The following is a 56,176-nucleotide window of genomic DNA, read 5'->3' as shown; positions in this document are numbered from 1 at the left end:
CCGGATACGGCGGAGGCGCGACGGGAGGCGCGCCGGCCGCGGGCGTGGCCGACGGAGAGGCCGCCGGCACCGCGACGAGAAGGTCGCGGAATTCCTCACGCGTGGAAAGCGGCGCCCAGGACGCCTCGCCCGATTTGAACGAAAGGCTCGGCGCGCCGACGCGGCCTTCGGCGATCCAGGCGCGCAGAGTCGCCTCATCGACCGGACCGTACTGACTGCCATTGGCCCCGATGACGTAGTACATCGCAGCTCCTCAACCTCTAGAAACGGATTCCGGAGCCGAAGGTTCTCTCCGGGGCCGGTGCATGCTAACCCTCTGGCTCAGTTCTTCTTCCTGTCGCCTCCGCTCCTGCGCTCGCCGGACGGCGGGGACGCCGGACGGGCCTGGGGAGCCGCCTGCGGAGCCGGGCGCGCCTGCGGGGCCGCCTGGGGTGCCGGGCGGGACACACTCTGCTGGCGGGTGCTGGAGTCCCTGCTGCGTTCGCGCACCCGTTCGTCTCCGCGCTGGCGCGCCGAGAAATCGCGGTCCAGCTCGGGGCGCGGCGCGGGCCGCGACACGTTCGGCGAGGGCCTCGTGGTCACCGAGGGTTGCCCGACGTTCGGCGGACGCGTTGCGGGTCCCGCGCCGCCCGGCTTCGCCGTCGCACCGCCGTCGCTCGGCTTCCAGCGTCCGGACTCACGCTGCTGCCACTGCCCTTCCTTCGTGCGGCGGTAGACCTCGCCGTTCCGGTCGGCGTAAACGTTGTTGGGCCTCGACCCCGACGGCCTCGGACGGTCGATCGTCGACGGCGGCCGCGGGACGTCGCGCGACTTCGCCGGAAGGCGGTTGTAGATGTTGGACTGCGCGGGCGGACGGATGTCGCGCGACGGCGGACGGAATCCGATGCCGGGGCGCACGCCGGGGAGGGGGCGCACCGCGGGGCGCACCGCGCCAGGCCGCGCGTTCGGGAGCGGCCGGTTCCACGAGCCGCCGCCGTGGCCGCCCCAGTAGTGGCCCGCGATGACCGCGGGCGGGCGATAGCCGCCGGGCCCGTACCAGCCCCAGCCACCGGGCCGGTGCCAGCCGCCGCCCCAGCCCCCATAGGGCGCCCGGTGCCAGCCGCGCGGCTGGAACCAGCCGCCCCAGCCGAAGCTCACGCTGAAGAACGGGTAGCTCCACGAAGTGCCGAAGCCCCAGCCCGTCCACGGGTTGTAGTGCGCGGACAGGCCCCACGTGTAGGGGCGCGGCCACCAGTACGTCGGCCCGACCCACGGCCGGTAGTACCAGCCCGTGCCCCAGACGACGGTGCCGTGCCACGGGTAGACGCCCGTGTAGCCGGGCGTGTAGCCGAACGTGACGACGTCCTCCGTCGCGTCGTAGATGCGGACGTACTTCACGTTGTAGACGGGCGCGCTCGGCGGGATCGCGTCGATGTCGCCTTCAGGCACGGAATCCGCGACGCTCCACGGGCCGTCCGGCGAATCGGAGACGAACCACACCGCGTTCTCGCACGCGTAGTAACGACCTCGGATCTGGAGGACCGACGTCGACGCGTTCGCGGCGTAGGACGTCGCCGAGCCGTCGATCCCGATGAACTTCGGCTCGCCGTCCCACTGGACCTGGAGCGTCGCCTCGGCGCGCTTCACCGCGGTCGTCTGCGGGATCTGGGCGTCGAGAACGGCGTCCTCGGCCTCGTCCGTGCCCGCGACCGCTCCGCGCACGTCGCCCGAATCGGATTCCGGCGGGATCTTCGCGAAGCTGTCGGGGAGCGCGTCGGGCGCGACGTACGTCCACGCGCCGCCCGGCGTGAGGCTCTTGCCCTTGAACCAGCGGCCCGAGAGCAGGACGTAATAGTCCTGCTTCGGGACGTCGAGGAGGACGTCGCCCTCGGTGTTGTCCACCGCGAGAAGGTTGCCGTCCGTGCCCGAGATCGGTTTGAAGGCCGGCTTGCCTTCCGTGACGACGATCTCGGTGGCCTCGGTCGCGACGACCACTCGCGGCGGGGCCGCGCTCTCCGTGCCGTCCTCGCCGGCCGCATCGGCGGCTTCCTTCTTCTGTTCGGACTGGGCCTTCGCGGCGAACTCCGCGATGTCGGCCGGCGGGCCGCCGACGGTGCGCCAGGGGCCGAGCGGGCTCGCGGCCTCGTACCACCACTTCTTTCCGCCGGAGAGGTAGTACCGCCCGCTGCGCGTGTCGTTCACGACGAGGAGAGACGTGTTCACGGCGACCTTCACGGGCGCGCCCTCGACCTCGCGGAATACGGGCTCGCCGTCGAACGACAGGAGGACGGACGGCTCCTCGGCGAAGACGATCTTCGGCGGGTCGTGCTTGAGGCCCTCGGCGCTCTTCTTCTCGCGCTGGGCGACCTTCACGTTCTCGAGGAGGCGGTCGTAGGAGAAGACGAGGTCCCACTTCGGCACCTCGGCCTCGAGGTTGTCCGTGAATTTCTTTTCGCCCTCCGGCGTGATCGAGGGGAAGCGCACGCGGTTCACCTTCATGTCCAGGACGGACACGAGGCGGGTGTCGCGGTCCACGGTGACGCGGGCGCTGAAGAAGATGACGCCGAACTTCGGCGCCGCCTCGCCCTTCTTCAGGAAGGACACGGCCGCGCGGCCGGTCGCACGGTCGCCCTGGAAGGTCTCGGCCTGCGGCTGGTACATGACGATCGTGTTGCCCTTCGGCGTCTTGAACTCGCGCGGCCACTCGGAGACGCCGCCCTGCGCGAGGGCCGGCGATGCGAGCACGAACGCCGCGAGGGCGACACGGACGATGAAAGTTGAGATTGAGACTCTAGATTTCATGTCACGCTCCCGTCCTTATCATGCTCCACCGGAGGAGAACCGACGTGATTCACGACAGCATCCTCGGCACCATCGGCAACACCCCCGTCGTTCGCGTCAACCGCCTCGCGCCGGCCGGCCGCACGATCTACGTGAAGTGCGAAGCCTTCAACCCCCTCGGCTCCGTCAAGGACCGGCTCGCGATCGCGCTCATCGAGGACGCGGAGCGCCGCGGGGTCCTCAAGCCGGGCCAGACCGTCGTCGAGCCGACGTCGGGCAACACCGGGATCGGCCTTGCGATGGTCTGCGCCGTGAAGGGCTACCCGTTCGTCGCGATCATGGCCGATTCGTTCTCCGTCGAGCGCCGCAAGCTCATGAAGGGCCTCGGGGCGAAGGTGATCCTCAGCCCGGCCGCGAACCGCGCGTCGGGGATGGTGAAGCAGGCCCGGGAGCTCGCCGCCCGGCACGGCTGGTACATGCCGGACCAGTTCGAGAACCCCGCGAACCCCGAGTACCACCGGAAGACGACGGGACCCGAGATCCTGCGCGACTTCGAAGGGAAGCGCCTCGACTACTTCGTCTCCGGCATCGGAACGGGCGGGACGCTCACGGGGGTCGGAGAGGTTCTCAAGGCCGCGCGGCCCGACGTGAAGATCGTCTACACGGAGCCCGAGGGCGCCCCGATCGTCACGAAGGGAACGTGGGCCCCGCACAAGGTCCAGGGCTGGAACGCCGACTTCGTCCCGGGCGTCTTCAACCGGAAGGTCTACGACGAGGCCGTCCTCGTGAGCGACACCGAGTCGCGCGACGCGGCGCGCGCCCTCGCGCACAAGGAAGGCATCTTCTGCGGCATCTCGTCGGGGGGGACGTTCGCGGCGGCCGTCAAGGTCGCCGAGAAGGCGCCGGAGGGCTCCGTCCTCCTCGCGATGCTCCCGGACACCGGGGAGAGGTACCTCTCGACCATACTGTTCGAGGGGATCACGGAGGACAGTGACCCAATCCCGGCCTGACCGACGCCGCACGCTGCTCGCCGCCGAACGCTCGACGGAGAGCCTGTCCCGCCACGGGCGGACGCGCGTCGCGCTCGGCTTCCCGAACTCGTACGAGATCGGGATGTCGAACCTCGGCTTCCAGTGGGTCTATCGCCTCTTCAACCGCGAGGACGACGTCGCGTGCGACCGCTTCTTCGTGGAGGACGACGGCGACCTCCGCGGCCCGCGCACGCTCGAAACGGACACGCCACTGGGCGACTTTCCGCTCGTGGCGTTCTCGATCTCGTGGGAGATGGACTACGTCAACTTCCTGCGGCTCCTGCCGGCGGCGCGCATCCCCCTCGAGCGTGCTGAGCGCGGCGAAGGCGACCCGATCGTCCTCGTCGGCGGCGACTGCGCGCGCATCAACCCCGCGCCTCTCGCCCTCTGGGTGGACGTCTTCGCGATGGGCGACGGCGAGAAGATCGTCCCGGCGATCGCGGACATTCTCCGGCGGGACCTCTCGCGCGACGCGACGATCGCGGCGCTCGCGGACGTCAAGGGGCTCTACGTCCCCGCGGTCCACGGCGCGCGCGCCGAGTCCGCCGACGAGGGAAAGATCGTCGTCCAGCAGTTCAAGGCCGCCGAGGGCCCGCTGCGCGAGCCGCCGCACACGACGATCCTGACGCCGCACACGGAGCTCTCCGACAAGCTTCTGATCGAGATCGCACGCGGCTGCTCGGAGATGTGCCGCTTCTGCTGGGCCGCGTACGCCATGGCCCCGCAGGTGCGCGTCTCGGCCGAGCACGTCCTCGAAGTGGCGCGACGAAACCGCCCGCTCACGTCCCGCGTCGGCCTCATCGCGACGGCCGTCGCGGACCACCCGGAGATCCTCCCGATCCTGCGCGGCCTCCAGGCGCTCGAGTACCACATCGCACTGTCGTCCGTGAAGATCGACGCGATCTCGGAGGAAATCCTAGGGATCCTGACGGCGCAGGGCGAGCGCGCGCTCGCCATCGCGCCCGAGGCGGGCAACGAGCGCCTCCGCCGCGCGATCAACAAGAAGGTCTCCGACGAGATGCTGCTCGAGAAGGTGCGCCTCATCGCGCGCTCGGGCATCACGCAGCTGAAGCTCTACCTGCAGGTCGGGCTGCCCGGCGAGACGGACGCGGACGTCGACGACATCGTCGGCCTCGTGGACCGCCTGCGCGAGGTCTTCCTCGCGGAGGGCCGCGTGCGCGGACGCGTCGGGACGCTCGTCCCGACGGTGAACGCGTTCATCCCGAAGCCGCACACGCCGTTCGAGAACGAGAGCCTCGACGACCCGGCCGCGCTCGAGGAAAAGATGAAGCGCCTCGACGCCGCATTCCGGAAGATGCCGAACGTGTCGTTCCGCGGGATGCCCGTCGTCGAGGCGATCTGGGAGGCGTGGCTCGCGAAGATGGGCCCCGAAGCCACGCCGATCCTCCTCGAGGCCGCCGCCGGCGCGCCCGTGCGCCGCCTCGTGAAGAACCACAAGGAGACGCTTCTTTCGGTCGTGCGCCCGCAGCGCGCGACGATGTCCGAGAACGATCCCGCGCTCCCCCGCGGCGTCTTCGACGCGCACGCGCGCCAGAACGCGCCCTGGGGTTTCATCGCGAAGAGCTGAGGACAGAAGAGGGGGATTTCTTAGAGTATGAAAATTCGGATGCTCGTCCTATGCGCGGTGGTCAATGCCCTTCCAGCCGCGGCGGAGGGACCGGCCGCCCGCCTGGAACAGCTCGCGTTCATGGCCGGGAGCTGGAGTGCGCCGTCCGGCGGAGCCGAGGTCGAGGAGGTCTGGCTCGCCCCGAAGGGCGGGCTCATGCTCGGTCTCGGGCGCACCGTGAAGGACGGCAAGGCGATTGAATTCGAATTCCTGCGCATCGAGCAGCAGGGCGAGACGCTCGTCTACCTTGCAAGCCCGGGCGGCAAGCCTGCGACGCCGTTTCCGCTCGCCGCGATCGACGCGACGAGCGCCGCCTTCGAGAGCGCGCTCGAGTTTCCGCGGCGCATCTCCTATCGGAAGAACCCGGACGGCACGCTCACCGCGCGCATCGAGGGCACGAGAGGCGGCAAACCTGCCGCGCGGGAATGGATCTGGAAACCCGTGGTGGCGAAGTAATGGCGGAGAACAAGACGAAACCGACGAAGGTGAGCGTCGCGGCGTTCATCGGAACTGTTGAGGACGAAACGCGGCGCGCCGACGCGCGGGCGCTCGTCAGGCTGATGCAGGCGGTCAGCGGCGAAAGGCCGAAGATGTGGGGGCCGTCGATCGTCGGGTTCGGCAGCTGCCACTACGTCTACGAAAGCGGGCGCGAGGGCGACATGCCGCTCGTCGGCTTCTCGCCGCGCAAGGCCGCGACCGTCCTCTACGTCGCGAGGGGGTTTCGCGGCTCCGAGTCCCTCTTCCCCCGTCTGGGCACGCACAGGAAGAGCGTCTCCTGCCTCTACGTCAAGAGGCTCGCAGACCTGGACCATGAGGTGCTCGAGAAGATTCTGGTCAAGTCCGTGGCCGCGATGCGGGCGAAGTACCCTTCTTAGCCGTGAGGAGGCGCCGCCGCGGGTGCGGCGCCGTCGACCCCGCGCAGGACGAGCCCCTCCTTCATCCGCGTCCGGATCTTCTTGAGCGCCGCGAAGTCCTCGAGCGGGTTCGCCTCCAGCGCGAGAAAGCTCGCCTCGCAACCTTCGGAAAGGCAGCCGATCTTCCGCTTCGGGAACACGGCCCTCGGGCCGTCGGACGCCAGCATCCTCAGGAGAGCCGCGTCGTCGAAGACGCCCATCCGCCTGACGTTCTCGACCTCGGCGAGGAGGGGCGGATGCCCGTCCACGCCGAAGACGACGGTCACGCCGGCCGCTTTCAGGAGGGCGAGATTCTCGCGGTGGATCGCGTCGACGTCCGCGATCCCCTCGCGGTCCCAGTGGCCGAGCGTCGTCGTGACGACGGTGACCTTGCGTTCGACGCAGCGGCGTGCGTCCTCGGCGGTGAGGCGCGCGAGCGGCAGGTGCGCGAACTCGTCGACGCCGCCCGCGAGCGCTGCGCGGAAGTCCGCCGCGGTGCGCGCGTGGGCGGTCACGCGCAGGCCGGCGGCGTGCGCCTTCGCGACGATTGCCGGGACGAGCGCCGGGTCGAGGCCCTTCCTCCCGAAGAACGCCGGGTCGTCCTTCCGCTTCGCGAATTCCTCGGAGTGTTCGAGGTAGATTTTGAGGAAGTCCGGCTTCCCCGCGAGGATCTTCGGCCATTTCGCGTCGAGGGCCGCCGCATCGTCGACGACGACGTACGCCTGGTCGGGCAGATCGGCCTTCGTCCAGTCCGGAACGGGCGGGCGCGCGACGACGTTCTCGTAGATCTGTATCGGGTGGCCGCCCGCCGCCGTGAGCCCGCCGTTCGCCCACGCGACGTCGACGCTCTCGGGCCGGTTCACGAGAGGCTTGAACGGCGCCGCCCAGCGCGGGACGCTGTTCGTGTTCTTCAGGTAGAAGACACCCTGCCTCAGGCGCTCCTTGATGCGGCCCTCGGCGTCGGATCCGCCGCCGAGGTCGTGCGTGTGGACGTCCGCGTATGGAGCGACGACGAACGTCCCGGAAAGGTCCAGCGTCGCCTCGACGGGCCCGTCCCACGCGTCGCGCAGGACGCCGCCGACGGAGTAGACAGTTCTCTCGACGAACGTCTTGCCGTCGAACCACTTCCCGCCGGCGAGCCTGTAGTCGTGCCGGACGCCGTTGTGGGAGAGAGAAATCGAAGAAAAGAGAAAGAGGCTCAGAAGGGTGAAGAGCGCCGGGCGGCGGGCGAAACGAGTCGAGGCAGGCATGCGTGGTTCCTCCGCGCGGGAGACGCGCGCCGGCCGCAGCGGGTTTCTCTCGGTGCCGAAAACGGGGACGAACGGCCCTTCCGGGGGGACGAGAGCGCCCGCCGTCCTTCGCCGCGCTACTCGCCGAGCCGGAGCAGCGCGTCCGCGAGGTCGGACGCCGAGGGCGGGCGCTTCTCCGGGCTCTTCGCGAGGCACGCGGCGACGAGGCGCTCGAGGAGAGCCGGGAGGTCGGGCCTCAGCGAGGTGAGCGGGGCCGGCTCGACCGAGAGGTGGCGGCGCATGACCTCGACCGGCGTCGCGCCTCCGATCGGCCGCGTGCCCGTGAACATCTCGTAGAGGACGACGCCGACGGCGTAGATGTCGCTGCGCTCGTCCACGGTCTCGCCGCGCGCCTGCTCCGGGCTCATGTAGTACGGCGTCCCGACCGTGGAGCCGTCGCCGGGGTCGTCGCCGCCCGCGGCGCGCGCGATGCCGAAGTCCATGAGCTTCACGACGCCGTTCGGCAGGACCATGATGTTCGGGGGCTTGATGTCGCGGTGGACGATGCCGGCCTCGTGCACGGCCGCGAGGCCGCGGCAGAGCTGCTTGGCGATCTGGAGGCCCGGCGCGAGCGCGACGACGCCGCGGCGGTCGAGAATGTCGCGCAGCGTCGTCCCCGGCACGTACTCCATCGTGAGGAAGCGGACGCCCTCGGCCTCGCCGAGGTCGTGCGTGCGGACGACGTTGCGGTGCGTGATCTTCCGCGCGAGCCGGATCTCCTGCTTGAGCGTCTGGGTCGCGCCCGAGCCCTCGTCGAACGCGTCCGGAAGGAGGACCTTGAGGGCGACCTCGTCGTCGAGCTCGCGGTCGATCGCACGGTAGACGGTGCCCATCCCGCCCTTTCCAAGGAGGGCCGTCACCTCGTACCGCGACGCGAAGAGCGTCCCGACGCGCGGGCCCGCGAACGCCCGCGCCGCGGCATCGGGCGCCGGCACGCGCGCCGCGAGCGTTTCGCCGCGCGTCGCGTCGCGATCCCGGCGGATTCCCGCGACCATCTGCTCGAGCGCGGCCTTTTCCTTGAGCTCGCCCACCATCGCCGAGAACGCGCGAGCGAGCGCGCCCACCTCGCCGCCGCCCGCCTCCGGGAGCTTCACGTCGAGGTTCCCCTCGCGGATCGCCGCGGCGCCGTCCGCGAGCTCCTCGAGAGGGCGCGCGATGCGCCGGCCCATGACGAAGGACACGGGCAGCGCGACGAGCAGCGCGAGGGCGCCCACCCCGAGGAGCGTGTCGCGGATCCTCCGGAAGGCGGCGGTCTCTTCCTCGCGCGAGCGCGAGACGACGAACGCGCCGAGCGTCTCGCCCGACGCGCTCTTGAGAGGGACGGCCCCGAGGATGCGCCGCTCGCCCGCGAGGACGACGTCGATCGGGCCGACGGGCCGGCCCTGCGCGAAAAGCGTGTCCACGGCCGCCGGTTGCGCCGCGAGCGCCGGCACGAGCGCGTCGCCGCGGAAGCCCTCCGTGGACGCCGACAGCTCGAGGGCCGGCCCCTCGCCGCGCTTGCCGACGTTCGCGACGAACCCGGCCTGCCCCTTCGTGATGCCCTGCAGCGCCTTCGCGCGCGCCGCGTCGAGCGGGACGGCGGCCGCGAGCACCCCCGCGAGCCGTCCCTCGCCGACGGATGCGTCGCCCGAGAGGACGGGAACCGACGCGACGTACGAGAGCTTCGCCTTCTCGCGGATGACCGCGGTGGACGGCATGCCCTTGAGCGCGTCGGCGACCCACTTCACCGACGCGAAGGAACGGCGGTTTTCCTCGGTGACCTCCTGGTCGCTTCGGTCGAGGAGGACGCCACGCTCGTCGAAGAGAAAGACCGCCCCCGCGTCGAGTTTTCCCCGCTGCGCCTTGTCGACCGTCCAGTCGTGGAGCGTCCTCTGGTCGCGTAGTGCGAAGAGGCCCTTCGTCCCCGGCTCGTCCGCCACGCTCGTGAGCTGGCGCCGGAGGCTCTCCTCGAGGCTGATCTGATACGACCCGACGACGCCGGGCAGGTCGCGGAGGCTCTCTCGGATGCTCTTCTCGGCGGCCTCGTTCGCGCGCCACGTCCCGACGGCGATGGCGGCGCCGAGCGTCGCGACGACGAGGACGGCGGCGCCGGCGAAGAACTGTGTCGCGAGGCCCGGCCCGCGCGCGGGCTTGCCGGCCGGAGCGGGCTTCGCCGGCGCGACGAACGTCGACTCCTCCGCCGCGCGGATCGCGCGCGGCGCTTCGCCCTCGGCAAGCGTGGCGCGCGTCACCTCCCCGGAGGCTGCGCGGCGCGTGTCGTCAGTACCGGTTGCCATCGTCGTCGGGAGGAGGGTAGTCCTTCCCGTACTTGTTCTTGTGGCCGGCCTCGCGCCACCCCGAGCCGTCGAGGGAGACCGCGAGCGGGACCGTTCCAGTCGCGGGCACGTCCACGACCGCCGTGAAGTCGCCGCCCCTCTCGTCCCACGCGCGGACCGTCGCCTTCCCCGCCGGCACGCCCGCGAGAACGGCCGTCCCGTCCGCTCCCGCCTGCGCCCACATTCCGCCGTCGATCACGAGGAGGACGGCCGCCATCTGGGGATGGATGTTGCAGTAGATCTTCACGGGCCCGGGGTTCTCGAACGTCATCGCCCGCGAGGCGCCGTTGCGGTAGAGGCCGAGGTCGAAGCGGGCCTTCTCGGAGAGACTGAAGACGTTGTGGTAAATCCCGTCGAGGTTCGGAAACTGGACGGTGCCGCCGGCCGGCACGACCGCGACGTGCGGGTCGAAGCGCTTGCTCTTCGAGGCGATCCTCGCCTTCGCCGACCCTGCCGCTAGTTTCGCGGCCGCGGCATCCACGACCCAGACGACGGCGCCCGCGCCCGGCGCGGTCGTTTTGTCCGGAGTCAGGACCGACACGGTCAGCCGGATGTCCCCGCCGGCTGCGGGGCCGGCGAGAAGGGCGCACGCGATCGCGAGGCCGGGAGCGGAGAGACGGCGGAGGCGCCCCACGCGCGGACGATACTAGAGGGCCGAGGTCCCCCGCGCGTCGCGCACGCGCCGCACCGCCGCGGCGACGGCGGACGCGGCCCAGTCGACTTCCTCCTCCGTCGTGAACCGCCCGAGGCCGAAGCGGATCGACTCGTGCGCTTCTTCCTTCGTGAGGCCGATCCCGCGGAGGACGTGGCTTGCCTCGACGGACGCCAACGTGCAGGCCGAGCCCGCGGACAGCGCGAGGTCGCGCGTCTCCATCATCACGGTGTCCGACGGCGCGCCCGGGAAGCGCACGTTGAGATTGCCGGGCAGGCACGCCGCGGGGTCGCCGTTGCGCGAGGCGCCGGGCACGCCCGCGCGGAGCCGCTCCCACAGCCGGTCGCGCAGCGCCGCGACGCGCGCGGCTTCGGCGGCGCCTTCGGCCTTCGCGATCGCCGCGGCCGCGCCGAAGCCCACGATGCCCGGGACATCGAGCGTGCCCGGCCTCATCCCGCGCTCGTGTCCGCCGCCGAAGAGCAGCGGGTCGAGCACGACGCGGGGGTTCGAGGCCCGCACGAAGAGCGCGCCCACGCCCTTCGGCCCGCAGAGCTTGTGGGCCGAGAGGGAAAGGAGATCGATGCCGGAGGCGTGGACGTCGAGAGGAACCCGGCCCGCGGCCTGGACGGCGTCCGTGTGGAAGAGGACGCCCCGCTCCTTGCAGAGGCCCGCGATCTCCGCGACGGGATTGAGCGTCCCGATCTCGTTGTTCGCCGCCATGACGGTCACGAGGGTCGTCTCCGGGGAGAGCGCCCACGCGACGGCGGCGGCACTCGTGCGGCCGAGCCGGTCCGGGGCGACGCGCGTGACGCGGAATCCCTCCGTTTCGAGGCGCGCGCAGGGGTCGAGGACGGCGCGGTGCTCGATCGCCGAGACGACGACGTGCGTCCCCCGCGCGCGCCGCGCCCGCGCGGCGCCGAGAACCGCGAGGTTGTCCGCCTCGGTCGCGCCGGAGGTGAAGACGATCTCCTTCGCGTTCGCGCCGACGAGGTCCGCGACCTCCTCGCGCGCCTTCTCGACGGCGGACGCGGCGCGCATCCCGAACACGTGGCTCCGGGACGCCGCATTTCCGAAGTTCTCCGTGAAGTACGGGCGCATCGCCTCGAAGACGCGCGGGTCGACCGGCGTCGTCGCGTGATAATCGAGGTACACGGGAAGCCGCGGCGCCACGGGGGTACTGTAGGCTTCGGAAACGGCCCGCTCAAGGCGGCGCCAGGAGGCGAGCGTGACACCCTGGCCCCGGGACACGAGCCGAGATGCCTTCGAACGCCGCATCGAGGCCCTCCGCGCGCTCGGTCCCTCCGGCCGTTTTTCGGCCGGCCTCGCGCTCTGCGACGAGGTGCGAGAGGGGCTGGCCGCGACGATCCGGGCGCGCCGGCCCGGCGATTCCGATGACGCCGTCAGCCGTGAGGTTGCGCGCCTCCTCCTCGGCGACGCCCTCTTCGAACAGGTGTTTCGGCGCTCCGCCCCGGCGCCATGAGCTTCGCCTCGTTTCTCCAAAGTGTCGTTTCGCAACTCGACGCTGCCGGAATTCCCTACATGGCAACGGGAGGCGTCGCGCTCCTCGCGTACGGAGAGCCGCGCTTCACGGCTGACGCGGACATCGTCATCGCCCCCAGCCCCCCGACTCTCGAGACGTTTCTCGCGAAACTCGACCGCAACTGGTACGCGTCCCGCGAGGCTGCAGGTGAAGCGCTCGCCCGGACCGGGATGTTCAACGTCGTCGAGACGACCACCGGATGGAAGGCCGACCTCATCGTGGCTCCGACAGACGAGTTCGCGTCGCTCGCCTTCTCGCGGAGACGCGTCATCTCCGCGCTCGGCGTGTCGCTGTTCGGAATCTCTCCGGAGGACCTGATCGTCTCGAAACTGCGCTGGGCGGCCGCGGGCGACTCCGAGAAGCAACTCAGGGACGCAGCCGGAATTCTCGCAGTCCAGCGAGGGGCCCTCGATGAGGAATACCTTCGGCGAGCGGCCTCCTCGGCCGGCGTCCGCGATTCCGTCGAGGAGCTCCTGCGCGAGTCGAGAAGCTCCTGATGCGTCACGTCCTCGTCGCGACCAGCGAGCGCCACGACCTCCTCGACGCGCTGCGCGCGCTCGCGCCGCCGTCGACGACGTTCCTGGGCGAGCAGGGACTCGAGAACGTCCTCGAGCGCCTCGGCCGCTCCGCGCGGCTCGACGCCGTCGTGACGGACGACCCGGAGATGGTCACGGAGATCTTCCACGAGATTCCCGGGGCGATCCCCGTCTACCTCGCGCGGCCCGACGAGGACGCCGCCCAGGTGCTCGCGGGCCTGGACACGCTGACGGCGGGCTGACGCCTACGCCGTCTGCGCCCGCTTGTACTCCGTCCGCATCTCGGACTGGAGGCGGCCGAGGCGGTAGGTGTCGCGGTTCACGAACCTTCCCCACGGGGCGAGCGCGGGGTGGGCCGCCTCGATCTGCTTCCACATCTCCTGCACGAGGAGCCGGTAGTCGGGGTGGCCCTGCGGCATCGAGCGCAGCTCGCAGAGATGGACCGCCTCGCGCAGGTTGAGCGTCATGCGCCAGCGCACCCTGAACGCGAAAGGCACGACGTACTGGGCTTCGCGCGGGTGCTCGCGGGCGACGGCCTCGTGGAGCTCGTGCGCCTCTTCCATCCGCGCGCGGAACTCCGGCTCGCAGCCGGACTCGACGATCTCGGGCGGCGTGTCCCAGCCGTGCGCCGTCGTGAACGGCTGACGCTCCTGCGAGAGGAGGCGGTGACGGTGGAGGTCGCGGTACATGCCGAAGTTCCCGACGAGGTCGAACGCGTACGCCGTCTCCTCGAGCGCACGCGGCGGCTTGTCGCGGCGATTGCGCCGAGCCCCCGCGAGCTCGGCGTGAAGTGCGGCCCGCTCGGCCGCCGGCAGCGCGGCGATCCGCTCGCGCGCCTCGGCGAGCGGCCGGTCGCCGTAGGGATAGAGAAGCGCCGCGAGGACCTTCGCATCTCCCTTGGGATCGAAGTCGAGGAGCGTGACAGGGCCCGCGGGACCGGCGCCGGGCGGCAGGATCCGCGCGGCGGCGGCGCGCGTGCGCGCGTCCAGATCAGCCAGCCAGTCGCTCCTCTTCGCGCGTTTCACGAACGACGGGATCAGGCGCTGGAGCTCGCCGTGCATCGCGGCGCCGAGCGCCGCGCACTCGCCGAGCGGACTCGCGTAGAGGCGGTTCAACAGGTGCTCGAACGCCTGGCCCGTCGCGAAGACGCCGAGGTTCGTGAGCGTGGCGCCGGGCAGATAGCTCCGCATGACGTCGCACGCGTGCGCGCGCACGGTCGCGCCGTACGCCCGCCGCGCCGCCTTCAGGAGGTCCTCGTCCTTCGCGACGTCCTTCCAGGCGAGCGGCTCGCCCGTCTTCGGGTGGCGGACGTCGACGGATTCGATCGGGAGGATCTCCTCGATGTGCCGGATCATCGGATCGATCTGCGCGGCGTACGTCTCGAAGAGACGGTCCATGAGGGCCGCGAACGCGGCGCCGTGGCGCGAGGCGAGAAGCGTCTCCTCGCGGTGCCACAGGAAGTTCCCCGCCGCGTCCCGCTGGTCGAAGCGGACGTAGCGCGTGGATTTCTCGAGGAACGAGATCCCGACGCGCGCGTCCTCGAGCGTCTGCGCCGCGACGTTCGAGGCGCGCTCGACCGCGACGTGCGCCGCGCCCAGCTGCGCGACGGAGTCGTCGCCATAGCCCACGAGGACGCGGTCGTAGAACGCGCGCGCGCGGCGCAGGGACTCGCCGTCGTCCGCGGCCGCCCCGCCTCCGAGGAGGCCGTCGGCAAGGCCCTGTTCGCCGACGAACTCGTCGAGGAACACACGCCGCAGGCTCTTGGCGGTCCGGCTGTAACGCGAGAAGAGAGCGCCGGAGACTTCCTGCGGGAGCTTGAGGCCGAAGACGGGCGCGTCGACGTTCGTGAAGAAGCGCTGCAGGACGTCCGCTTCGTCCCGCGTGAACTCCGGCGTCATGTTCCCGCGATCTTAGCGTCAGTCGGCCGTGACCCGGATCGCCGTGATGGGGCTGAGCGGGATGCCTTCGAGGGTTCCTGGCGCCGCGTAAACGAGGATCCAGTAGCTCCCGGGCCCGGAGACGAGCGCGACGTTGGCCCGAACGAGCCCGTTCCCGACGGCGATCACGCCGGTGGATCCGTCCTTGTAGACGAACGGCGATGCCAGACGCGGAAGGAGCTTCTGCGAGGTGGCCGGGAACGCGTAGGAGGAGCGGGCGCGGATCTCCTTCGCCGTGAGCGGCCGTGGAAACTTCTCGTGAGCGATCTCGACTGCCGCGAGGTTCCACCCCTTCGGGAGCTGGATGTTGACGGGCACCGTCCGCCCCGCCGGCATGCGGCCGGCCGGAAGCTCGACCCAATCGACGACGTGGCGCGTGAACTCCTCCGTCATCCGGAACTCGCCGCCTTCCAGGGCGACTCCGATCCCGACGTGCGTCCACTTCGGGTCGAGGATCGTCTTGCGGTGGCCGTCGTCCGGCGGTCTCTCCTGCATCATCCCTTTGTGCGCGCCGAGGAGGAGGCCCACGAGCTCGTCCCTGCGAAACACCTCCCCCCGGCGCGACGTGCCGCTGAAGTTCTCCGCGTTCCAGTCCACGCCGCCGGCGTCGGCGAAGCGGTCGTACGGCGCGCGGCCCGCGAGGTCCCAGTGGCCCATGACGCCCGTCCGCGCCGCGTCGAGGCAGAACGCGTCGCCCGCCTTCGCCGCGACGAGGTCGACGGCGACATGCGGGACGCCCGCGGCCGCGCGGTCGGCGTTGATCCGGGCGAGGAGAGCGGCTTTCGCGTCGTCCGCGTGGCCGGCGTAAGCCGCCGCCGCGCGGTCCGGGCCGAAGCGCGCCATCGGGACGGGGCCTTCCGCCGGCGGCCGGGACACGCAGCCCGCCGCGAGGCCCGCGAGCAGCGCGGCAGCACGCGAAAGAGACGCGGCTGCGTTCCGGAGCGGATGAGGAACTCTCACCGTAGAATCCTACCCGCCCCATGATCCGTTTCGGAACGTCCGGCTGGCGCTCGATCCTCGGCGAGGAATTCACGTTCCCGAACGCGCGGCGCGTCGTCACCGCGATCGCCCGCGTCGCGAAGGCCACGGGCGACCCGCTCCGCGGCCTCGTCGTCGCGTCGGACACCCGCTTCCTCAACGAGCGCTTCGTGGACGAGGCCTCGCGCGTCCTCGCGCGAGAGGGCGTGAGGCCCCTGCGCGCCGACCGCGACGTCCCGACGCCCGTCGTCGCGTTCACGATCCGCGAGAAGAAGGCGCTCGGCGCGATCAACTTCACGGCCTCGCACAATCCGCCGGAGTACAACGGCATCAAGTTCTCGACCGCCGACGGCGCGCCCGCCCTGCCGGACGTCACGGCGAAGATCGAGGACGAGATCGCGAAGACGACGGACGCGGACGCGGCCTCCGCGCCTGCCGCCGACACGCCGACGTTCGACCCGACCGAGCCCTACCTTGCCGAGCTCCGGCGCCGCGTGGACGGGGCCGCCATGAAGAAGGCGGGGCTGCGCGTCGCGGTGGACCCGCGCTTCGGAACCTCGCGCGGCTACCTCGACGCGTTCCTCGTCCGTGCCGGCGTGGACGTCGCCCTCATCAACGGCCACCGCGACCCGTACTTCGGCGGCCTCTCGCCGCAGTGCGACGCCCCGAACCTCGTCGCGCTCGGCAAGGTCGTCGTCTCGGAGAAGCGCGCGATCGGCCTCGCGACGGACGGCGACGGGGACCGCTTCGGCGTCCTCGACGCCGACGGCGTCTACGTGAACCCGAACCACTGCCTGATGCTGCTCGCCGAGCGCCTTCTGCCGCGCCGGAGGGCCGGCGACGCGCGCGGAGTGGCGCGCTCGGTCGCGACGACGCACGGCCTCGACGCCGTCGCGAAGGCGTACGGCGCGCCCGTCTTCGAGACGGCCGTCGGCTTCAAGTTCATCGGTGAGCTGCTGCTCCAGGACAAGATCGTGATGGGCGGCGAGGAGTCGGCCGGCTTCACGATGGAGGGCCACGTCCCCGAGAAGGACGGCCCGCTCGCCTGTCTCCTCCTCGCCGAGCTCGTCGCGACGACGGGCAAGACGCTCGGCACGCTGCTGAAGGACCTCTTCGCGAAGGTCGGGCCGTTCTGGCCGGATCGCGCGGACGCGCGCCTCGACCCGAAGCTCGCGGAGACGATGAAAAAGAGGCTCGCGGAGAACCCGGACGCGTTCGCGGGGCTCAAGGTCCAGGGCATCGACCGCACGGACGGCCAGAAACTGCTCCTCGGCGACGGCCGCTGGATTCTCTTCCGCGCCTCGGGGACGGAACCCGTGGTTCGGATCTACGCGGAATCTCCGGACAGACGAGAGACGGATCGACTGCTGACGAAAGCAAAAGAATATGTTCTTAGAGGGTAAGGGGTAGCCACATGTACGCCATCGAAAGCATCCACGCCCGCGAGATCCTGGATTCCCGCGGCAACCCCACCGTCGAAGTCGAGTGCCTCCTCGAGGGGGGCGCGTCCGCCCGCGCGGGCGTCCCGTCCGGCGCCTCCACCGGCTCGCGCGAGGCGCTCGAGCTGCGCGACGGCGACAAGAAGCGCTACGGCGGCAAGGGCGTCCTCAAGGCCGTCAAGAACGTGAACGAGACGATCGCGCCCGAGGTCCTCGGAATGGACGCGCGCCAGCAGGCCGAGATCGACCGCCTCATGATCGAGCTCGACGGCACCGAGATGAAGACCGCGCTCGGCGCCAACGCGATTCTCGGCGTCTCGATGGCCGTCTGCCGTGCCGCGGCCGAGGCCTGCGCGCTCCCGCTCTTCAGGTATATCGGCGGCACGGGCGCCGTCACGCTGCCCGTCCCGATGATGAACGTCGTGAACGGCGGCGCGCATGCGGACAACCCGCTCGACATCCAGGAGTTCATGCTCGTGCCCGCCGGATTCGCGACCTTCCGCGAGGCGCTGCGCGCCGGCTCGGAGGTCTTCCACGCGCTGAAGGGGCTCCTCAAGGCCAAGGGCTTCGCGACGGGCGTCGGCGACGAGGGCGGCTTCGCCCCGAACCTCGAGTCCACGCGCGCGACGCTCGACTTCATCGTCGACGCGATCGGCAAAGCAGGCTACAAGGCGGGCAAGGACGTCTTCATCGCCCTCGACTGCGCGGCGTCGGAGTTCTTCGACAAGGGCGTCTACACGCTCGAAGGGAAGAGGCTCTCGCCCGCCGAGATCGTGGCCTTCTACGAAGGGATCGTGATGGATTACCCGATCCTCTCGATCGAGGACGGCTGCGCCGAAGGCGACAAAGCAGGCTGGAAGCTCATCACCGAGAGGCTCGGTGGCGGGATCCATCTCATCGGCGACGACAACTTCGTGACGAATCCGAAAATTCTGAAGCAGGGCATCGCGGACGGCATCGCGAACGGCCTTCTCGTGAAGCTGAACCAGATCGGGACGATCACGGAGACGCTCGAGGCGGTTCGGATGGCGCAGACGGCGCGCTACGTCACGGTCATTTCGCACCGCTCGGGCGAGACCGAGGACACGACGATCGCCGACCTCGCGGTCGCGACGAACGCCGGCTTCATCAAGACCGGTTCCCTCTGCCGCTCCGAGCGGATCGCGAAATACAACCGCCTCCTGCGCATCGAGGAAGACCTCGGCGAGACGGGCGTCTACCCCGGCCTCGCGGCGAAGAAGGCCTGATCCCGTCAAACCCGCGCCGCTCCGGCGGAATTGAGCGAAAATGAGCGGTGCGCTTCGAACGAATCGTCGGGGGTGAGGGTCCGCCCCGCCTCGTCGGCATCAAGCGCGTCCCGCAGAGCCCGCAGCGTCCGGCCCGCCCGGAACGCGAGCGCGAGCCGGAGCCGTCCGCCCGGCGCGCGCGGACGGACCGCGGCCCGGAGGCGCCCGCGGCCCGGCCCGACGCCCGCCACGTGCGCCCCGCGTCGGTCGTCGTCGTGTCGGCGCTCCTGTCGGCCCTCGTCTTCGGCATCTTCCTCGTGAGCGACCGCGGCCTCCTGCAGGTGCGGAAGCAGCGCGTCCAGCTCGCGAGGGCCCAGGAAGAGGTCGCCCAGCTCGAGGCCGACACGAAGCGGCTCCAGGCCGAGGTCGCGGCGCTCAGGAGCGACCCGAACGCCCTCGAGAAGGTCGCGCGCGAGGAGCTCAACCTCGTCAAGCCCGGCGAGGTCGTCCTCGTCCTGCCGGACGGGTGGGAGAAGCGGGTGAAGCCCGCGGCGCCTCCCGCCCCGTCGCCCGTATCGCGTTAGTCGACGCCCTCGAGGTCCCTCGCCACCTCGCCCGCGTGCTTCGCCGGAGCGACGGACTCGTAGACCTTCGCGATCTTCCCCTTCGAGTCGATCAGGAACGACTTCCGCTTCGCGACGCCGAACGCGAGGCCTACGCCGTAGAGCGCGATGACCTCGCTGTCCTCGTCCGCGAGGAGGCGGAACGTCAGCTTGTTCTTTTCCGCGAACTTCTTCTGGGCCTCGACGGTGTCTTTCGAGACGCCGAGGACGACGACGTCCTTCGGGAGCTTCGGGCCTTCGTCACGGAAGGCCTGGGCTTCCACGGTTCAACCGGCGGTGTCGGCCTTCGGGAAGAAGTAGAGGACGACGCGCCGGCCCTTGAGCGACGCGAGCGAGACGGACTTGCCGTTCTGGTCCTTCAGCGTGAAGAGCGGAGCCTTGTCCCCAGGTTTCAGGGTCGTGTCCGAGAAGAGTCCCATGAGGTCCTCCGGCCTCCACTCTAACCGGTCCAAACTTGACTCGCAGGGCCCGAGCCGTTATGGTCCCCCTCCCTGACGCGGGGTGGAGCAGCCTGGTAGCTCGTTGGGCTCATAACCCAAAGGTCGCAAGTTCAAATCTTGCCCCCGCAACCAATTACGACCCGGCCCGGCGGAAACGCCGGGCCTTTCGTTTACGGCGAAGTCCCCGGTCCATCCCTGGGTTAGACTTTCCTCGAGCCGTGAGAAAGCTTCTGCTCCTGCTGCTCCTGGCGCCCGGACTTCTTGTCGCGGATGTCGTGTACCTCAAGAGCGGAGCCAGTTTCTCCGGCCGGATCCTCGAGCAGACCGCGGAGAAGGTGGTCATCGACTTCGGCGATGGGACCATCGGTCTCCAGATGGACCAGGTCGAGAAGGTCGTGAAGGGCACTTCGCCCCTCGACGAGTTCGACGCGCGAGCGAGCAAGCTGGGTCCGCAGGACGTCAACGGCTGGCGCAGCCTCGGCCTGTGGGCGTCCACGAAGGGCCTCTCGGCCCAGTCGCGCGCGGCCTACAAGCGGGTTCTCGCGCTCGCTCCCGACGACAAGGAAGCCCGGGAGGCGCTGGGGTTCGTGCAGGTCGACGGCCGCTGGCTCACCGAGGAAGACAGCTACCGCGCCCGTGGCTTCGTCAAGTACGACGGCGAGTGGATGACGCCCGCCGAGGTGCAGCTGGCGCAGTCCGACGCCGCGAAGGATCAGGCGCGCAACGAGGCCGCCCAGCGCGCCTCGGACGCGCAGTTCAAGGCCAGCATGGACCAGCTGCAGAAACAAGAGGACGACAAGCGTGCGCGGGATGAAGCGGACCGGATGAGAAACAACCCTGTCTACAACCCCGTTTACACGGGTGGGTGGGGCTATGGCGTGACGTCCTGGCCGAACCCCGCAGGAATCTCGAGATGAGCGCGCGCGGCGGATCCCCCCGCGGGCGGCTGGCTGCGGCGGCCTTCGTCGCGACGTTGCTGGCCGGTCCCGGCGCCCTTGCGGGCTCTCCCCCGCCGAGCGCGCCCGCGAAACCCGCAGCCGAGCCGACGGCCGACGAGATCGTCGGGCGCTACGTGACGGCACGGGGAGGGATGGAGAAGCTGAAGGCTCTTCAGACGCTGCGCCAGGAAGGGCGCATCAGCGCCGGTGCGGACCGCAACGGGCTCGTGATGCGCGAGATCAAACGCCCCGGGAAAATCCGGTTCGAGTTCACCGTCCAGGGCGTCACCAGCGTCTTCGCCTCGGACGGCCAGCGTGGCTGGAAGGTGAACCCGCTCGAGGGAGAGATGGGCGTCAAGGCCATGCCGGAAGAGGCCCTGATCGACGCGCGAGAGCAGGCCGACATCGACGGGCCGCTCGTCGACTGGAAGAGCAAGGGGAGCCGGATCGAGCTCGTCGGCCGCGAGATCGTCGGCGGCCACGAGGCCTGGAAGCTGAAGGTCACGCTCAAGAGCGGCGGGGTGCTCACCGCCTACGTCGAGGTCAAATCCGCGAACCTGGTCCGGACCGACGCCACGCGGCTCGTGCGCGGGAGGCGCGTCTCGGTCGAGACGACCTTCGGCGACTACCGAAAGACGGGAGGGATCCTCTTCCCCCACCTCGTCGAGGTCCGGGCCGCCGGCCGGCCGCAGTTGCTCCGGATCGTGGTGGACAAGGTCGAGGTGAATCCGCCCCTGAGCGACGCCCGCTTCACGCCGCCGTCCTGACGCGAGCGGCCGCTAGCGCGAAGTCCCCAGCGCGAAGCTCACGCCCGCGAGGATCTTCAGATCCCGCGTGTTGACGGTTCCGCCCACGGGTCCGGTGTTGAAGATGTTCACGAGGCCCACGGAGTAGCGGCCTTCGAGGACGAGCGCGGTCCCCGGATTCAGCCGATAGAGAAGGCCCGCCCCCAAGTCGAGGCCCAGGTCCGTCGTCCTCGTCGAGTCCTGGAAATCTCCGGAACTCGATCCGCTCTCCACGGTGGCGGAGAGACGAAACCCGACGACGGGTCCCGCGAAGAGATACGGCCGGAGAGGGCCCGACCCGAATGTCGCCTTCGCGGTGAGGGGCAGTTCCACGTAGTCGAGGCGGTACGTCGCCTTGCCGGCGGCCGACGAAACCTCGAACCCCTTCTGCGTGTAGAACGCCTCGAGCTGAACGGAGAACGCCTCCGAGAGCCGGGCCTCGGCGAACGCGCCCCCGATGAAACCCGTCCGGGCGGACTTCGAGTATCCCGGCGGAAGGTCCGGGGCGAGCAGGACGTTCGCGAAACTGACGCCGCCTTTCAGTCCCCACGAGAACGCCGAGTCTCGAGCTGCCGGAGGCGGCGCCTGGGCCAGCGCCGCGCCGCACGGGGCGATCGTCGAGACCGCCAGAGCCAGGAGCCGGATGGTGTCGCGCACGCGAGATCCTCCACGGTCCGACATGGACCATGGGCACGATGGGGCGCGCCGGGGGCTCGCGCTGTCAGCATCGTGCTCGCGGGGCGCGAAGGCCCGCCACGTTCCGCCGGCTCCGCGCGGCCGCGCGCCGGAATTCCGTCGGCGTCATGCCGAACTCCCGCCGGAACGCGACCGTGAAGTGGCTGTGGCTGGAGTAACCGTGGTCCATGGCGACGGCGCTCAGGTCGGCATCCGGGCTGGCCACGCGCTCGAGCGCGGCTCGCAGCCGAAGGGTGTGGCGGTAGCGGGAGATCGTCGTCCCGGTGACCGCCCGGAATACCCGGCAGAGATGGAAGGGCGAGACGCCGACCGCCCGGCCCACGTCCTCGAGAGACACCGGCTCGCCGAGCTTGAAGGCGAGCAAGGCGCGCACCGAATGGACGGCGTCGCAGTGGCGTTCTCTCAGGGGCCGGAGCGGGGGCGCGCTTCCATCCCATCGGCAGGCCGCCGCCGCGACTTCCCCGACCAGAGCCAGCGCGGCCTCCTCGAGCTCGAGGGAGTGCGGGTCACGTCTCCTCGAGACGCGGAGGTGCAGAAGCCGCTGCAGCAGGTACGTGCGCGAGGAGGTCGCGCCGAGGGCGGTGCGAAACGGCGCCCCCGGGCGGTCCCGGACCGTCGGGTCGAACCTCGCGAGAGCCTCGACGAGGACGTCCGGGCGGACGGCGATCGCGGCACCGTGGTCGCCGCCTCCGCAGGGGTGACTCGTGCGATAGGGCGCGCCATGGTTGAGGAAAAGAACGGTCCCCTGCTCGACCGTGAGGCGCTCGCGCCCCTGGTGAAGCGCGAAGACACCGGAATGCGGAAAGCCGATCACGTGGGCCGGCTGCCGCTGCTCTCTCCCGACGGCGCAGCCCGCCGCGTGGCATCGGTATCGCGAGATCTGGACCATCGGGCCGACGTACAGCCAGTCGATCGTTACGTCGAGCATCACCCACGACTACGGGGCGGCCGGCGGCGGGTTTCACGGGACGACGTGCGTGCCTGCCTTGCCGGCGAGGGCGAGGCCGACGTGCGCAGGATCCGTGATGATCGCCTCGCGGCCGCCTCCCTCGAGGAAGGCGACGACGGCTTCGATCTTCGGGAGCATGCTCCCCGCCTTGAAGTGGCCCTCGGCCATGAACCGTCGCGCCTCGGCGACGGTCATCCGTTCGATCTCCTTCTGCTGTGGGGTGCCGAAGTCGAGGGAGACCTTCTCGACGCCCGTCGAGATGACGAGAAGCTCGGCGCCCAGCTGGCGGGCGAGAAGGCTCGACGCGTGGTCCTTGTCGATGACCGCGGCCGCGCCCCGGATCATCCCCGCGGCGTCCTCGACGACGGCGATCCCGCCTCCGCCCGCCGCAACGACGACGAAGCCCGCGTCGAGGAGGCTCTTCACCGCGCCGAGCTGGAGGATCGCCTTCGGCGCCGGAGAGGCGACGACGCGCCGCCATCCGCGCCCGGCGTCCTCGACCATGTCCCACCCGTCCGCCGCGCGACGGAGGTCCGCATCCGCCTTCGACAGGAAAGATCCGATGGGCTTGTTCGGCTTCTCGAACGCGGGATCGGCCCGGTCCACGAGGCAGAGCGTCACGACCGTGGCCGCGGCCTTCTCGAAGCCCAGCCGACGGAACTCGTTGAAGAGCGCGAGCTGGAGGTGGTAGCCGAGCGCGCCCTGAGTATCTGCAACACACGAGTCCAGGGGCACGGGGTGGAGCTCCTTCGACGCGAGCTCCGACCGGCGCAGGATGAAGCCCACCTGCGGGCCGTTCCCGTGCGTGATCACGAGCCGGAGGTCCGGGTCCCGGAGGAGCGGCGCGATGTGGCGGCACGTTTCGGAGCACGCCTGGTACTGGTCCGGGACACGCTGGTGCTCCTTGTCCGTGATGAGCGAGTTCCCGCCGATGGCGATGACGGCCGTCCTGGTCACGTGAACCCCCTTCCTCCGGCGCGCCGAGGATGTCAGAGTTCCGGGCGTGTCGGAGACCAAACCGGCGGAGCGACGGGCGCGCTCGTGGTTTCCGCACTTTCGAGCGCTGTGGGACCGGGTTCTCCGCGAGCACGCTTCGCCCGCGCGGGTCGGGTTCGCGGTCGGAGTCGGCGTTCTGGTCGGCTGCAGCCCGTTTCTCGGCCTTCAAGTCGCGATCGCGGCGCTTCTCGCCATCGTTTTCCGACTCAACAAGCTGGCGGTGTTCCTGGGTCTCCAGATCTCGGCCCCGCCCCTCCTGCCCCTCGTCCTCTTCGCCGGAGCTCAGCTCGGAGAGCTCGTCCGCCACGGCCACCTTCTTCGGATGGACCGGGTCGCGTTCCAGGCGATGCCGGCGGGAGAGCTCGTGCGTCTTCTCTTCTTCGACATCCTGGCGGGAGGGACGGTGCTCGGGCTCGTACTCGGGACGGCGCTCGGAACGGCGGCCGCGAGGACGGCGACTCGCTGGGCTTCGCCAGAAGTCCGTCTTTCCCGCGACGAGATGGCGCAGTTCGGGGCTCGCCTGCCCGGCTTGCCCTTTCCGCTCCGTCAGTACGTCCGATGGAAGATCCTCTTCGACCCGGTCTACGCGGTCGTCGCTTCCCGACTGAAGGGCGTCCGCGAGACCCTCGACCTCGGAGCCGGGTTGGGGATCATGGCCGCGGTGCTCGTCCATCGGGATCCCGAGCGGCGCGTCGTCGCCGTGGAGTGGGATGCGCGAAAGGCGGCCGCGGCGAGGCACTTCCTCTCCGGGCTGCCCCAGGTCGACGTCGTCTGCGCCGATGCGCGGCTCTTCCCGACCGAACCGGTCGAATCGATTCTCCTGCTCGACATCCTCCACTACGGCGAGCCGGCCGCCCAGGACGACTGGCTCGGCCGGTGTGCGTCCGCGCTGAAACCCGGAGGGGTCCTGATCGTCCGGGAGAATGACGCGTCTTCCCGGGGAACATTGGCGGAGGGGTTCGAGAGGCTCGCGGTCAAACTCGGCTGGAATCGAGGGCACGGCTTTCATCCTCAAAGGAGGGCCGATCTCGTCCATCGGCTCGAGAGCGTCGGACTGGGCGTCGAGACGATCAGGAACAGTGCGGCAATGGCCGGCCTTACGCTGCTCGTCGCGCGCAGGCCGCTCGCCCTCGAACGGGCGCAGCCTGCCGCTCCGGCCCGGCTCGCGAGAGCCGGCCCGTTTTCATTTCCGAACGGCTAGGGTCCGTCCAGGAACCGCACGGCGCCCGTCGAGAACTCGAAGACGGCGCCGACGAGCCGCATCACGCCTTCCTTCTCCCGCTCCTGCGCCTCCGGGGTCGCCATGATCCGGCTGACGGTCCACCGGACGTTCGCTTCGACGGCGGCGCGCATCTGCTCGTCCTGCGAAAGACCCGGGTCGACGTCCTGGAGGCCCGGCAGGATGTTCTGGAGCAGCGCCTCGATGCGGCTCCGCTCGCGCGTGCCCTCGCGAAGCGAGCGGAGCGCGGCCTGCACGGCGCCGCACCCTTCGTGCCCGAGAACGACGAAGAGCGGCGTCTTCAGGTGGACGCCCGCGTATTGCAGCGTGCCGGCGACCTCGGGTGACAGGACGTTGCCGGCGAGGCGCACCACGAACAGCTGGCCGAACCCCGCGTCGAAGACGAGCTCGGGCGGGACGCGCGAGTCGCTGCAGCCGAGGATGGTCACGAAGGGGTGCTGGCCCTTCGCGAGGGCGGCGAGGACGTCCTTCTGCACGGTGGGGAAACGCGCCTCGCCGCGCATGAAGCGCGCGTTCCCTTCCTTCAGGCGCAGGAGCGCCTCTTCGGCGGTCAGTCGCGGCCCGGCGTCGTCGCTCATACGGTCCGCCCAGTTTCGGCCATGTCCTCGAGCGCGGTCAACCGCAGGCGCGCCCCTCAGGCGCCCTCGCGCCTCGCCGTTCTCCGAGCCAGCGCGTCGTCGCGTCGCGTCGGCGCTCCAGCGCGCGCGCGACCGCGTGAGCGAGCCGCGCCGCCGTGCGGCCGATGGCCGCGCGAAGCTCGCCGTCCGTCTTTTCCACCCGCACGCTGCCCCCGGGGGCGAGGTCGGCCTGCATCGCGCAGCGCTTGTCGATGCCGCCGCGGGGGCCGTTCAGATCCTCGAGGTTGACGGTCACGGCCCTCACCTGCCGGCCGAATCGGGAGAGCTCGAAGGCCACGCGACGGTCCACGAGCCTGCGGATCTTCCGACTCACGTGCATCCCGTAGCCGCGTACGCTGATCGTCATCGTTCTCCTCCTCGGGGTCGCTCGCACGCCACGGCCGGCAGGGACGCAACCCTTCACCGGCAAGCTAGGGCACCGGAGTCGACCTGCACAAATTCATTCTCTGCGAAGCAAACATTCAACAATGTCTATGTATAGTGGCGGCGTGAACCGCCTCAACTACCACCATCTCCAGGTCTTCTGGACCGCGGCGCGGGAGGGCGGCGTCACGCGAGCGAGTGAGAAGCTGCACGTCTCGCAGCCGACCGTGACGTCGCAGATCCGGGCGCTCGAGATCGCGCTCGGCACGAGGCTCTTCAGGCGCTCGGGCCGGCGCCTGACGCTCACGGACGCGGGGCGCTCTGCCTATCGTTACGCCGACGAGATCGTCGGGCTCGGCCGGGACCTTCTGGTCACGATGAAGGGTGGCCGGCCGGCACGCGAGGTGCGGCTGACGGTCGGTGTTGCCGACGTGTTATCCAAGCTGATCGCCTACCGGATCGTGGAACCCGCTCTCAGGCTTCCCGAACCCGTGCGCCTGGAGGCGATCGAGGACACGCCGGAACGCCTCCTGGCGGAGCTCGCGCTCTTCGCTCTCGATGTCGTCCTTGCGGACGCACCCGTCGGACCGACGACCAGGGTCCGTGCCTACAGCCACCTGCTGGGAGAGTGCGCGGTTTCCGTGTTCGGCGCCGACCGACTGGCCAGGGCTCACCGGCGCGGTTTCCCCCGCTCTCTCGACGGGGCTCCCTTTCTGCTTCCCAGGCAGCAGTCGGCCCTGCGCGTCGCCCTCGACGACTGGTTCGAGCGCGAGGGAGTCAAGCCCCGTATCGTCGGTGAGTTCGACGACAGCGCCCTCATGGCGGCCGTCGGACAGGCCGGGCTGGGTCTTTTCCCGGCGCCGTCACCCATTGCGAGCGAGGTGTGCCGCCAGTACGGCGTTCGCTCGATCGGAACGATCGAGCCGGTCCGTCAGAGGTTCTACGCCATCACGGTCGATCGAAAACTCAAGCACCCGGCGGTGATTGCGATCTGCGAGGCTGCCCGGCGCAAGCTCTTCCCTTGAAGTCGGTCCATCGCCTCTCGAAGCGGCTCGCCCGTATCCTTCCGGGGTCATGAGCCCCGACGGCCCCGCGCCCGCCCCGCCGCCCGACCTTGCTCCGCAGGACGTCGTCCTCCGGTTCCTCGAGAGCACGGGCCGCCCGTCCGAGGCGCGGCTCTACCTCGACCTCTTTCGCGCGCGCCCGCGCGAGCAGTTCGCGGCGATCGCGATCGACGCGAACGTCATGTCCGGCGCGGCCGACGCCGTCGTGCAGGATCTGCGCTTCCTCGCCGCGCTCGACCTCTATCCGACCGTCGTCCTCGGGATCTTCCAGCCCGCCGACGCCGCGGCGCACGCCCGCGTTCTCACCCGCCATCTCGAAGCCGAAGGCGTCACCGTCGAGACCCTGGCCGCGTCGGAGGCCGGGCTGGCCGGCCGACTCACGGCGGCGGCCGCCGCGGGGCGCGTTCCCGCCGTCGTCTTCGAGCCGGCGGCGGGCGAGCAGCCCGGCGACCGGATCGCGCGCCTCGGCGTCCTCCTGCGCGAGCTCCAGACGCGGAAGCTCCTCTTTCTCCACCGGCCCGGAGGACTCCGCCAGGGCGGCGCCCTCGTCCCGCTCGTGAACCTCACGACCGACGTGCCCGCTCTCGTCGCGAGCAAGGAAATCTCGCGCAAGGAGCGGCTCATCCTCGAGGGGGCGCGCCCGCTTTGCGAGGAGGCCGCGCCGCTCCCCTTCACGGTCGCGATCACCTCTCCGCTGAACGTCCTCCGCGAGCTGTTCACGGTGAAGGGCGCCGGCACGCTCCTCCGCCGCGGAGCGCGCATCGCGCGCCGCGAGGGCTGGGACGGCGTGGACGTGGCCCGCCTGCGCGAGCTTCTCGCGTCGAGCTTCGGGCGGGCGCCGCTGGACGCGTTCTTCGAGACGACGCCTTCGCACGTCTACCTCGAGGAGGCCTACCGCGGCTGCGCGATCCTCGTGGACACGCCGCTCGGCGCGTACCTCACGAAGTTCGCCGTGTCGCCGGAGGCGCAGGGCGAGGGCATCGCGCGGGACCTCTGGGAGGCCCTCGCGGCGGACGCGCCGGTCGTCTTCTGGCGCGCGCGCCGGACGAACCCGATCAGCGAGTGGTACATGAAGCTGTGCGACGGCCTGGTGCGCGTGCCGGGCTGGACGATTTACTGGAAGGGCCTCGCGGCGGACGCGATCCCGGCGGCGATCGCGTGGGCCGTCAAGCAGCCGGTCGACATCCCGCGCGACGGGGAGTGACTCCGAGGCGGTCGCCGATCCGCTCCGCGGCATGACCGCGGTCATAACGTCCGCCCCCGCGCGTCCCTATCGTCTTCTCGCCAGGAGGACGACGATGCAGACCGAGATTCGCACACAGCCCTCGACCGGCTCCGCTCCCGGGAACGAGTCCCTGACGGCCGTCGTGAAGTTCATCCTCGAGACGCACCACGTCTTCACCCGCGCGGCGATCGCGTCCCTCCCGCCTCTCGCCGCGATCGCGCGCAGCCGCCACGGCGACGCGCACCCCGAGACCCTCCTGGTCGAACGGCTGGTCCGCCGACTCGTGGAAGACCTCGGGCCGCACATGCTCAAGGAGGAGCGGATCCTCTTCCCGTACATCGAGTCGCTCGAAGGACCGACACGGGGAGGCGACGCCTGCTTCCCCAGCGTGCAGAACCCGATCCGCGTGATGCTGCGCGAGCACGAGGCCGTCGAGGAGATCCTCGGAGAGCTGCGCGCCGTCACGGCGGACTACACGCTCCCCGAAGGCGCGTGCGAGTCCTTCCGTGCGCTCTACGCCGGCCTCGTGGACCTCGAGGCCGACCTGAAGCGCCACATCCGCATCGAGAACGACGTGCTCTTTCCCGGGGCGATCGCGCTGGAGGTCGGCTGATCGGGAGAGCGGCGCGCTCCCGCGGGCCCTACATTCGCCCCGTGCGTATGACGCCCGTCATACCGGGCGCACCTCGTCCGACCTAGCGTCCTCGCAGGCATCCAGCGGGGGGAACCTGAATGCGTGACGTCGCCGGAACCGCGGCCGATGGCGCTCTGCCGGCTGCCGCTCTGCCCGTTCCCCTCACCGTCGAAGTCCCCGGCGACGGCTACCACCGGGGGCTCATTTCCTGCCAGGCCGCCTGCCCCGTGCACACGGACGCCCGCGGGTACGTGCGTGCCATCGCCGAGGGCCGCTTCGAGGAGGCGTACCTCATCGCACGCGGGCCGAATCCGTTCGCGTCGATCTGCGGCCGCGTGTGCGGCGCGCCGTGCGAAGCCGCCTGCCGGCGCGGAAAGGTGCCGCGCGTGGACGACGACGGGGCGTTCGTCGCGAACGACCGCCCGATCTCGATCCGCGCCCTCAAGCGCTTCGTCTGCTCGCTCGCGGGGCCCGAGGCCCGGATGCCGGCGGCCGTCCTCGACGACGTGCGCCGCTACGTCCCCGCGGTGTGCGCCGACGCCGACGAGATGGCGGCGCTTCTCAGGGGCGCGATCGACGGGCAAATCCCGCTCGCCTCCGGCCAGAAGGTCGCGATCATCGGCGCGGGTCCGGCCGGCCTCTCGGCCGCGCACGACCTCGCGCTCCTCGGCTTCAAGCCCGTCGTCTACGAGAGCGAGCCCGTCGCCGCCGGGATGCTCGCCGTCGGCGTGCCGGCCTACCGGCTCCCGCGCGAGCTCATCCGGCGCGAGATCGCCGTCATCGAGGCGCTCGGCGTCGAGATCCGCTGCAACGTCACGGTGGGCAAGGACGTTTCGTTCGAGGAGCTGCGCCGCACGCACGCCGCCGTCCTCGTCGCCGTCGGCGCCAAGAGCTCGCGCGCCCTCGGCCTGCCCGGCGAGAACGGCCCCGGCGTCCTCGGCGGCGTGGACCTCCTGCGCGCCGTCTCCCTCGGCGAGCCGCTGCCGCTCGGGCGCGACGTCGTCGTGGTCGGCGGGGGCAACGTCGCGTACGACGTCGCGCGGTCGGTCGTGAGGCAGATCGCGTGGGACGCGGCGCGCACGGCCGCGCGCCTCCCCGGGACGAGCCGCGTGCGCCTCGTCTCGCTCGAGGGGCTCGAAGAGATGCCCGCCGACACCGTCGAGATCCGGGAGGGCGACGAGGAAGGGGTCGAGCGGCTGAACGGCTGGGGGCCCGTCGCGATCGAACGCGATGCCACCGGCGCCGTCACGGGGGTCACGTTCCGGCGCTGCGTCCGCGTCTACGACGAGAACCGGCGCTTTTCCCCCGTCTACGACGACGCCGTGAGGCAGACCTTGCCGTGCGACAGCGTCCTCCTCTCCGTCGGGCAGGCTCCGAACCTCTCGTTCCTCGCCGAGGGCGGGACGGACGTCGAGGAGATGCGCCCTGGCTGGCCGAAGGTCGATCCCGTGACGCTCGCGACGTCGGCTCCGAGCGTCTTCGTCGCGGGCGACCTCGCCCACGGCACGCGCCTCCTGATCGACGCGGTCGCGTCCGGCAAGGCGGCGGCCCGCTCCATCTACCGCTCGCTCACGGGGCACGCGCTCACGCCCGACACGCTCACGGCTTTCCTGACGCTCCCCGGCTACCGGCGCGAGCGCGGATACGAGTCGATCCGCCGCGTCGCCGTGCCCGTCGCCGAGCCCGAGGAGCGGCTGAAGCACCCCGAGGCGGAGGTCGAGACGGGGTACACGGCCGAGCAGGCCATGCGCGAGGCCTCGCGCTGCCTCGACTGCGGCGTGACGCCGGTCTTCGACGGCTCGCGCTGCGTCCTCTGCGGCGGCTGTGTCGACGTCTGCCCGACGCTCTGCCTCAAGCTCGTCGACCTTTTCGACCTCGCTCCCTCGGCGGACCTCGCCTCCGCGGTCGACCGCGACCTCGGCCCGGACCCCGGTGACGCGACGGCCATCCTCAAGGACGAGGACCGCTGCATCCGCTGCGCGCTCTGCGTGATGCGCTGTCCGACCGACGCGATCGCGATGGACCGCGTCACCTTCGCCACGTCGTGGAGGACCGCATGACGACGACCTCCGTTTCCGCCCGCTCGCGGCTCGATCCCGAGCCCGTCGCGCGGCGCGACTTCCTCGGCCTCTCGGCGCTCTGGGCCGCCGGCTCGGCGCTCGCGTTTGCGATGCTCGGCGCGCTCCGGCTCCCGAAGGCCGCCGTCCTGCCGTCCCCCTCGCGCAAGTACAAGGTCGCGCTCCCGGACACGCTGGCTCCCGGCGAAGCCTTCGTCCCGCCGGGCCGCAACGTCGCCGTCTTCCGCGACGGCGAGGGCGTCTTCGCGGTCTCGACGGTCTGCACGCATCTCGGCTGCATCGTGAAGACGGGTCCCGAAGGCTTCGACTGCCCGTGCCACGGCTCGCGCTTCGCGAAGGACGGATCGGTCACGAAGGGGCCCGCGCCGCGCGCGCTCGCGTGGCGCAAGGTCTCCGGAAGCGGCGGCGCGTACGTCGTGGACGAGGGCGAGGACGTCCCCGCCGGGACGAAAGTAAAGGGAGACAAGGCATGAGCGATACCGCGCTCCGCCGCCTCGTCCACAACCTGAAGGGGGCCCCGCGCCTCGTGAAGGACTCCGCGTTCCGCGGCGGCGCCCCGTCGACCGACCGGACGCGTTCGACGTTCGTCTTCGGGAACGTCTTCCTCCACCTCCACGCCGTGCGCACGCACCTGTGGAGCCTCCGCTGGTCGACGACCTGGGGCCTCGGAATCGCCGCGATGGCGGCGTTTCTCGTGACGCTCGCGACGGGCGTCCTCCTCATGTTCTATTACAAGCCCCACCCCCTCGCGGCCTACGACTCGATCAAGGACATCCACTTCGTCGTCCCGACGGGCCGGTTCATCCGGAACATCCACCGCTGGGCGGCGAACGCGATGGTCGTCGTCGTCCTCCTGCACATGGCGCGCGTCTTCTTCACGGCGGCCTACCGGCAGCGCCGCGAGTTCAACTGGCTTGTCGGAATGGCGCTCCTTGCGACGACGCTCGGCCTCTCGTTCACGGGCTACCTCCTTCCGTGGGACCAGCTCGCGTACTGGGCAATCACGATCGGCGCGAACATCGCGCAGTCCCCGCGCGAGGTCACGGACGCGCTCAACATCACGGACCGCTTCGACCCGGGCGGATTCCAGAAGCTCCTTCTCCTCGGCTCGGACACCGTCGGCGAGGAGGCGCTCATCCGCTTCTACGTCCTCCACGTGATGCTCCTGCCGCTCGTCCTCGCGGCGCTCGCGGCCGTCCACTTCTGGCGGATCCGGAAGGACGGCGGCCTCGCGCGGCCGGCGGACGCGGACGCGCGCGTGGGGGCGCCGGGAATCGACTCGCTGCCCGTCTTCACGGATTCCCCCCGCAAGACGTACCAGCTCGCGGCGCTCGTGCGCGGGAAGACGGCGGCCGTCGGGCGCTCGCCCGAGGCGACGGTGCCTTCGATGCCGCACCTGTTTTACGCCGAGCTCGCGGTCCTCATGCTGACGGTCGCCGGCTGCCTCGCGCTCGGGATCCTGTCGGACGCGCCGCTCAAGGAGCTCGCGAACCCCGGCGTGCCCGAGAACCCGGCAAAGGCGCCGTGGTACTTCCTCGGCCTGCAGGAGCTCGTCTCGTACTCGGCCTTCATGGGCGGGATCGGGATTCCCGCGATCGTCCTCCTCGGCCTCGGCCTCATCCCGTTCCTCGACCGCGAGACGCAGGGGACGGGTGAGTGGTTCGGCGGGCCGGGCGGAAAGAAAGTCGTCCTTCAGGCGGCGGGTGTCGGACTCCTCTCGACGCTCTCGATCGAGGCGCTCGCGATTCGCTTCGGGTGGATCCGCGAGTGGTTCCCGCACATCCCGCAGCTCGTCGTGACGTTCCTGAACCCCGGCACCGTCCTCACGGCCGTCTTCGCGGCGTATTCGATGTGGCTCGTGAGGCGCCACGATTCCACGCGCGCCGGCGCGCTCGGCCTCTTCACGTGCTTCCTCTGCGGCTTCATCGTCCTGACCGTCATCGGTTCGTACTTCCGCGGGCCCAACTGGGCGTTCTACTGGTCCCACGCGGACTGGCCGGCGCACTGAGGCGGTGGCGGCAATGCGAAACAAGCACCTCCTGCTCTGGAGCAGCCTCCTGACGCTCGCGCTCCTCGGGGCCGCGGCCGTGCACGAGAACTTCTTCCGCGAGTGGCGGCGCGTCCAGGCCGGCGCCTCGCGGCCCGGCGCTCCCGCCGAGATCCGGCTGCGGCAGGTCTACGTGCCCGCGCTCGGCGCGGCCGACCGCTGCGTGAGCTGCCACGTCGGGATGGCGCCCGGCGAGCAGGTGGTCGGGGGCCACAAGGTGCTCGGGCCGCACCCGCGCGTCGCGCACGAGCCGGCGGACATGGGCTGCACGATCTGCCACGGCGGCCAGGGCCGCGCGACGGATCGCGCGGACGCGCACGGCGAGGCTCCGCACTGGCCCGAGCCGATGCTCCCGCGCCGCTACGCGTACGCCGGATGCGGCGGCTGCCACACGCCCGTCGGCGTCCCCGACGCCGCGCGCCTCGCCGCCGGCGCCGCCGTCTTCGAGCGGCACGACTGCCTCGCCTGTCACAAGCTCGACGGGCGCGGCGGGACGCTGCGGCCGGACGGCGGCGGCATGGAGGGTCCGGATCTCTCGGCTGCCGGCGTCAGGCCCGTCGCCGCGGGGTGGTACGAGTCGCACCTCGACAAGAGCGCGAAGGTCGCCGGCTCGCCGTGGCGCGCGTCCGTCGCGCCGCTCGCGGCCGCCGAGCGCGAGGCTCTCGCGACGTTTCTCGGAACCCGCGTCGGCGCGCCCGGCCTCACGGAGGCCAAGGCGCTCTTTCATTCACTCGGCTGCCGCGGCTGTCACAAGGTCAACGGCGTCGGCGGCGCCGACGGGCCCGACCTCACGCGCGAGGGACGCCTCGACCCCGGCCGGCTCGACTTCACGCACGTGCCGGGCGGCCGGAGCGTCCCCGCGTGGCTCGCGGAGCACTTCCGCGCGCCCGCGACGCTCGTCCCGAACTCGCAGATGCCGGCGCTCGGGCTCTCCGAGGCCGAGATCGACCGCCTCGTCTTCTACCTTCTCTCGCTGCGCACCGAAAGTTCGGCGGCGAACACCCAGCCCCCCGATCGCCTCCGCGTCGAGCGCTTCGGCGCGCGTGAGTTCGCGGCGGACGGCGCGACGCTCTACGGCGCGTTTTGCTCGGCCTGCCACGGAGCGAGCGGCGAGGGCATGCGCTACGCGGGGATGGCGGCGTTCCCGGCAATCGGAAATCCGGACTTCCTCGCGCTCGCCTCGGACGAATTCCTCGCCGCGACGATCGACAAGGGCAGGCCCGGCCGGCGGATGCCGGGCTGGGCCGACCCCGCCGCGGGCCTCCGGCCCGACGAACGCAAGGCCGTCGTCGCGTACGTCCGCGCCTTCAGCGGCGGCGCCGCGCCCGGCGCGTCGGCCGAGCCGCGGCGCTTCATCGCGCCGGCGCTCAAGGGCGGCGACACCGTCTACGCGCGCGCCTGCGCCGGCTGCCACGGCGCGAAGGGCCAGGGCGCCGAAGGCCCCGCGCTGAACAACCCCGTCCTCCTCGAATCCGCTTCCGACCGCTACCTCGTCGAAACGATCCGCCGCGGGCGCCGCGGCACGTCGATGGAGGGGTTCGCCACGCCCTCCTCGACGCGGGCTTCTCTCACGGACCCCGAGATCGAATCGGTCGTGGCCCTGCTCCGAACGTGGGAGAAGACGCGATGAACAACGACATCAGCCGCCGGCGTTTCCTCGAGGCCGCCGCCGCTTCGGGCTTCGGCGCGCTCGTCGCCTCCGCCGGCAAGGCGTGGGGCCTCGAGGCGATCGCGAACCCGCTCGCCGCTTACCCTGACCGCGGCTGGGAAAAGGTCTACCGCGACCTCTTCAAGCCGGACTCCTCTTTCACGTTCCTGTGCGCACCGAACGACACGCACAACTGCCTCCTGCGCGGCTTCGTGCGCTCCGGCGTCCTGACGCGGGTCGGGCCGACGATGCGCTACGGCGAGGCGACGGACCTCGACGGGAACAGGGCGAGCCACCGCTGGGATCCGCGCGTCTGCCAGAAGGGCCTCGCGCTGACCCGCCGCTTCTACGGCGACCGGCGCCTCAGCCACTGCAAGGTCAGGACGGGCTACAAGGCGTGGATCGACAAGGGCTTCCCGCGCGGCGCCGACGGCAAGCCGCCGGCCGAGTACTTCAACCGCGGGCGCGACACGTGGGTGCGCGTCACGCACGAGGAAGCCGCGGCCCTCGTCGCGAAGTCGCTCAAGAACATCGCCGAGACGTACTCGGGCGAGGAGGGCGCGAAGCGGCTCAAGGCCCAGCACTACGACGAGAAGATGATCGAGGCGACGAACGGCGCCGGGACGCAGGTCCTGAAGTTCCGCGGCGGGATGCCGCTCCTCGGCGTCACGCGCATCTTCGGCCTCTACCGGATGGCGAACTCGATGGCGCTCCTCGACGCCGCGATCCGCAAGGTCGGGCCCGACAAGGCGATCGGCGGGCGCGGCTTCGACAACTACTCGTGGCACACGGACCTGCCGCCCGGGCACCCGATGGTCACGGGCCAGCAGACCGTCGAGTTCGACCTCCACGCCGTCGAGCACGCCAAGACGCTCGTCGTCTGGGGCATGAACTGGATCACGACGAAGATGCCGGACGCGCACTGGCTCACGGAAGCGCGCGTGAAGGGGACGCGCGTCGTCGTCATCGCGTGCGAGTACTCGGCGACCTCGACGAAGGCCGACGACGTCCTCGTCGTGCGTCCCGGGACGATGCCCGCCCTCGGCATCGGCCTCGCGCACGTCATCATGAAAGAGAAGCTCTACGACGCCGACTACGTCAGGCGCTTCACGGACCTGCCGATCCTCGTCCGGATGGACACGCTGCAATATCTGAAGGCTCAGGAAGTTTTCGGCGGAGGTCCAGCCGTGCTGTCGAACCAGACGCACGTCATGGCCGAGGGCGAGAAGGAGCCGCCGCCGGGCCAGCACCGCGACCAGCTCATCCCCGGCAAGCTCCGCGACGCCTGGGGCGACTACGTGTGGTGGGATCAGGCCGCGAAGGCGCCGCGCGCGCTCACGCGCGACGAAGTGGGCGCGAAGTCGAAGATCGCCGATCCGCTCCTCATGGGCTCGGTCGAGGTCGCGCTGAAGGACGGGACGAAGGTCCGCTGCCGGCCCGTCTACGACCTCGTCTACGAGTACGCCGCGCACTGGGACCCGAAGACCGTCGAGGACGCCACGTGGGCGCCGGCGGCCGCGGTCGAGAGCCTCGCGCGCCAGCTCGCGAAGAATCCCGGGACGACGCTCTTCGCGGTCGGGATGGGCCCGAACCAGTTCTTCAACAACGACAACAAGGACCGCGCGCTCTTCCTCCTCGCGTCGCTCACGGGGAACGTCGGGAAGCTGACGGGCAACGTCGGCTCGTACGCGGGCAACTACCGCGTGTCGCTCTTCAACGGGGCGCCGACGTACATCAACGAGAACCCGTTCGACCTCGAGCTCGACCCCACGAAGCCCGCGCGCCCGAAGCAGTACTGGAAGGCGGAGTCCGCGCACTACTACAACCACGAGGACCACTACCTCAAGGTCGGGAAGAGGACGCTCACGGGCTCGACGCACATCCCCTGCCCGACGAAGTCGCTCTGGTTCGCGAACGCGAACTCGATCCTCGGCAACGTGAAGTGGCACTACAACACGGTCGTGAACGTCCTGCCGAAGATCGAGATGATCGCCGTGCAGGAGTGGTGGTGGTCGACGTCCTGCGAGTGGGCGGACGTCGTCTTCGCGGTCGACTCGTGGGCCGAGCTGAAGTACCCGGACATGACGGCCTCCGTCACGAACCCGTTCCTGAACGTCTTCCCGAAGACGCCGCTCCCGCGCATCTTCGAGACGCGCGGCGACATCGAGGTCCTCTCCCTCGTCGGCGACGCGATGGCGACGCTCACGGGCGACAAGCGGTTCAGCGACACGTGGAAGTTCGTGAAGGAGAAGAAGGTCGAGGTCTACCTCCAGCGCGTCCTCGACGCCTCCGCGAACACGAAGGGCTACAGGATCGAAGAGCTCGAGGCGAAGGCGAAGGACGGGATCCCGTCGATCGTCATGAGCCGGACGAACCCGAAGTGCGTCGGCTACGAGCAGGTCACGGACTCGCGGCCCTGGTACACGAAGTCCGGGCGCCTCGAGTTCTACCGCGAGGAGCCCGAGTTCATCGAGGCCGGCGAGAACCTGCCCGTCCACCGCGAGCCGATCGACTCGACGTTCTACGAGCCGAACGTCATCGTCGCCCCGAAGCACGAGGCGATCCGGCCCGCGAGCCCCGAGTCGTACGGCGTGTCGCGGGACGACCTCTCGTGCGAGGTGCGCCAGGGCCGCAACGTCGTGATGACGTGGGAGGAGACGAAGAAGACGGCGCACCCGCTCGCGAAGCAGGGCTACAAGTTCATCTTCCACACGCCGAAGTACCGGCACGGCTCGCACACGCTCCCGATCGACACGGACATGGTCGCGATGCTCTTCGGGCCGTTCGGCGACGTCCACCGGCACGACAAGCGCACGCCGTTCGTCACCGAGGGCTACGTCGACATCCATCCCTCCGACGCGAAGGAGCTGGGCGTCGAGGACGGCGACTACGTCTGGGTGGACTCGGACCCGGAGGACCGACCGTTCAAGGGCTGGCAGAAGAACCCGAAGGACTACGCCTTTGCGCGCCTCCTCTGCCGCGCGCGCTATTACCCGGGCACGCCGCGGGGCGTGACACGCATGTGGTTCAACATGTACGGCGCGACGCCCGGTTCGAAGGAAGGCCACGAAACCAGGCCCGACGGCCTCGCGAAGAACCCGCGCACGAACTACCAGGCGCTCTTCCGCTCGGGCTCGCACCAGTCCGCGACGCGCGGCTGGCTCAAGCCGACGCTCATGACGGACTCGCTCGTGAGGAAGGGACTCTTCGGCCAGGGGATCGGCAAGGGCTTCCTGCCCGACGTCCACTGCCCGACGGGCGCGCCGCGCGAGGCGATCGTGAAGATCACGAAGGCCGAGCCCGGAGGCCTCGAGGGCCAGGGCCTCTGGCGTCCCGCCGCGAAGGGCCTGCGCCCGCGCTACGAGAACGCGGCCATGCAGAAGTACCTCGCGGGCGGGTTCATCTCGAAGAACGACGGGAAGAGGGGGTAGGCCATGGCACGCGTGAAGAACTGGCAGATCCAGCGGGAGATGTCCTACTGGTACCCCGAGGCCCGCCCGAAGAAGCAGTTCGCGGCGATCTTCGACGTGAACAAGTGCATCGCCTGCCAGACGTGCACGCTGGCCTGCAAGACGACGTGGACGTCGGGCAAGGGCCAGGAGTACATGCTCTGGAACAACGTCGAATCCAAGCCCTACGGCTACTACCCGCTCGGGTGGGACGTGAACATCCTCGAGAAGCTCGGCCCGCAGACGTGGGACGGCGGGCGCTACGAGGGCCAGACGATCTTCGAGGCGGCCCCGGCGGGCAAGCGCGTCCTCGGCTGGCGGCCCGAGGAGATCGACTACGCGCACCCGAACGTCGGCGAGGACGACTGCTCCGGCAAGATCGAGAAGGGCGCGGGCTTCTCCGGCCCGCACATGGCGTGGTTCTACTACCTCGCGCGCATCTGCAACCACTGCACGTACCCGGCCTGCCTCGCGTCGTGTCCGCGCGGCTCGATCTACAAGCGCCCCGAGGACGGGATCGTCCTCGTCGACCAGGGGCGCTGCCGCGGCTATCAGGAATGCGTGCAGGCCTGCCCGTACAAGAAGGTCTTCTTCAACCCGATGACGGGCACCTCCGAGAAGTGCATCGCGTGCTTCCCGAAGATCGAGGCCGGCAACCAGCCCCAGTGCTTCGTGAACTGCATCGGGAAGATCCGCATGGCGGGCTTCATCAACACGCCCGACAAGGCCGACCCGTCGAACCCGATCGACTACCTCGTCCACGTGCGGAAGGTCGCGCTCCCGCTCTTCCCGCAGCTCGGCCTCGAGCCGAACGTCTATTACATCCCGCCCGTGCACGGCGCCGAGCCGTACCTCGAGCAGATGTTCGGGCCAGGCGCCCACAAGGCGATCGAGACGTACAAGACGGCGGACCAGGATCTCGCGGGCCTGCTCTCGCTCTTCGGCTGCAGCGAAGAGGTCATGCCGCGCTGGAAGCGGACGGGCGACACGATCATCGGGCTCAAGGAGGACGGCACGGAGATCGTGCGCGTCCCGTACCGCGAGCCCGCGCACGTCCGCGCCGCCGTCGACCTCCGTTACGGCGTCCAGCGCACGAACTGCCCGTGATCGCGAAAACAGAAAAAAGAAAGAAAGATTTCTATGAAAGTGAATGAGCACCGCGCTTTCCGTCGCGCCGGAGCTTTCATGTTGGCTGCGCTGCTGTCTGGCGCGGCCGCGTGTGCGAAGAAGCCGAATCTCTCGCCCGGCGAAGTGAAGGCCGTACGCCGCTCCGCGCTCGCCGCCGCGCCGGGCGATCCCGCGTGGGCGGCGCTGCCCATCCACGTCGCGCCGCTCGTCCCGCAGGACATGGTCGAGCCGCGCCTCCTCAAGGCGACGACGCCGGAAGTCCGCGTCCGCGCGATGCACGACGGGACGACCGTCGCGTTCTTCCTCGAGTGGGCCGACGCGACGAAGAACGACATGCCCGGCCCGGCGCGCTTCACCGACGCATGCGCGGTCCAGTTCCCCGCGAATCCGCCCGCCCGCGACCTCCCCGCGCCGCAGATGGGCGAGAAAGGGCGCGGCGTCGAGATCACGTACTGGCGGGCGTCCTGGCAGGCCGTCGTGGACGGGCGCGGCGATACGCTTCGCGACCTCTATCCGAATTCGACCGTCGACCACTACCCGTTCGAGGCGAAGAGCCTCGTGGAAGGCTCGCCCGAGCAGAAGGAGGCCGCCCTGCGCTACGCGCCGGCGCGCGCGCTCGGCAACGCGATGGCCGGCCCGCGAAAGACCCCTGTCGAAGACCTCGTCGCGGAGGGGCCCGGCACGCTCGCGCCCGGCGCTTCCGCCGGGTCCAACGGCAAAGGCGTGCGGACCGCGACGGGCTGGGCCGTCGTCCTCTCTCGCCGCCTGCCCACGGGCGTGACGGCGCCCGGCCGCTCGCAAATTGCATTCGCCGTGTGGGAAGGCGCCGACGAGGAGTCCGGCGCGCGGAAGATGCGCACCGTGTGGATCCCGTTCAACCTGGAGGGCCAGAAATGAGCCTGCACCCGACCGCCGACGCCCCGCTCCTGCGCGAATCCGCGGCGTGGAGGCTCCTCGGCCTCCTGTTCGAGCGCCCGCGCGAAGGCTGGCGCGACGAGGTGGACGCCCTCGAGCCGATCGCGGCCGACCCGTTGCTCTCCGCCGCTGTCACCGCCGCGCGGGAGGAAGCGTGCGAGGAGGCGTTCCTCGCGATCCTCGCGCCCGGCGTCGTCTCGCCGCGCGAGGTCACGTGGCAGAGGGGCGCCGACGGCGGCCAGCTCCTCGCCGAGATTCGCGAGACGTACGACGCATTCGCGTTCCGGCCGGAGACCGAGGAGCCGCCCGACCACGTCTCCGTCGAGGCCGGCTTCGTCGGCTGGCTCCTCCTCAAGGAGGCCTACGCGCGGGCGGCGGAGCTGCCCGACGCGGCCGCGCTGACCGCCGAGGCTCGCGCGCGTTTCCAGAAGGCGCACGTCGCGCGCCTCGCGGCCTCGCTCGCGGAGAACCTCGACCGCTGGGGCGTCTCGTACCTCACGCTCGCCGCGGCCGCGCTCGCGGCGCGGGCCGGCGAGCCCGAGGCGATGCCCTCTCTCGACGCGCCCCCGACCCCCTGCCCCGAAGGCTGCACGTTCGCGGGAGAGGAAGAAGAAGACGGACTTCCGAGCTGACGCGCAGCGTCAGGTCGGAATCTCGTCCTCGGCAATGTCTGCGTAAAACTCGGCCTGTCGCCGACGCGCCACGCGCTCCTCGACGATGTCGTAGAGCGTCGGGAGGACGATGAGCGTCAGGAGCATCGAGGTCACGACGCCGCCGATCACGACGCTCGCGAGCGGCCGCTGGACCTCCGACCCGGCCCCGGTGGAGAGGGCCATCGGGACGAAGCCGAGGGCGGCCACGAGCGCCGTCATGAGGACCGGTTTGAGGCGCGTTCCCGCGGCGCCGATGATCGCGGCGCGGAGCGACGCGCCCGCCTCGCGCCGATGGTTGATCGCCGTCACGAGGACGACGCCATTCAGGACGGCCACACCGAAGAGGGCGATGAACCCGACCGCGGCCGAAAGGCTCAGGTTGAGCCCGCGAAGCCAGAGTGCGCCGATGCCGCCCACGAGCGCGAACGGGACGTTCACGAGGACGAGACTCGCCTGCCGGACGTTCCCGAAGGTCACGAAGAGGAGCAGAAAAATGATGACGAGCGAGAGCGGGATGACGACGGCGAGCCGCTTCATCGCCCGCTCCTGGTTCTCGAACTGGCCGCCCCACTCGAAGTGATAGCCGGAGGGAATCTTCACGGCCGCCGCGAGACGCTCTTTGCCCTCGGCGACGAAGCTCCCCATGTCGCGACCGCGCACGTTCGTCTGCACGACGAGCCGGCGCTGACCCGACTCGTGGTTGATCGCCTCGGGGCCACGGATGGTCGTGACGCGCGCAACCGTCGCGAGCGGAACCTTCTCGCCGCCCGGCGCCGAGAGAAGAAGCGTTTCGAGCGCGGCACGGTCCGCGCGGAACGCGTCCGGAAACCGCACGAGGACGCCGAACCGGCGCGGTCCGTCGAGAACCTCCGTCGCGACCGCCCCGCCGACGGCTGTCTCGACGACCTGCCGGAGGTCCGAAACGTTCAGGCCGTAGCGCGCCATCGCCTCGCGGTCCACGTCGATCTGGATCTGCGCGGCGCCCGTCAGGGCCTCGACCTGCAGGTCGGCGGCGCCGCGGATCGGTGCGAGGGCCCTGCGCACCTCCTCGCCGAGGGTCTCGAGGATGGCGGCGTCGGGACCGAAGATCTTGACGGCCACATCCGCCTTGACGCCGGACACGACCTCGTCGAGGCGCATCGCCATCGGCTGCGTGAAGTTGGCGGAGAGACCGGGCATTTCCGCGAGCGCCCGCGCCATCGCGTCGACGAGCTGCTCCTTCGTCCGGCCGGTCTTCCACGCCTCCGGCGGGTGCAGGACGACGTAAACGTCCCCCTGGTAGATCCCCATCGCCTCCGTCGCTACGTCGGGCCGCCCGATCTTCGTGACGACCTGGCGTACCTCCGGGAAGCGCCGCAGGATCTGCTCGACGCGGCCCGAGATCGCGACGGACTCGGGCAGGGAGACGGACGGCAGCTTGCGGGTCTCGATCAGGATCGACCCCTCGTCGAGGCGCGGCATGAACTCCGTCCCGAGGAAAGGCACCGACGCAATCGCGGCCCCGACGACGGCGAGCGCCACCGAGAGAGTCCGCCTCCGGTGGCCCATGGCCGCGTCGAGGTGGCTGACGTACGTCCGGCGGAGCTTTCGGAACCACTCCTGGGGGTGCTCGACGGCATTCACGGGGAGCACGAGCGAGGCGAGGACGGGTACGGCCGTCAGCGAGACCGCGAGGGCTCCGACGAGCGCCGAGCAGACGGTGACCGCCATGGGGCGGAACATCTTTCCCTCGAGTCCCTCGAGGGCGAAGATCGGGATGTACACCGCGATGATGATGAGGACGCCGAACAGGATCGGGCGGGCGACCTCCGTGGCGGCCGAGGTGAAGAAGGCGGTCGGGCTCTCCCGGCCCGGCCCGATGGCGTCTCCGCGCTCCTCGCGCTTGCGGATGATGTTCTCGACCATGACGACGGCCCCGTCCACGATGAGGCCGAAGTCGATCGCGCCGAGCGACATCAGGTTCGCCGAGACCCCGAAGATCTTCATGCCGAGGAACCCCGCGAGCATCGCGACGGGGATGACGCACGCCACGAGCAGGGCCGCGCGGAGATCGCGAAGGAAGAAGAAGAGAACGAGAAGGACGAGGAGTGAGCCCTCCAGGAGGTTCTTCTGGACGGTGTGGGACGTCCGGTCGATGACCTCGGTCTGGTCGTAGAAGGGCACGATCGACAGCCCCTTGGGCAGGCTCCGCACGATTTCCTTCACCCGCACTTTGACCCGCTCGGCGACGGTCTTCCCGTTCTCCCCCATCAGCATGATGACCATGCCGGCGACCGACTCGCCCCGTCCGTCGCGCGTCACGGCGCCGTGCCGCGGCATCGCGCCGACGATCACCTGCGCGACGTCGCCGACGAAGACCGGCACTCCCTCCACCGAGGCGACGACGAGCCGCCTGAGGTCCTCGACGCCGCGGACGAGACCGACACCGCGGACCGTGAACCGCTCCGAGCGGTGCTCGATGAAGCCCCCGGAGAAGGAGACGTTGTTGTCGGCCACTGCGTCGAAAAGCTGCCTCAGCGACAGCCCGTATTTCTCGAGCTTTCGCGGGTCGACGACGACATGGAACTGCTGCGTCTGTCCGCCCCAGGAATTCAGCTCGGAGACGCCCGGCACCGACCGCAGGCGCGGCCGAATCTCCCAGTCCTGGAGAGTCTTCTTCTCCATCAGGTCGGCGCCGTCTCCCTCGACGAGGTACTGGTAAATCTCGCCGAACGCGGTGGCCACGGGTCCGAGCGACGGCTCGAGGCCCTGGGGAAGCCGGCCCCGCGCCTCGGTGAGACGCTCCGTCACGAGCTGGCGCGCGAAGTAGACCGGGACGCGGTCCTCGAAGACGATGGTGACCATCGAGAGGCCGAACTTCGAGAGGGAGCGGATCTCCGTCGCGCCCGGCGCCCCGGTGAGCGCCGTCTCCACGGGATAGGTGACGCGCTGCTCCACCTCGACGGCGCCGAGCCCCGGCGCCTCGGTGACGACGACGACCTGGTTGTTCGTCAGGTCCGGAAACGCCTCGACACCGATGGAGCGCCAGGCCCATAGCCCTCCGCCGACGAGCGCGGCAAGGCAGAGAAGAACGAACACCCTCTGCCGGAGCGAGGCCGCGACGAGCCGCTCGATGACTCCCATCTCAGCTCTCGGGGCGCTCGGCGCTCTTCAGAAGCTCCGACTTCAGCAGGAAGCTCCCGTCCGAGGCCACCGTCTCGCCCTCCTTCAGCCCGGAGGAGATCTCGACCCACCCGTCGACCTCGGCCCCGACGGCCACCTCGCGCCGCGCAAAGCGGCCGGCGCCGCCGGGAACGAACACGATCGTCTTCCCTTCCATCTCCTGCACGGCGCGCGCGGGGACGGCCAGGATCTGCCGCGGCACCGCTTCACCCATCGCGATGGAGGCATACATCTCCGGCTTGAGGCGGCCGCCCGGGTTCGGGACCTGGCAGCGCACCATGACGCGCCGCGTCTTCGGATTGACGGCGTCGCCGACGAACGTCACGCGCCCGCGGAAAATCTCGCCCGGCCACGCGGAGACGCGGATCTCCGCCGACTCGCCCGCTCTCACGAGCCGAAGCTTCGTCTCGTCGATCTCGGCGAGCGCCCAGAGACTTCCGAGATCGCTGACGACGAAGAGCGGCGTTCCCGGCGTCACGGCCGTGCCCGCCGTGATCTTCTTCTCGAGGACGACCCCGGCCAGCGGCGACTTCACCGGGATGTCCTCGCCTTTTTCGCCCGAGGGGTCCTCTCCGGACGTGATGCCGAGGTGCTCGAGAGCCTCCTCGGACCGGCGGACTTCGGTCTTCGCGCGGTCCAGCTCCTCGGCCGCGGCGACGCGGTCGGCGTCGGCCCGCTGGCGCTCCTGGACCGAGATCGCCCGGGCCTCGAGGAGCCGGTCCGCCCGCCCGGCCGACGCCGAGGCGTACGCGAGCTCCGTCTCGCGCCGCCTCCGGTCGGCGATCGCCTTCCGGTAGTCGGCCCACGCGTCGTGGATGATGTGGCTGTTGAGGTGCGCAAGCCTCTGTCCGGCTGCGACGCGGTCGCCCACCTCCGCGTTCACGGAGAGGACGACCCCCTCCACGAGCGAGCCGATGCGCGCCGTCCGGGCCTCGTCGAGGGCGAGAACGCCCGGAGCCTCGAGCCGGTCCGTGCGCGCCATGCGCTTCACCGTTTCGACGGTGATCCCGGCGTCACGGCGCGCCGATTCGGCGAGCACGACGGCGCCGGCCTCGGCAGGCTTCTCCGTCCCCGCCTCGGGCGCTTTTCGCGTCAGCCACCTCACGAGAACGACGCACGGGACGAGCAGAATCAGGGCGGCGACCAGGAGGCGCGCGCGGCGAAACTCGGGACGGCCCAGCAGCCTTTGCCACAGGGACCGTTCCAGTCCGGGACTCTCGCTCATGGGATCGCCTCCTCGCCGAGCAGCAGCCGCACCTCGGCCGCGCGGAACGCCGCCTCGGCAAACAGGTCCAGGGCCTCGCGGCGGGCGTCGAGATACAGGCGGCGGGCGTCGACGAGACGCAGGACGTCCGCGGCCCCTTCGTCGAAGGCGGCGGTTGCCGCGTCGCGAGCCCCTTCCGCCGGCCGGACGAGGTCCTGCTCCACCGTGAGGGCACGCGCGCGCAGCTCGCGGGCTGCGGCGATCTGCGCGGCGCCCCCCGCGAGGAGCCGCGACTCGAGGGCCGCCAGCCGCGCCTCGGCGGCCTGAGCTTCGGCCTCGGCGCGCGCGACGTTCCCGGCGTTCGCGTCGAAGATCGGCAGCGGAATCACGAGGCCCGCGAGCCCCGTGTCGAGGCCGAAGGTTCTCTTGTAACCGGCCGTCAGGGCGACCGTCGGGATTTGCCGCGCCCGCTCGAACCGCGCAGCCTCGTGCGCTTGCGCGACCCGGGCACGCGCCGCGGCCACGTCCGGGCGGCGAGCGAGCGCGGACCGCGCAAGCGTATCCGGATCGCCGTCGGGGATGGCCGGAATCGCGGGCTCGACGAGGCGCGACGCCGCGATGGGGGCCGGCTCCCCGAGGAGCGCCGCCAGGAACCGCAGTTCACGATCCCGCTCGAGCCGGACCCTCAGGAGCGCTTCCTCCGAGCGGGCCAGCTCGGCCCGGAACCGAAGAAGGTCAGCCTCGGCCGACCACCCTTCCGAGACGCGGCGGTCGAGCATCTCGACGATCCGGGAGAGCGCCTCGCGGTTCTTCTCCAGCGCGTCCATGAGAGAGCGGGCGCGGAGCACCGCCAGATATGTGCGCGTCGTCTCGAGTATCACCTCGTGGCGCGTCTGGTCCGCATCGAAGGCCGCGGCGTCCCGCGCGGCGGCCGCCTCGCCGGTGCGTGCCGAACGCTTCCCTCCGAGCTCGATCGGCTGCGCGAAGGTCGCGAAGAAGTCGACGTTGTCCCACCGGGGCGTCGCGTGCTCGGCGTGAAAGTCCCAGCTTTCGACGCGCACCTCGCCGAGGGGGTTCGGAAGGCGGCCCGCCTGGTGCACGGCGCCGGCGGCGGCGTCGACCCGGCTCCGCGCCGCGCTCATGAGCGGCGAGACATCCGCGGCACGTCGGACGGCTGTGCCGAGGCTGAGAACCTCGATCGCAGGCCCCTCGGACCGCATCACGCCCGGCACTGCGACCACGATCACGATCGCAACGAGCCGGGCCACGAAGACACCGCGCATGGCCCCGAATGTCGGGCCCTGCGGCCCGCCTGTCAACACGCGATGTTCCCCTTGGTTCATCCGCATCAGAGGCGGTTCCGCCGGCATCGGGTAACTTCCACGCTGGAGGAGACTCCAATGCCCTCGAAGACCCAGGCCACCAGAAAGACCGCCCCCGCGAAGAAAGACGTCTTCGTGTACGCGAACCCGTTCCCGAAGGGACACGACGACACGAAGTACCGGCTCGTGGCCGGCCCGAAGGGCTACGTGAAGAAGGCGAAGTTCGCCGGCAAGACGATGCTCGTCGTCGAGCCGAAGGCGCTCACCGTCCTCGCGCACGAGGCGATGCGCGACGTGTCGTTCCTCCTCCGGCCGAAGCACCAGCAGCAGGTCGCGTCGATCCTCTCCGACCCGGGCGCCTCGCCGAACGACAAGTTCATGGCGACGACGCTTCTCCGCAACGCCGTCGTCTCGGCGAAGTTCGAGCTGCCGTTCTGCCAGGACACGGGCACGGCGACCGTCGTCGCGTGGAAGGGCCAGCAGGTGTGGACCGGCGCCGACGACGCCGAGAAGATCTCGAAGGGCATCTGGCAGACGTACACCGGCGAGAACCTCCGCTACTCGCAGACGGCCGCGCTGAACATGTACGACGAGGTCAACACGGGGAACAACCTCCCCGCGCAGATCGACATCTACGCGGCGAAGGGCGACGCCTACAAGTTCCTGTTCGTCGCCAAGGGCGGCGGCTCGGCCAACAAGACGTACCTCTTCCAGGAGACGAAGGCGCTTCTCAACCCCGCGAGCCTCGAGGCGTTCCTCGTCGAGAAGATGAAGTCGCTCGGCACCGCCGCGTGCCCGCCGTACCACATCGTCTTCGTCGTGGGCGGCACGTCCGGCGAAGGGTGCCTGAAGACCGTCAAGCTCGCCTCGACCGGCTACTACGACTCTCTTCCGACGACGGGGGACAAGTACGGCCGCGCGTTCCGCGACCCCGAGCTCGAGAAGAAGCTTCTCGAAAGGGCGCAGGGCCTCGGCTTCGGCGCGCAGTTCGGCGGAAAATACTTCGCGCACGACGTGCGCGTGATCCGCCTGCCGCGGCACGGCGCGTCCTGCCCGGTCGGGATGGGCGTCTCGTGCTCGGCCGACCGCAACGTCCTCGCGAAGATCGACGCGAAGGGGCTCTGGCTCGAGGAGCTCGAGCGCCACCCCGAGACGCTTCTTCCGACGCACACCGGCGCCAAGGAGCATTCAGGGCTCGTGAAGATCGACCTCGACAAGCCGATGAAGGAGATCCTCGCGGAGCTTTCGAAGCATCCCGTCTCGACGCCGCTCGCGCTGACGGGCCGCCTCGTCGTGGCGCGCGACATCGCGCACGCGAAGCTCAAGGAGCGCCTCGACTCCGGGCAGGACCTCCCGCAGTACTTCAAGGACCACCCGGTTTACTACGCGGGCCCCGCCAAGACGCCGAAGGGCAAGCCCTCCGGCTCGTTCGGGCCGACGACCGCCGGCCGCATGGACTCGTACGTCGACCTCTTCCAGTCGAAGGGCGGGTCGATGATCATGATCGCCAAGGGCAACCGGAGCCCGAAGGTGACCGAGGCCTGCAAGAAGTGGGGCGGCTTCTACCTCGGATCGCCGGGCGGCCCGGCCGCGATCCTCGCGCAGGAGAACATCAAGAAAGTGGCCATCCTCGAGTTCCCCGAGCTCGGCATGGAAGCGGTTTACGCGATCGACGTGGTCGACTTCCCCGCCTTCATCCTCGTGGACGACAAGGGGAACGACTTCTTCCAGAAGCTCGGCTGAACGCCGAGGGGCGGCTGGCCCTGGAACGCTGATCGCTGGCCTCTCGACGCCAGATCGAACCGCGCGTGAGCGGCATCACGCTGCGCGGCGTGCATTCCGGCCCCCGCGTGCCTTAGATTCACGTGCGAAGGAGACTCCGTCGATGACGAAGACCGCCGTCCTGCTGCTCGCCGCGCTCGCCGCCGCCCCCGCCCTCTCGCAGCTTCCGACCCCGGCGAAGGGCGCAAAGCTGCCGATGACGCTCAAGATCGACCCGTCCGCACTCAAGGCCCTCCAGCTCCCGCCGCCGCCGACCACGCCCCAGCAACTGGACGAGGCGGTCGCGTCCGTGAAAGCGCAGGCCGAGGGCGTCAAGGCCGCGCGGAAGAACTTGGACGACGCGGAGAGCGCGTGTGCGTCCCGCACGTATTCGTCACAGGACATGCACGACGCGGGTTGCACCGACACCGACACGGTCGGAGCGTGCACGGCCAAGCTCTACCGCCAATGCGTGCGCAGCCCGCGCGGCCGCCTAAGAAGCCATCTCCGCCTGTTCAACTCGGCGGTCGAATCTCTCGATCAGAAGGCGCGCGCTCTCGCGATCCCGCCCGAGACGCCCTGACCGCCGAACCCCCGTATGACGCTCGTCATACGGGGGGCGTCTCCGAAGTGCTACCTTGTCGCGCATGTCGACTCCCGAGCCCGCCCCCGCGAGCGTCATCCCCGGCCACGACGTCCTGTCTCTCGTCGCCGCGCGCGGCGGGAGCTGCACCGTCGCCGAGCTGAAGGCCGCCGCGGCGCGCACGTTCGGCCCCGCAGCCGTCTTCGGGAACTGTCACGGCGACCTCTTCGACTTCCCGGAGCTCCTCGCCTTCCTCGAGCGCAAGGGCAAGATCGCCCGCGTCGGGGACGAGGTGACCATGGGCCGCGTCCCCGCCTGCTCCGGGCACTGATGACGCTCAGGGCCGGCGGGAGCCTTTCGCGGGGAATAATGCCGATCCGACGCGGCATCTCTCCCTGGAGGCCACTGCCCGCATGTCCCTCTTCCGCCCACGCCCGGCCGACGCCGAGTCCCGCATCCGCGAGGACTTCGACCGCGAGGCGTGGCCGCATTTTCGGGAGATCACCCGGGCGGCGCTCAGGCTGACGCGGCGGCCCGCAGAGGCCGAGGACCTCGCCTCGGAAGTCTTCCTGCAGGCCTGGAAGTCGTTCGGGAAGTTCGAGCGCGGCACGAACTGCCGCGCGTGGCTCTACAAGATCCTCTGGAACGTGAACCAGCAGCGCAGCCGCAAGAAAGTCCCGTTCACGCTCGGCGCCGAGGGCGAGGCGCTCCTCGCCGAGACGCTCGCCGCCGAAGAGCCGACTCCCACCGAGATCAAGGACGAAGAGCTGACCGCCGCGCTGGACGCGATCTCGCCCGAGCACAGGCAGATCCTCCTCCTCTCCGACGTCGACGAATTCACCTACAAGGAAATCGCCGCCATCCTCCGCGTGCCGATCGGCACGGTCATGTCGCGCCTGTCCCGGGCGCGCGCTGCGCTGCGGGAGAAGGTGCGCGGGACGGCCGCCGCGGCGAGCGTCGCGGGAAGCGCGGCCGCCCAAGGAGGGACACCGTGAACGCCGCCCTGAACGTCCGCGACTATGCCTGCGCGAAGGTGCGCCGCCGGCTGGACTCCTATCTCGCCGGAGAGCTCTCCGTCGACCTCTCGCACGAGATCCTCGAGCATCTCGACCGCTGCCCCGCGTGCGCCAGAGAGCTGAAGGCGCGGGAAAACCTGCGCGGCGCCGTCCGCCGGATCGCCGCTCTGGCGCCTGAGCCGCGCGAGGGCTTCGAGGCCGAGGTCCGCGCGCGCGTCGCGCGGACCCCGGCGCCGTCGGCCGGGACCGCCACGTCGCTCCTCCTCGCGGCCTCGCTCATCGTCGCGGCCGGCGCGGGGACGCTTTTCCTGCTCTCTCGAGTCGCGGGGACTCCGGAGGCGAACCTCGCCGCCGCCCGCGACGCAAAGGCGTTCCTCTTCGCCGCCCTCAACCACAAGAACTGCACGCTCCGCGGGAGCTGGGACAAGGCGCCCGCGGCCGCGCCCGCGGCGCTCGGGAAGGCGCTCGACCCGGACGTGCGGGCCGTGGTCGAGAAGGTCGCGGGCGATCTGCCCGGCTACTCACCGATCGTCGCGCACGACTGCGGCCATGCGGGCGAGAGGATCCTCCACGTCATCTTCCGGAGGACCGGCTCGTCGGCGGCCGACGACCTCGTCTCCGTCGTCGCGACGCGGCCGGGCTCCACGCTCGCGTCGAGCGTGAAACTCGCGGGTCTCGTGAGCGGCGGACACCGGGACGGCCTCTCGGTCGTCGGCACGAGCGCTGGAGACGGGCGGCTCGTTTTCCTCGTCACCAGCGGAAGCGACGCGGATGCGATGCGCCTCGGAAAGCTCGTCCTCCCCACGCTCGCGACCGCGTTCGTCGTGCGCTGAGTCCGGTGAAGGCGGCGGCGTTCTTGCTCGCCGCGGCGCTCGCGGCTCTCGCGGCGCCCGCCGCGGCTGCTCCGGCGCCCGCGGGCACGCCCGTCCTCGTCGAGCTCTTCACGTCCGAGGGCTGCTCGAGCTGCCCGCCGGCCGACCGGCTCCTCGCCCGCCTCGCCTCCGAGCAGCCGGTGTCCGGCGCGCTCGTCGTCGCGCTCTCCCTGCACGTCGACTACTGGAACCGGCTCGGCTGGGAGGACCCGTTTTCCTCGGATCGGTACTCGGAAAGGCAGAGCGCCTACGCGCGGCGCTTCGGTGCCAGGGGCGTCTACACGCCGCAGGTCGTCGTGGACGGCCGGACGGAGTTCGTCGGAAGCGACGAGCGCGCGGTGCGGCGCGCCATCTCGGACGCGGCGCGCGAGCCGAAGGCGTTCGTCCGCCTCGTGCCCGACGGCGCCGGGGCCGCGCGCGTGACCGTCGCCGGCGCTTCGGCCGGGGCGGACGTCTTTTTCGCCGTCGTCGAGGACGGCCTCTCCTCGGACGTCACGCGCGGCGAGAACGCCGGGAAGCGGCTCCCCCATGCCGCCGTCGCACGCGACCTGCGCGCGATCGGACGCGTCGACGCGCGCGGACGGTTCGACGCGGAGGTCCCGGTGCCGCCCGGCACCGGCGCACGCCGCGTCTTCGCGTTCGCTCAGGAGCGTGGAACCGGGCGCGTTCTCGGCGTCGCAGCGCCCCGGGATCTGCCGGGCCCCGGTCACCGGGAATAGGCCGGCCCTCGCGCGGCATTCACGAGTATGTCGCTCTCCGCCCTCTACACGACTCTCACGGCGCGCTTTGAGCGCCTCTTCGCGCCGCTCGGGCACGCGGTCCTCTTCGTGTTGCGCCTCGTCTGGGGCTGGCAGTTCCTGACGACGGGGCTCGGCAAGCTGCAGAACCACACGCGCGTGACGGACTTCTTCACGTCCCTCGGCGTCCCGGCGCCCGGCCTCAACGCCTGGTTCATCGGCGGCCTCGAGCTGGTCGGCGGCGCGCTTCTCCTCGTTGGCCTCTTTTCGCGACCGATCGCCCTCCTCCTCTCAGGCAACATGCTCGTCGCCTATCTCGCCGCGGACCGGCCGGCGCTCCTCGGCGTCTTCCACGACCTCGACGCTTTCCTCAAGGCCGATCCGTTCTGGTTTCTGTTCGTCTCGGTCGTCGTCCTGACGCTCGGCCCAGGCGCGCTCTCAATGGATCGACTGCTCTCGAGACGCCTCGCGCCGCCAGATACAGCCGGTTGACCCTCCTCGCGCGGCGTTCTCGCCCCTCCCCACGATCCCTCCGACCGTCCCCCGATCACACACAAGGAGTGTCCATGAAGAAGAACACCTCGAAGAACCGCGCCCTCTCAGCCGCCATCGCCGGCATCCTCGCCGGCTCGGCCCTGCTCGCCGCCCCGGCGCGCGGCGACGACAAGCCCGACGCCTCGAAGACGCCCGCCGCCGGCCAGAAGGACAAGGCCTCCTGCGGCGGGAAGGACGGCTGCGGCGGCAAGAAGGCGGACGCCAAGGACGCCGACAAGCACGCCTGCAAGGGCCAGAACGCGTGCAAGGGCCACGGCGGCTGCAAGAGCGGCGACAACGGCTGCGCGGGCAAGAACTCGTGCAAGGGCCACGGCGGCTGCGCCACGGCCGCGAAGCCCCAGCCTACCCCCGCTCCCCCCGCCGCCTGAGCCCGGCCCCCGACGATCCGAAGACGGCCGCCGCGTCCGCGGCGGCCGTCAGCCTTTTTCGCGCTCCTCGAGCCTGACGTCTCCGGCGACCTCCAGGGCGAAGCGCCCGCGGCGGACGGGAACGATCCGCACGCCGAAGCAGCGATCCTCGAGCCTCTTCTTGAGGAGGATGAGGCGGCTCTCGAGGTTGTCCTTGACGGCCGGCAGGCCGAGCGACGGGTCGAGGCGCAGCTCGCGGTTCGAGAATTCGCGCCGACCCGTCTTGACGTGCTCGTTCAGGAGTTTCCAGAGCACCTTCGCGGGAACGTTGCGGATGAGGTACTCGCCGTCCACGAAAACACAGTCGTCGTTCCGGAAGTAAACGAAGGCGCGCGACGGGCCTTCCGGAGGCGCCGGCACGGGACACGGCTCGGAGGGCGCCGGCTCCTCGTCGGCCTCGGAGAGCCGGTCGATCCCGATCGCGATCTGGTTCGCGAGAACGGAGAGGAACGCCTCGTGCCATTCCGCGCACGCGAGCGGGTTGCGGCTCTCGATGGCGAGGACTCCGAGCAGCCGGTCCTCGACGACGAGCGGGAGCGCGAGCTGGCTCTCGGCGTCCGGAAGCCCCGGCAGCGGGATCTCGGCGGAGAGACCGGACGCGTCGCCCGCGACCTCGACGCGGCCGCGGACCGCGCGGCCGTAGCGCAGCAGCTGGTCCATGCCCGAGAGGCGGATCGGGACGCGCTTGGCGGCGACGTACCCGACGAGCCCGTCGCCCATGCGGACCTCGGCGCCGATTCCGCTCTCGCCGTAGCCGTGGCTCGCGATCGCGACGAGCGTCCCCGCCTTCTCGTCCGCGAGGAAGACGATGGAGTGGCGGAAGCGGAAGACTTCTTCGAGAGCGTCGAGGACGTCCCGGTAGAGGGTCTCGAGGTCACGCGCGCGGTTGATGCGCGCCGACACGAGCGACAGGGCGCGGAACTCGTTCATCGGCCCGTCCGCGATCGGCTCCTCGGGCAGCTGGGCGTCCTCGTCGAGGAATCCCTCGACCTCCTTCAGCCAGAGCACTTCGCAGACGTCCGCCGAGCGCAGCTTGAAGACGCCCGGCCATGCCCGTGTGCGACCCGATGACCTCGATCCGGTGCGCCATCGTCTCGAAGAGCCTTCCCGACGTCTCGGAGCGCACGTACCTCAGGCCCGCGCGGAAAGCCTGAAACGTCACGGGGTCCCAGAACTCGACGGTCGCGTACGGGTTCTCCTCGAGGTTCCGCTTCGTCTTGTTGAAGAACTGGCAGGAGACCGCGAGGTGGGCCGGGCCCACGTAGTGGAGCTGGCTGATGTACGTCACGTTCGGGACGCCATCCGCCGAGCACGTCGCGATCGCGCACGGGATGATCCCCTGGAAGCAGCGCATGAGGTCCGGAAGGCGCGGCGTCATCGGGCGCCCTCCCCGGCAAACGGCGTCCCGGCCTTCGGGCCCGGCGTCTGCTCGAAGACGTCCGAGACGGCGAACGTGACGGCGCGGCACGGCCACCGCCTCTTCTTGCGCACGACGCTCGGCCGGCCGCCGAACGCCTCCACCTGCGCGAAGAACCCGCCGATCGACTTCTCGACGATCTCGCGTTCGTTCTCCCGGGCCGGACGGATCTCCGTGACGCGGCCCTTCACCTGGATCGTGTGATGGGTCGAGATCTCCTCGAAGACGACCGCGATCATTCCGTTCGCCTCGAGGTGGAGGAGCGTCTCGATCCCCGTCGTCTCGGGCACGTAGACGGTCATGTGTTCGGCGTCCGGGAACGCCGCTCCCGCCGCCAGGGAGCAGCCCGGCCGCAGGTCGGCGTCCCGCGTTCCGACCGCGATGGCGTCGTGCCCCGCGAGGATGCGGGGCAGACTTTCGAGAATCGATCTCACGACTCGAAGATTACCGCTTAGGAAACGCTTAGGAAACGTAGGAAGTTCTCACGGTCTCCCTAGCGACTTCTTAGGTGGCGGCCTCTTCGTGCCCGCCGCACGTTTGCGGCGTCAACGAAGGAGAACACCATGAACACCGCCGCCGCCGCCGTCACCACGACTCACCGCCTCCACCCCGATCTCGTCGTCCTGACGCAGGCCGCGCCCGTGCCGGGCCGCGGCTTCCTCCCGATCGCGTCGTACCTCCTGCTCGGAAAGCAGCCAGTCCTCGTCGACACCGGCGCGGTCCGTAACCGCGCGGGCTTCGTCGAGGCGCTCGAGAGCGTCCTCGACCCCGGGGACCTCGCGTGGATCGTCGTCACGCACGCGGACGACGACCACACCGGCGCCCTCGAGCTCCTCCTCGATCGCGCCCCGAAGGCGCGGCTCGCGATGAACTGGCTCTCGACGGGCAAGCTGTCGGCGAACTTCGACCCGCCGATGCCGCGCGTCACGTGGGTGAACCCCGGCGAGGCGCTCGCGGTCGGCGACCGCGTCCTCCACGCGCTACGCCCTCCGATGTACGACGACCCGTCCACGACGACGTTCTTCGACTCGAAGAGCCGCGCGCTCTTCACCTCGGACGCGTTCGGCGCGTTCGTTCCGGCGATGGCCGAGACGTTCGCGGACGTGGACGAGAAAGCCGTCCTCGAGGGGATGTCCGTCTTCTGCCGCGCGAACTCCCCCTGGCTCGCCGACACGCGGCCCGACCGCTACGCGTCGTCCCTGAAGGCGTACGCGGACCTCGAGATCTCCTGGCTCCTGAGCGGACACCTGCCGCCCGTCGCGGCGCCCGCCGCGGGCCGCGTGATCGCCCGCGCCGCCTCGTTCCCGCTCGAGGGACGCGTCACCGCACCGGGCCAGCAGGCGCTCGCCGCCGCGCTCGCCCACGCCGCCGCCGCCTGAACGATTCGAAAGCGCCACGCGAACACGAAAGGAAGGAAGACCATGAACCGCACGACCTCCCGCTCCGCCATCGCCGTCGCCGCGGGCGCCGGCCTCGCCGCCGCCGTCGCGATCCTCTTCGCCGCACCCGCCGCCCAGGCCTCCCGCAGGGACGCGCAGACGACACGCGTCGAGCGCGGCAAGTACCTGGTCTCGGCCATGGGCTGCAACGACTGCCACACGCCGTGGCAGATGGGCCCGAAGGGTCCCGAGCCCGACATGACGCGCATGCTCTCCGGGCACCCGTCCGCCCTGAAGCTGCCTCCCGCTCCGGCCGCGCAGGGTCCGTGGCTCTGGACGGCCGCCGCGACGAACACGGCGTTCGCCGGCCCCTGGGGCGTCAGCTACGCCGCGAACCTCACGCCCGACCAGAACACCGGAATGGGCATCTGGCGCGAAGAGGATTTCGTGAAGGCCATCCGCCTCGGCAAGCACTTCGGGGTTTCCCGCGAGATCCTGCCGCCCATGCCGTGGCCCGCGTTCCGCAACCTCAACGACGAGGACCTCAAGTCAATCTACGCGTTCCTCCGGACGATTCCGCCCGTCTCGAACCTAGTCCCCGACCCCGTGCCGCCCACCCCGGCCCCCCTGACGGTCGCGTCGAAGAAGTGACGGACTGATGCACCCGCCTCAGGCCGGCAAAAGCTCCCGCCCTTAAGATCTCTCCGGGGCCCGCACCCATGCGCGGCCCCGGAGGTTTTGTTTCATGACGACTCCGGTTCGCGTCGGCATCAACGGCTTCGGCCGCATCGGCCGCTGCCTCTTCAAGAACATTCTTCAGCGCGGCGGCACGGTCGCGGGCATCAACGACCTCGCCGACCTCGGCGACCTCGCCTACCTCCTCAAGTACGACTCCGTCCACGGCTGGTGGGACCACCGCGTCTCGCACACGGACAAGGAGCTCGTCGTGGACGGCGTGAAGATCCCGTTCTTCACCTCGAAGGACCCGGCCGCGCTCCCGTGGGGCGCCTCCGGCGCCGACGTCGTGTT

Annotated in this window: 53 protein-coding genes, 1 tRNA gene and 1 pseudogene (2 of these 55 running past the window's edge); 36 read left to right on the top strand and 19 right to left on the bottom strand. The window is 70.5% G+C overall.

The genetic code is table 11. From position 1 onward, the window contains the following. Positions 1–244 carry the 5' portion of an NINE protein gene (locus IPL89_01770; GenBank protein ID MBK9061920.1) on the bottom strand. The gene continues 233 nt to the left of window position 1, outside the view, so only the first 244 of its 477 coding nucleotides appear in the window; the start codon lies at positions 242–244; the stop codon falls past the left edge of the window. 77 nt (positions 245–321) lie between these two features. Continuing rightward, the gene (locus IPL89_01765) at positions 322–2,724 is read right to left on the bottom strand and encodes a carbohydrate-binding family V/XII (GenBank protein ID MBK9061919.1); all 2,403 of its coding nucleotides are present in this window, start codon (positions 2,722–2,724) and stop codon (positions 322–324) included. A gap of 101 nt (positions 2,725–2,825) precedes the next feature. On the opposite strand from IPL89_01765, the gene cysK reads away from it, so the two are divergent. From cysK to IPL89_01745, 4 genes are read left to right on the top strand one after another with little or no spacing between them, the layout of a single operon-like run. Beyond that, positions 2,826–3,770: a cysteine synthase A gene (gene cysK / locus IPL89_01760; GenBank protein MBK9061918.1), complete on the top strand. Its 945-nt coding sequence runs from the start codon at positions 2,826–2,828 to the stop codon at positions 3,768–3,770. Continuing rightward, a complete protein-coding gene (locus IPL89_01755) occupies positions 3,751–5,379 on the top strand; it encodes a radical SAM protein (protein MBK9061917.1) in 1,629 nt (542 codons plus the stop codon). Before cysK ends, IPL89_01755 begins: the two co-directional genes overlap by 20 nt. 39 nt (positions 5,380–5,418) lie before the next feature. Next, positions 5,419–5,874, top strand: a complete 456-nt coding sequence (locus IPL89_01750; protein MBK9061916.1) for a hypothetical protein — start codon at positions 5,419–5,421, stop codon at positions 5,872–5,874. Further along, on the top strand, positions 5,874–6,293 hold the full coding sequence (locus tag IPL89_01745; GenBank protein MBK9061915.1) for a DUF1801 domain-containing protein: 420 nt from the start codon (positions 5,874–5,876) through the stop codon (positions 6,291–6,293). Before IPL89_01750 ends, IPL89_01745 begins: the two co-directional genes overlap by 1 nt. On the opposite strand, the gene IPL89_01740 is transcribed toward IPL89_01745, so the two are convergent. From IPL89_01740 to IPL89_01725, 4 genes are all read right to left on the bottom strand, one after another. Continuing rightward, positions 6,290–7,561 carry an amidohydrolase family protein gene (locus IPL89_01740; protein MBK9061914.1) on the bottom strand — a complete coding sequence of 424 codons (1,272 nt, stop codon included), beginning with the start codon at positions 7,559–7,561 and terminating at the stop codon, positions 6,290–6,292. The two genes, IPL89_01745 and IPL89_01740, sit on opposite strands and share 4 nt — an antisense overlap. Before the next feature lie 116 nt (positions 7,562–7,677). After that, positions 7,678–9,876 carry a protein kinase gene (locus IPL89_01735; GenBank protein ID MBK9061913.1) on the bottom strand — a complete coding sequence of 733 codons (2,199 nt, stop codon included), beginning with the start codon at positions 9,874–9,876 and terminating at the stop codon, positions 7,678–7,680. Beyond that, a complete protein-coding gene (locus IPL89_01730) occupies positions 9,860–10,549 on the bottom strand; it encodes a hypothetical protein (GenBank protein MBK9061912.1) in 690 nt (229 codons plus the stop codon). The genes IPL89_01735 and IPL89_01730 overlap by 17 nt, the downstream gene beginning before the upstream one ends. Before the next feature lie 12 nt (positions 10,550–10,561). Then, a complete protein-coding gene (locus IPL89_01725; GenBank protein ID MBK9061911.1) occupies positions 10,562–11,842 on the bottom strand; it encodes a cysteine desulfurase in 1,281 nt (426 codons plus the stop codon). On the opposite strand from IPL89_01725, the gene IPL89_01720 reads away from it, so the two are divergent. From IPL89_01720 to IPL89_01710, 3 genes are read left to right on the top strand one after another with little or no spacing between them, the layout of a single operon-like run. Next, positions 11,793–12,047, top strand: coding sequence for a hypothetical protein (locus tag IPL89_01720; GenBank protein ID MBK9061910.1), 255 nt, complete (start codon positions 11,793–11,795; stop codon positions 12,045–12,047). The genes IPL89_01725 and IPL89_01720 overlap by 50 nt on opposite strands. Before the next feature lie 59 nt (positions 12,048–12,106). Then, on the top strand, positions 12,107–12,604 hold the full coding sequence (locus IPL89_01715) for a hypothetical protein (protein MBK9061909.1): 498 nt from the start codon (positions 12,107–12,109) through the stop codon (positions 12,602–12,604). Further along, positions 12,604–12,885 (top strand): hypothetical protein, encoded by a 282-nt coding sequence (locus IPL89_01710; GenBank protein ID MBK9061908.1) that lies wholly within the window; start codon positions 12,604–12,606, stop codon positions 12,883–12,885. Before IPL89_01715 ends, IPL89_01710 begins: the two co-directional genes overlap by 1 nt. A gap of 3 nt (positions 12,886–12,888) precedes the next feature. Here IPL89_01710 and IPL89_01705 read toward each other — a convergent pair whose 3' ends face one another. Next, the gene (locus IPL89_01705; GenBank protein ID MBK9061907.1) at positions 12,889–14,541 is read right to left on the bottom strand and encodes an FAD-dependent thymidylate synthase; all 1,653 of its coding nucleotides are present in this window, start codon (positions 14,539–14,541) and stop codon (positions 12,889–12,891) included. An 18-nt stretch (positions 14,542–14,559) separates the two neighbouring features. Continuing rightward, complete coding sequence (locus tag IPL89_01700) at positions 14,560–15,540, bottom strand: hypothetical protein (protein ID MBK9061906.1); 981 nt, start codon at positions 15,538–15,540, stop codon at positions 14,560–14,562. A 20-nt stretch (positions 15,541–15,560) separates the two neighbouring features. Between IPL89_01700 and IPL89_01695 the strand changes: the two genes are divergently transcribed. The 3 genes from IPL89_01695 to IPL89_01685 all read left to right on the top strand — a co-directional run bounded on the left by IPL89_01695 (position 15,561) and on the right by IPL89_01685 (position 18,807). Further along, positions 15,561–16,961, top strand: a complete 1,401-nt coding sequence (locus IPL89_01695) for a phosphoglucomutase/phosphomannomutase family protein (protein MBK9061905.1) — start codon at positions 15,561–15,563, stop codon at positions 16,959–16,961. A gap of 11 nt (positions 16,962–16,972) precedes the next feature. Beyond that, on the top strand, positions 16,973–18,244 hold the full coding sequence (eno, locus tag IPL89_01690) for a phosphopyruvate hydratase (GenBank protein MBK9061904.1): 1,272 nt from the start codon (positions 16,973–16,975) through the stop codon (positions 18,242–18,244). A gap of 230 nt (positions 18,245–18,474) precedes the next feature. Further along, positions 18,475–18,807 carry a septum formation initiator family protein gene (locus IPL89_01685; protein MBK9061903.1) on the top strand — a complete coding sequence of 111 codons (333 nt, stop codon included), beginning with the start codon at positions 18,475–18,477 and terminating at the stop codon, positions 18,805–18,807. Here IPL89_01685 and IPL89_01680 read toward each other — a convergent pair. Beyond that, on the bottom strand, positions 18,804–19,241 hold the full coding sequence (locus tag IPL89_01680) for a peroxiredoxin (GenBank protein MBK9061902.1): 438 nt from the start codon (positions 19,239–19,241) through the stop codon (positions 18,804–18,806). The two genes, IPL89_01685 and IPL89_01680, sit on opposite strands and share 4 nt — an antisense overlap. 100 nt (positions 19,242–19,341) lie before the next feature. On the opposite strand from IPL89_01680, the gene IPL89_01675 reads away from it, so the two are divergent. From IPL89_01675 to IPL89_01665, 3 genes are all read left to right on the top strand, one after another. Further along, positions 19,342–19,418 (top strand) — tRNA-Met (locus IPL89_01675). Positions 19,419–19,504: 86 nt separating this feature from the next. Beyond that, on the top strand, positions 19,505–20,203 hold the full coding sequence (locus IPL89_01670; GenBank protein ID MBK9061901.1) for a hypothetical protein: 699 nt from the start codon (positions 19,505–19,507) through the stop codon (positions 20,201–20,203). Beyond that, positions 20,200–20,991, top strand: a complete 792-nt coding sequence (locus IPL89_01665; GenBank protein ID MBK9061900.1) for a hypothetical protein — start codon at positions 20,200–20,202, stop codon at positions 20,989–20,991. The genes IPL89_01670 and IPL89_01665 overlap by 4 nt, the downstream gene beginning before the upstream one ends. Before the next feature lie 12 nt (positions 20,992–21,003). On the opposite strand, the gene IPL89_01660 is transcribed toward IPL89_01665, so the two are convergent. The 3 genes from IPL89_01660 to IPL89_01650 all read right to left on the bottom strand — a co-directional run bounded on the left by IPL89_01660 (position 21,004) and on the right by IPL89_01650 (position 23,611). Beyond that, complete coding sequence (locus IPL89_01660; protein MBK9061899.1) at positions 21,004–21,666, bottom strand: PorT family protein; 663 nt, start codon at positions 21,664–21,666, stop codon at positions 21,004–21,006. 64 nt (positions 21,667–21,730) lie between these two features. Continuing rightward, positions 21,731–22,633: a helix-turn-helix transcriptional regulator gene (locus IPL89_01655; GenBank protein ID MBK9061898.1), complete on the bottom strand. Its 903-nt coding sequence runs from the start codon at positions 22,631–22,633 to the stop codon at positions 21,731–21,733. A gap of 33 nt (positions 22,634–22,666) precedes the next feature. After that, positions 22,667–23,611, bottom strand: a complete 945-nt coding sequence (locus IPL89_01650) for a carbamate kinase (protein ID MBK9061897.1) — start codon at positions 23,609–23,611, stop codon at positions 22,667–22,669. Positions 23,612–23,657: 46 nt separating this feature from the next. Between IPL89_01650 and IPL89_01645 the strand changes: the two genes are divergently transcribed. After that, entirely contained in the window at positions 23,658–24,851 is a 1,194-nt protein-coding gene (locus tag IPL89_01645) for a DUF2062 domain-containing protein (GenBank protein MBK9061896.1), read from the top strand. On the opposite strand, the gene IPL89_01640 is transcribed toward IPL89_01645, so the two are convergent. Both IPL89_01640 and IPL89_01635 read right to left on the bottom strand, forming a co-directional pair. After that, complete coding sequence (locus IPL89_01640) at positions 24,848–25,468, bottom strand: carbonic anhydrase (GenBank protein MBK9061895.1); 621 nt, start codon at positions 25,466–25,468, stop codon at positions 24,848–24,850. The two genes, IPL89_01645 and IPL89_01640, sit on opposite strands and share 4 nt — an antisense overlap. A 37-nt stretch (positions 25,469–25,505) precedes the next feature. Next, complete coding sequence (locus IPL89_01635) at positions 25,506–25,874, bottom strand: HPF/RaiA family ribosome-associated protein (GenBank protein MBK9061894.1); 369 nt, start codon at positions 25,872–25,874, stop codon at positions 25,506–25,508. Between the two features lie 142 nt (positions 25,875–26,016). Between IPL89_01635 and nhaR the strand changes: the two genes are divergently transcribed. From nhaR to IPL89_01580, 11 genes are all read left to right on the top strand, one after another. Then, positions 26,017–26,916 carry a transcriptional activator NhaR gene (gene nhaR / locus IPL89_01630; GenBank protein ID MBK9061893.1) on the top strand — a complete coding sequence of 300 codons (900 nt, stop codon included), beginning with the start codon at positions 26,017–26,019 and terminating at the stop codon, positions 26,914–26,916. A 49-nt stretch (positions 26,917–26,965) separates the two neighbouring features. After that, positions 26,966–28,159, top strand: coding sequence for a GNAT family N-acetyltransferase (locus IPL89_01625; GenBank protein ID MBK9061892.1), 1,194 nt, complete (start codon positions 26,966–26,968; stop codon positions 28,157–28,159). 94 nt (positions 28,160–28,253) lie between these two features. After that, on the top strand, positions 28,254–28,793 hold the full coding sequence (locus IPL89_01620; protein ID MBK9061891.1) for a hemerythrin domain-containing protein: 540 nt from the start codon (positions 28,254–28,256) through the stop codon (positions 28,791–28,793). Between the two features lie 119 nt (positions 28,794–28,912). After that, positions 28,913–30,874, top strand: coding sequence for an FAD-dependent oxidoreductase (locus IPL89_01615; GenBank protein ID MBK9061890.1), 1,962 nt, complete (start codon positions 28,913–28,915; stop codon positions 30,872–30,874). Next, entirely contained in the window at positions 30,871–31,365 is a 495-nt protein-coding gene (locus IPL89_01610; protein ID MBK9061889.1) for a Rieske 2Fe-2S domain-containing protein, read from the top strand. The genes IPL89_01615 and IPL89_01610 overlap by 4 nt, the downstream gene beginning before the upstream one ends. Then, positions 31,362–32,900, top strand: coding sequence for a cytochrome b N-terminal domain-containing protein (locus IPL89_01605; GenBank protein ID MBK9061888.1), 1,539 nt, complete (start codon positions 31,362–31,364; stop codon positions 32,898–32,900). Before IPL89_01610 ends, IPL89_01605 begins: the two co-directional genes overlap by 4 nt. 4 nt (positions 32,901–32,904) lie before the next feature. After that, positions 32,905–34,569: a c-type cytochrome gene (locus tag IPL89_01600; GenBank protein MBK9061887.1), complete on the top strand. Its 1,665-nt coding sequence runs from the start codon at positions 32,905–32,907 to the stop codon at positions 34,567–34,569. After that, positions 34,566–38,018, top strand: a complete 3,453-nt coding sequence (locus IPL89_01595; GenBank protein ID MBK9061886.1) for a molybdopterin-dependent oxidoreductase — start codon at positions 34,566–34,568, stop codon at positions 38,016–38,018. The genes IPL89_01600 and IPL89_01595 overlap by 4 nt, the downstream gene beginning before the upstream one ends. Positions 38,019–38,021: 3 nt before the next feature. Then, the gene (locus tag IPL89_01590; GenBank protein MBK9061885.1) at positions 38,022–39,143 is read left to right on the top strand and encodes a dehydrogenase; all 1,122 of its coding nucleotides are present in this window, start codon (positions 38,022–38,024) and stop codon (positions 39,141–39,143) included. Positions 39,144–39,221: 78 nt separating this feature from the next. Then, positions 39,222–40,061 (top strand): hypothetical protein, encoded by an 840-nt coding sequence (locus IPL89_01585; protein MBK9061884.1) that lies wholly within the window; start codon positions 39,222–39,224, stop codon positions 40,059–40,061. Next, the gene (locus IPL89_01580; GenBank protein ID MBK9061883.1) at positions 40,058–40,711 is read left to right on the top strand and encodes a molecular chaperone TorD family protein; all 654 of its coding nucleotides are present in this window, start codon (positions 40,058–40,060) and stop codon (positions 40,709–40,711) included. Before IPL89_01585 ends, IPL89_01580 begins: the two co-directional genes overlap by 4 nt. Before the next feature lie 9 nt (positions 40,712–40,720). Here IPL89_01580 and IPL89_01575 read toward each other — a convergent pair whose 3' ends face one another. From IPL89_01575 to IPL89_01565, 3 genes are read right to left on the bottom strand one after another with little or no spacing between them, the layout of a single operon-like run. Then, positions 40,721–43,855, bottom strand: coding sequence for an efflux RND transporter permease subunit (locus IPL89_01575; GenBank protein MBK9061882.1), 3,135 nt, complete (start codon positions 43,853–43,855; stop codon positions 40,721–40,723). 1 nt (position 43,856) lies between these two features. Continuing rightward, positions 43,857–45,119, bottom strand: coding sequence for an efflux RND transporter periplasmic adaptor subunit (locus IPL89_01570; GenBank protein MBK9061881.1), 1,263 nt, complete (start codon positions 45,117–45,119; stop codon positions 43,857–43,859). After that, positions 45,116–46,420, bottom strand: a complete 1,305-nt coding sequence (locus IPL89_01565) for a TolC family protein (GenBank protein MBK9061880.1) — start codon at positions 46,418–46,420, stop codon at positions 45,116–45,118. The genes IPL89_01570 and IPL89_01565 overlap by 4 nt, the downstream gene beginning before the upstream one ends. A gap of 78 nt (positions 46,421–46,498) precedes the next feature. Between IPL89_01565 and IPL89_01560 the strand changes: the two genes are divergently transcribed. The 8 genes from IPL89_01560 (at position 46,499) to IPL89_01525 (ending at position 52,312) form a co-directional block, all read left to right on the top strand. Next, entirely contained in the window at positions 46,499–48,163 is a 1,665-nt protein-coding gene (locus IPL89_01560; protein ID MBK9061879.1) for a fumarate hydratase, read from the top strand. Positions 48,164–48,305: 142 nt separating this feature from the next. After that, positions 48,306–48,764, top strand: a complete 459-nt coding sequence (locus IPL89_01555; protein MBK9061878.1) for a hypothetical protein — start codon at positions 48,306–48,308, stop codon at positions 48,762–48,764. A gap of 64 nt (positions 48,765–48,828) precedes the next feature. Next, a complete protein-coding gene (locus IPL89_01550) occupies positions 48,829–49,095 on the top strand; it encodes a DUF2492 family protein (protein ID MBK9061877.1) in 267 nt (88 codons plus the stop codon). Positions 49,096–49,177: 82 nt separating this feature from the next. Beyond that, positions 49,178–49,759 (top strand): sigma-70 family RNA polymerase sigma factor, encoded by a 582-nt coding sequence (locus tag IPL89_01545; GenBank protein MBK9061876.1) that lies wholly within the window; start codon positions 49,178–49,180, stop codon positions 49,757–49,759. After that, complete coding sequence (locus tag IPL89_01540; protein ID MBK9061875.1) at positions 49,756–50,613, top strand: zf-HC2 domain-containing protein; 858 nt, start codon at positions 49,756–49,758, stop codon at positions 50,611–50,613. Before IPL89_01545 ends, IPL89_01540 begins: the two co-directional genes overlap by 4 nt. 5 nt (positions 50,614–50,618) lie before the next feature. Next, positions 50,619–51,371, top strand: coding sequence for a DUF1223 domain-containing protein (locus tag IPL89_01535; protein ID MBK9061874.1), 753 nt, complete (start codon positions 50,619–50,621; stop codon positions 51,369–51,371). Between the two features lie 27 nt (positions 51,372–51,398). After that, entirely contained in the window at positions 51,399–51,881 is a 483-nt protein-coding gene (locus IPL89_01530) for a DoxX family protein (protein ID MBK9061873.1), read from the top strand. Between the two features lie 74 nt (positions 51,882–51,955). Further along, positions 51,956–52,312 (top strand): hypothetical protein, encoded by a 357-nt coding sequence (locus IPL89_01525; protein ID MBK9061872.1) that lies wholly within the window; start codon positions 51,956–51,958, stop codon positions 52,310–52,312. Between the two features lie 48 nt (positions 52,313–52,360). Here IPL89_01525 and IPL89_01520 read toward each other — a convergent pair. After that, positions 52,361–53,729: pseudogene (locus IPL89_01520) on the bottom strand (GAF domain-containing protein). Continuing rightward, a complete protein-coding gene (locus IPL89_01515; GenBank protein ID MBK9061871.1) occupies positions 53,726–54,202 on the bottom strand; it encodes a pyridoxamine 5'-phosphate oxidase family protein in 477 nt (158 codons plus the stop codon). Before IPL89_01515 ends, IPL89_01520 begins: the two are co-directional and overlap by 4 nt. Positions 54,203–54,331: 129 nt before the next feature. On the opposite strand from IPL89_01515, the gene IPL89_01510 reads away from it, so the two are divergent. The 3 genes from IPL89_01510 to gap form a co-directional block, all read left to right on the top strand. Further along, a complete protein-coding gene (locus IPL89_01510) occupies positions 54,332–55,147 on the top strand; it encodes an MBL fold metallo-hydrolase (protein ID MBK9061870.1) in 816 nt (271 codons plus the stop codon). A gap of 42 nt (positions 55,148–55,189) precedes the next feature. Then, complete coding sequence (locus tag IPL89_01505; protein MBK9061869.1) at positions 55,190–55,798, top strand: c-type cytochrome; 609 nt, start codon at positions 55,190–55,192, stop codon at positions 55,796–55,798. Positions 55,799–55,892: 94 nt separating this feature from the next. Continuing rightward, on the top strand, positions 55,893–56,176 hold the 5' end (the start) of the coding sequence (gene gap / locus IPL89_01500; GenBank protein MBK9061868.1) for a type I glyceraldehyde-3-phosphate dehydrogenase. It continues 730 nt past the right edge of the window; the window shows 284 of its 1,014 coding nt (coding positions 1–284); the start codon lies at positions 55,893–55,895; the stop codon falls past the right edge of the window.

It is taken from the genome of Acidobacteriota bacterium, assembly GCA_016716715.1.
Taxonomy (GTDB): Bacteria; Acidobacteriota; Thermoanaerobaculia; order UBA5066; family UBA5066; genus Fen-183.
Note: the sequence above shows the minus strand (reverse complement) of the source record. Positions and strands in the feature narration are given on the sequence as shown.

What these genes read in the sequence shown, in the direction of transcription:
- IPL89_01615 (MBK9061890.1), top strand. Translation starts at nt 28,913, where the DNA reads ATGCGTGACGTCGCCGGAACCGCGGCCGATGGCGCTCTGCCGGCTGCC.
- IPL89_01620 (MBK9061891.1), top strand. Translation starts at nt 28,254, where the DNA reads ATGCAGACCGAGATTCGCACACAGCCCTCGACCGGCTCCGCTCCCGGG.
- IPL89_01625 (MBK9061892.1), top strand. Translation starts at nt 26,966, where the DNA reads ATGAGCCCCGACGGCCCCGCGCCCGCCCCGCCGCCCGACCTTGCTCCG.
- IPL89_01595 (MBK9061886.1), top strand. Translation starts at nt 34,566, where the DNA reads ATGAACAACGACATCAGCCGCCGGCGTTTCCTCGAGGCCGCCGCCGCT.
- eno (MBK9061904.1), top strand. Translation starts at nt 16,973, where the DNA reads ATGTACGCCATCGAAAGCATCCACGCCCGCGAGATCCTGGATTCCCGC.
- IPL89_01505 (MBK9061869.1), top strand. Translation starts at nt 55,190, where the DNA reads ATGAACCGCACGACCTCCCGCTCCGCCATCGCCGTCGCCGCGGGCGCC.
- IPL89_01725 (MBK9061911.1), bottom strand. Translation starts at nt 11,842, where the DNA reads ATGCGGCGTTCGAAGGCATCTCGGCTCGTGTCCCGGGGCCAGGGTGTC.
- IPL89_01745 (MBK9061915.1), top strand. Translation starts at nt 5,874, where the DNA reads ATGGCGGAGAACAAGACGAAACCGACGAAGGTGAGCGTCGCGGCGTTC.
- IPL89_01510 (MBK9061870.1), top strand. Translation starts at nt 54,332, where the DNA reads ATGAACACCGCCGCCGCCGCCGTCACCACGACTCACCGCCTCCACCCC.
- IPL89_01695 (MBK9061905.1), top strand. Translation starts at nt 15,561, where the DNA reads ATGATCCGTTTCGGAACGTCCGGCTGGCGCTCGATCCTCGGCGAGGAA.
- IPL89_01560 (MBK9061879.1), top strand. Translation starts at nt 46,499, where the DNA reads ATGCCCTCGAAGACCCAGGCCACCAGAAAGACCGCCCCCGCGAAGAAA.
- IPL89_01610 (MBK9061889.1), top strand. Translation starts at nt 30,871, where the DNA reads ATGACGACGACCTCCGTTTCCGCCCGCTCGCGGCTCGATCCCGAGCCC.
- IPL89_01530 (MBK9061873.1), top strand. Translation starts at nt 51,399, where the DNA reads ATGTCGCTCTCCGCCCTCTACACGACTCTCACGGCGCGCTTTGAGCGC.
- IPL89_01605 (MBK9061888.1), top strand. Translation starts at nt 31,362, where the DNA reads ATGAGCGATACCGCGCTCCGCCGCCTCGTCCACAACCTGAAGGGGGCC.
- IPL89_01635 (MBK9061894.1), bottom strand. Translation starts at nt 25,874, where the DNA reads ATGACGATCAGCGTACGCGGCTACGGGATGCACGTGAGTCGGAAGATC.
- IPL89_01740 (MBK9061914.1), bottom strand. Translation starts at nt 7,561, where the DNA reads ATGCCTGCCTCGACTCGTTTCGCCCGCCGCCCGGCGCTCTTCACCCTT.
- IPL89_01580 (MBK9061883.1), top strand. Translation starts at nt 40,058, where the DNA reads ATGAGCCTGCACCCGACCGCCGACGCCCCGCTCCTGCGCGAATCCGCG.
- IPL89_01570 (MBK9061881.1), bottom strand. Translation starts at nt 45,119, where the DNA reads ATGAGCGAGAGTCCCGGACTGGAACGGTCCCTGTGGCAAAGGCTGCTG.
- IPL89_01640 (MBK9061895.1), bottom strand. Translation starts at nt 25,468, where the DNA reads ATGAGCGACGACGCCGGGCCGCGACTGACCGCCGAAGAGGCGCTCCTG.
- IPL89_01735 (MBK9061913.1), bottom strand. Translation starts at nt 9,876, where the DNA reads ATGGCAACCGGTACTGACGACACGCGCCGCGCAGCCTCCGGGGAGGTG.
- IPL89_01655 (MBK9061898.1), bottom strand. Translation starts at nt 22,633, where the DNA reads ATGCTCGACGTAACGATCGACTGGCTGTACGTCGGCCCGATGGTCCAG.
- IPL89_01525 (MBK9061872.1), top strand. Translation starts at nt 51,956, where the DNA reads ATGAAGAAGAACACCTCGAAGAACCGCGCCCTCTCAGCCGCCATCGCC.
- IPL89_01750 (MBK9061916.1), top strand. Translation starts at nt 5,419, where the DNA reads ATGCTCGTCCTATGCGCGGTGGTCAATGCCCTTCCAGCCGCGGCGGAG.
- IPL89_01710 (MBK9061908.1), top strand. Translation starts at nt 12,604, where the DNA reads ATGCGTCACGTCCTCGTCGCGACCAGCGAGCGCCACGACCTCCTCGAC.
- IPL89_01585 (MBK9061884.1), top strand. Translation starts at nt 39,222, where the DNA reads ATGTTGGCTGCGCTGCTGTCTGGCGCGGCCGCGTGTGCGAAGAAGCCG.
- IPL89_01705 (MBK9061907.1), bottom strand. Translation starts at nt 14,541, where the DNA reads ATGACGCCGGAGTTCACGCGGGACGAAGCGGACGTCCTGCAGCGCTTC.
- IPL89_01545 (MBK9061876.1), top strand. Translation starts at nt 49,178, where the DNA reads ATGTCCCTCTTCCGCCCACGCCCGGCCGACGCCGAGTCCCGCATCCGC.
- IPL89_01550 (MBK9061877.1), top strand. Translation starts at nt 48,829, where the DNA reads ATGTCGACTCCCGAGCCCGCCCCCGCGAGCGTCATCCCCGGCCACGAC.
- IPL89_01665 (MBK9061900.1), top strand. Translation starts at nt 20,200, where the DNA reads ATGAGCGCGCGCGGCGGATCCCCCCGCGGGCGGCTGGCTGCGGCGGCC.
- IPL89_01575 (MBK9061882.1), bottom strand. Translation starts at nt 43,855, where the DNA reads ATGGGAGTCATCGAGCGGCTCGTCGCGGCCTCGCTCCGGCAGAGGGTG.
- IPL89_01590 (MBK9061885.1), top strand. Translation starts at nt 38,022, where the DNA reads ATGGCACGCGTGAAGAACTGGCAGATCCAGCGGGAGATGTCCTACTGG.
- IPL89_01555 (MBK9061878.1), top strand. Translation starts at nt 48,306, where the DNA reads ATGACGAAGACCGCCGTCCTGCTGCTCGCCGCGCTCGCCGCCGCCCCC.
- IPL89_01715 (MBK9061909.1), top strand. Translation starts at nt 12,107, where the DNA reads ATGGCAACGGGAGGCGTCGCGCTCCTCGCGTACGGAGAGCCGCGCTTC.